The organism is Variovorax sp. LjRoot290 (assembly GCF_964253985.1).
Taxonomy (GTDB): domain Bacteria; phylum Pseudomonadota; class Gammaproteobacteria; order Burkholderiales; family Burkholderiaceae_C; genus Variovorax.
On sequence record NZ_CAXURW020000002.1, the window covers coordinates 1,621,327 to 1,676,140 of the forward strand.

Here is a 54,814-nt window from a genome sequence, read left to right on the forward strand (position 1 = left end):
GCAGGCGCTTCAAGCGGGCGGTCGGCGCGTCGCGATGGTCGGCGATGGCCTCAATGACGGCCCCATCCTGGCGCACGCGCATGTCTCTTTCGCCTTTGGCAACGCCGTTCCGCTGGCCCAGGCGCGCGCCGACTTCGTCGTGCTGGGCGGCTCGCTCGCCGTCGTCGCGCAAGCGGTCGCGCAGGCACGCCGCACGCTGCGGGTGGTGCGGCAGAACCTCCGGTGGGCCGCCGGCTACAACGCGCTGTGCGTGCCGCTGGCCGTCGCCGGCTGGCTGCCGGCCTGGCTCGCCGGGCTGGGGATGGCGGCGAGCTCGCTGCTCGTGGTGCTCAACGCGGCGCGCCTGGCCAGGCCCGCTGAGGCAGGACGCTGATGGACATCCTGTTTCTCCTGATCCCCTTCTCGGTCGTGCTCGTGCTGGTGATCCTGGGCGGGCTCTGGTGGGCCGTCGAGCGTGGCCAATTCGACGACGTCGAAGGCGAGGGCGAGCGCATTCTGCGCAACGATTGATCTGCATCAAACCGCCTCGCATGCCGCGCCGGGACACTGACCGCAATCCACGAGAAGGCCAGAAGATGCAAGTATCCAATCCTCCCGCAGCGGTCTACAGCGACACCGTCGTGCGGCAACTCGCCCTGATGTCGGTCGTGTGGGGGGTGGTCGGCATGCTCGTCGGCGTGATCATCGCCTCGCAGCTGGCCTGGCCCGAGCTCAATCTCGGCATTCCCTGGCTCAGCTACGGCCGGCTGCGGCCGCTGCACACCAACGCAGTGATCTTCGCCTTCGGCGGCTGCGCGCTGATGGCCACCAGCTTTCACGTGGTGCAGCGCACCTGCCAGGTACGCCTGTTCGCGCCGGCGCTCGCGTCCTTCGTCTTCTGGGGCTGGCAGGCCGTGATCGTGGCTGCCGCCATCAGCCTGCCGATGGGCTACACGAGCGGCAAGGAATATGCGGAGCTCGAATGGCCGATCGACATCCTGATCGCCCTGGTCTGGGTGGCCTATGCGGTCGTGTTCTTTGGAACCATCGGCACGCGCAAGGTCCGGCACATCTACGTGGCCAACTGGTTCTACGGCGCCTTCATCATCGCGGTCGCCCTGCTGCACATCGTCAACAGCGTGGCGATCCCCGCCGGCTTGATGAAGAGCTACTCGGCCTACGCCGGCGTGCAGGACGCGATGGTGCAGTGGTGGTACGGCCACAATGCGGTCGGCTTCTTCCTCACGGCCGGCTTCCTCGGGATGATGTACTACTACATCCCCAAGCAGGCCGGCCGGCCGGTGTATTCGTACCGGCTCTCGATCGTGCACTTCTGGGCGCTGATCTTCACCTACATGTGGGCGGGGCCGCACCACCTGCACTACACGGCGCTGCCCGACTGGACCCAGTCGATCGGCATGGTGTTCTCGCTGATCCTGCTGGCGCCGAGTTGGGGCGGAATGATCAACGGCGTCATGACCCTCTCGGGCGCCTGGCACAAGCTGCGCACCGACCCGATCCTGCGTTTCCTGATCGTGGCGCTCTCGTTCTACGGCATGGCGACCTTCGAGGGGCCGATGATGTCGATCAAGACGGTGAACGCGCTCTCCCACTACACCGACTGGACCGTCGGCCACGTGCATGCCGGCGCGCTCGGCTGGGTGGGACTGATCTCGATGGGCTCGCTTTACTACCTGATCCCGAGGATGTACAGCCGTAGCGAGATGCACAGCGTCAAGGCGATCGAGCTGCATTTCTGGATGTCCACCATCGGCATCGTGCTCTACATCGCCGCCATGTGGATCGCCGGCGTCATGCAGGGCCTGATGTGGCGCTCCATCAACCCGGACGGCACGCTCACCTACACCTTCGTGGAGAGCGTGAAGGCCACCTATCCCTACTACGTGGTGCGCCTGATCGGCGGTCTGCTCTACCTGGGCGGGATGCTGGTCATGGCATGGAACGTCGTCATGACCGTCATTTCGGGGAGCTCGGTGCGCGCAGCCATCCCGCTGCCCGCAGCCGCAGCCGCCTGAGGAAAGAAGAACATGAGCTCGAACACGCCCAAGTCCGGCTTCTCGCACGAGAAGATCGAGACCAACAACTTCCTGATGATCGTGCTGATCCTGCTGGTCGTCGCCATCGGCGGCCTGGTCGAGATCGTGCCGCTGTTCTTCCAGAAATCGACCACGCAGGCCGTGGCGGGCATGCAGCCGCCGAGTTCGCTGCAGGTGCTGGGCCGCGACGTCTACGTGCGCGAGGGCTGCTACAACTGCCACTCGCAGATGATCCGGCCCTTCCGTGCCGAGACGCTGCGCTACGGCCACTACTCGGTCGCCGGCGAGTTCGTCTATGACCACCCGTTCCAGTGGGGCAGCAAGCGCACCGGCCCTGATCTGCAGCGCGTCGGCGGCAAGTACAGCGACGAGTGGCATCGCATCCACCTGATCAACCCGCGCGATGTGGTGCCCGAGTCGAACATGCCGGGCTACGCCTGGCTCGAGAAGGCGCCGCTCGACGGAGCCGAGGCTGCGACCCACATGCGTGCCCTGCGCCGCGTGGGCGTGCCTTTCACCGATGAGCAGCTCGCCGCGGCGCCGGCCGAGGTGAAGGGAAAGACCGAGATGGATGCGCTGGTGGCCTATCTCCAGTCGCTCGGGCTCGCGGTCAAGTAAGGAGCGCCTCATGGACATCACCACCTTGCGGATCGTGGCCACGCTGGCTTCCTTCGCCACATTCATCGGCATCTTCGTATGGGCTTACTCGCGCCGCAACGCGAAACGGTTCGAGGGCGCCGCCCAACTGCCGTTCGAACAGGACTGAGAGAGCAACATGAGCGATTTCTTCAGTGTCTTCTGGTCGAACTATGTCGCCATTGCCTCGCTGGGCAGCATCCTGCTGTGTGCATTGCTGCTGTGGCTCGTTGCCCGCGCGAAGGTTCCGGGCGGGACCGATGAAACGACCGGACATGTCTGGGACGAAGACCTGCGCGAAGCCAACAATCCGATGCCGCGCTGGTGGGTCGGCCTCTTCGTGCTCACCATCATCTTCGGCCTGGCCTACCTGGTCGCGTATCCGGGGCTCGGCAGCTACCAGGGCCAGCTCGCATGGAGTACCGAGAACGAGTATGCGAAGGACCTTGCCAAGGCCAAGCGTGACCTCGAACCCGTCTACGCCGCCTATGCGGCCATGCCGATCGAGCGCGTGGCGGGCGAACCCGCGGCGGCGGCGATCGGCGAGCGCCTGTTCCTCAACAACTGCGCGCAGTGCCACGGCTCGGACGCGCGCGGCAGCAAGGGCTTTCCGAACCTGGCCGACCGCGACTGGTTGCACGGCGGCGCACCGGAGAAGATCAAGGAATCGATCACCCGGGGGCGCACCGGCGTGATGCCGCCGATGGCCGAGGCGGTCGGCACCCCCGAGGATGTCAAGAACGTCGCCAACTATGTGCTGAGCCTGTCGGGCAGCCCGCACGATTCGGTCCGCGCCGGCCTGGGCAAGAGCAAGTTCAGCGCCTGCGCGGCCTGCCATGGCATCGGCGGCGTCGGCAACCCCGCCATGGGCGCGCCGAACCTGGCCGACAAGGTCTGGCTGCACGGCTACGGGCAGGAGGCGATCATCTCGATCATCAACACCGGCAGGACCAATCAGATGCCGGCCCAGCAGGGCCGCCTGACCGAGGCCCAGATCCATGTGCTGGCCTCCTATGTCTGGGGCTTGTCGAACAAGCCTGCCGCTGCGCCCTAGGGCTGTCATGAAGGATGCCGCTTCCGCGTCGACCCCGGTGAGGCGCCGGGTGATCCCGATCGCCGCCGTTAAGGAAGGTGGCGGCCTGTTCGCCGCGCACCAGAAGGTCTATCCCCGCACGGTGCGCGGCGTCTTCGCGCGCTGGCGCTGGGCCATGGTGTTCCTGACGCAGCTCGTGTTCTATGGCCTGCCCTGGCTCGAGTGGGGGCAGCGCCAGGCGGTGCTGTTCGACCTGGGCGCGCGGCGCTTCTACATCCTCGGGCTGGTGCTGTATCCGCAGGACCTGATCTACCTGACCGGGCTGCTGGTGATCTCGGCGCTGTCGCTCTTCCTCTTCACCGCGGTGGCCGGGCGGTTGTGGTGCGGCTATGCCTGTCCGCAAACCGTCTACACCGAGATCTTCATGTGGGTCGAGCAAAAGATCGAAGGCAACCGCATCGCGCGCATGCGCCTGGACGAAGGCGACTTCTCGCTCGAGAAGCTGGTCAAGAAGTGGTTCAAGCACATCGTGTGGCTCGGCATCGCGCTGTGGACCGGCTTCACCTTCGTCGGCTACTTCACGCCGATCCGCGAGTTGGGCCTGGAGTTCCTGCAGACGCGCATGGGTTCGTGGGAGGTGTTCTGGGTCTTCTTCTACGGCTTTGCGACCTACGGCAATGCGGGTTTCATGCGCGAGCAGGTCTGCATGTACATGTGTCCCTATGCGCGCTTCCAGAGCGCCATGTTCGATCGCGACACGCTGATCGTGAGCTACGACAGCGAGCGTGGCGAGCCCCGCGGGGTGCGTTCCAAGAGCAGCAATGCCCGCGCTCAGGGACTTGGCGACTGCATCGACTGTTCGTTGTGCGTGCAGGTCTGCCCGACCGGCATCGACATCCGCAAGGGGCTGCAGTACGAGTGCATCGGCTGCGGGCTCTGTGTGGACGCCTGCAACACCGTGATGGACAAGATGGCCACACCGCGAGGTCTGATCCGCTACGCGACCCAGAACGGCATGGCCGGCCATTGGACGCCGAGGCAGGTGCTGCGCCGCGTGCTGCGCCCACGGGTGCTGATCTACACGGGCTTGCTCGCTGCGCTGACGATGGGGGTGCTGGCGAGCCTGGTCGTGCGCATGCCGCTGAAGGTCGACGTGGTGCGCGACCGGGCTTCGCTCGCGCGCATCGTCGAGGGCGGCCAACTCGAGAACGTCTATCGCCTGCAGATCATGAACGCGACCGAGCAGGTACAGCGCTACCGCATCGAAGCCAGGGGGCTGGAAGGCTTGAGCGTGTCGCCGCCTGATCCGGTCGAGGTCGGTTCTGCGCAGTCGCGCTGGGTCGCGGTGCGCCTGCAGCTCCCCTACGGCAGCGCCACCGCGGGTTCCCACGTCGTGCACTTCGACGTGCGCTCGGCCGACGGCAGCGCGCAGGTGTCGGAGAAGGCGACCTTCCTGGTGCCTCGTTGAGTTGGCAAAGAGGAGACAAGATGGACGATCATGCGATGACTTCCCCGAAGAGCGAACCCTGGTGGCAGTTCCCGCTGCTGTGGATGGTGATGGCCGGGCCCGCGGTGGTCGTCGTCGCCAGCTTCGTGACGCTCTGGCTCGCCCTGCGCACGCCCGATCCGGTGGTGGCGCCAGACTACTACCGCCAGGGCATCGAGATCAACAAGCATCTGATCGAAAAGAAACTGATGCCCGCGCTGGCGGGCCGCAATCATGCGGCAACGCCTGATGCCGACCTGCCCGCACCCAGGCGCTGATGGTCATGAAGACGCGCAACTGGATGTCGATTCTCTGGCCCGCCTTTCTGCTGGCGAGCGCGGCCGAACTGCTGGTGTTTGCACTGGTCGACCCCGGCGACCTCCACTGGCGCGGCGAGGCCGTCGGCCTGTCCCGCCAGACAGTCTATGCGGCCGGCTTCTTCGTCTTCTGGCTGCTGGCGATAGGGTCGAGCGCGCTGACGCTGCTTTTGACCAGGCCGGCCTCCGAGATCAACAGCCGGGAGGATTGACGATGCGCCGGAGCGCCTCGGCGTCGACGATGCGAAGATTGCGCTTCTCCACCTCGACGATCCCATCCTCCATGAACTTGGAGAGCGTTCGGCTCACGGTTTCGAGGGTGAGTCCGAGGTAGCTGCCGATCTCCTCGCGGGTCATGCGCAGCACGAACTCGGAGCGCGAGAAACCGCGCGCGTGCAGGCGCTGCACGAGGTTGAGCAGAAAAGCCGCGAGGCGTTCCTCGGCCCGCATGCTTCCCAGCAGCAGCATCACCCCGTGCTCGCGCACGATCTCGCGGCTCATGATCTGATGCACGTGGCGCTGCAGCGCCGCGACCTCGCGCGACAGTTCCTCGATTCGGTGAAAGGGCATCACGCAGACCTCGGCATCCTCGAGCGCGACCGCGTCGCAGGTGTGCTGGTTGTTGACGATGCCGTCGAGGCCGATGATTTCGCCGGCCATCTGGAAACCGGTGACCTGGTCGCGCCCATCCTCGGTCGCCACGCGGGTCTTGAAGACACCGGTGCGGATCGCATAGAGCGAGGTGAAGGGCTCGCCGTTGCGAAAGAGCGTCTCGCGTCGTCGGACCTTGCGCCGCGTGGCCACGATCTCGTCGATGCGTTTCAACTCGCTCGGCTCCAGCCCCGCGGGCATGCACAGCTCGCGCAGGGTGCAACTGGAGCAGGCGACCTTGATGTGTTCGGCTTTCATGGAGGGCGTCGAGGGTTGCAGTGATTCTGTGACGCGGTGCGCCGCCCAGGCTTGATGCACATCAAGGATGACGGGTCGACCTGCCCGCATAGTGGGTCATTGCTTGCCAGACCCACCGCCGCAATGAACACATCTCTCGCCCTCGCCCCTGCCGATTCATCTCGCGTCCCGGCCGAGCACAACCGCACGCGCTTCTCGCGCATCGTCTGATCATGCAGACTGCGCTCGCCAGCACTGCGCTCCTGATGGGATTGGTCGGCGGGCCCCATTGCGTCGCGATGTGCGGTGCTGCCTGTGCCGGCGTGATCCGCATCGTGCGCGTGCCGGTGGATGGTGGTGTGGCGCCGCTTTCGGCGAGCCCTCCGGCCGTTTCCGCATCCGTCGCCTTCCATGCGGCCCGTATCGCGGGCTATACGGCTGCCGGGGCGGCCGCCGCAGCGGCGATGCAGAGCCTCGGGTTCGCAAGCGAACAGGTCGCGGCGTTGCGTCCTCTGTGGGTGCTGCTTCATGTGTTCGTGCTCGCCTGGGGCCTGGTGCTCGCCGCACTCGGGCGACAGCCACTCTGGGCGCACCGTATCGGGCGCGCGCTCGCGACGCGCCTGCGGCCGCTCACCGGTTCGATGGCCGGCGTGCTCGCGACGGGTGCGCTCTGGGTCTCCATGCCTTGCGGTCTGTTGTATTCCGCGCTGATGCTTGCCGGGCTGGCCAACGGACCGGCGCAAGGCGCACTGACGATGGCCCTCTTTGCCGTGGGCAGCGGCGTGTCGCTGGTTCTGGCCCCTTGGCTGTGGCAGCGCTTGCGTTCAGGTGCCAGCATTGCGCGCAAGGAATGGGGAACCCGGCTTGCCGGCGGCCTGCTTGCGGCAGTGGCAATTCAGGCGCTGTGGATCGACCTGAGTCATCAGATCGACATATGGTGCCGCTGAAGGGAGACACCATGAGACGCAACATGATCGCGCTGATCGGACTTTCGGCCGTCTGCGCCGCGCTCATGAGCCCTTGCGCTGCCCAGCAGCGCCCCGCGCAGCCAGACCTTCAGATGCAGGGCATGGCCGCCCATGACGTTGCATATCAGGCGGCTCTCGATGCAGCCTCGGCCACAAGAAACGCGTCCAAGGACGCCGCTGCGGCGTTGCTCAAGGCAAGAAGGTATGCAGCTCGGCCCTCTGATCGCCGCGTGAAGGCGGCCGGCGAAGCGGCACGAAAGACCGGGCTGTCCGCCCATCGCGCTTGGCAAAGGGCGCTTGTTGCAGCCGATCGCGCGACGAGCCAAAGCAAGACAGCGGCCGAGCATGCGGCGCAGGCGAGCGAACAAGCCTCTGTCGCCTGGAATCGGGCGCTCGAGCAGATCGAGGCGGCGTCCGACCAGTTCGCTGGGGCGAGCACGGCGCAAGCCAAGAGCGCCGCGAGCGCTGTCTACGAAGATCTCCGGACAGCGCGCGATGCCTTGCGCATGGCAGCAAAGGCGAGCCACGAGGCCGCTGAGGAATCATGGCGGGCGAAAAGGCGGGCGCTGAGCGGAGAGACAGCTTCGGCCGCGCCTTAGCGCCGGGTTAGCCTTCAATGGAGCACAAACCAGACGGCAGCGGCCCATGTGCATGCGAGTTTGGCAAACAGGGCGGCGGCGATACGCAGCGCGAAGCTGCAACCCCCGCGATGGCGGCCAGGGTACATCGGGTCACCGTGTTGGCGCTGACCGCGACCAAGGCGCCGCGCACGAAGTGATGGTCGGCAAGCGCCCGCCTATGCTGCAACGGCGAAGGTGCGCAGGCCTGCGGCGGCGCGCCGATCACCGTCGCCCTTGCGACCCCTTGCGACGTTCGCGCTCGAAGCCGAGCAGGAGCCCGATGCCCAACGCCACGGCCAGGCCGACGACCGCGCCTGGCCGGGCGAGTTGCTCATACCTTCAGTGTCGCTTGAAGCTGCGCGTTCGCCGAGCCGCCGGCGCGCCAGGGATATCGCGAAGCATCAATCCAGGGTGATCCAGGCAATCAGCGCCTGGAGGGCGAGCCACAGCAGCGCCGCGCCGAGCAGCACCAAGACCGCGACGATCATCCACATGGCAGATCTCCCAAGGCGCCTCGATGGGCCGACATTCACGGTCGTCCTGGCCGGCCCCGAGGGCTGTCGCTGGCACAGGTGCCGACGCCGAGCAGCGCGTAGGCGGGGCAGGCGCCGAAGAGGCCTGTCAGCAGGGGCACGATGCCCAGATATCCCCATGGCCCGATCGTCCCGGCAGCCGACAGGCCGATGAGCGCGGCACCCGCCGTGATGCGCAGCAGGCGATCGGCAGCTCCAACATTCCGCTTCATTGCGCACGCTCCTTGTGGCTTCAATGCCATCCATCGTGCGCCAGACATGGGCGGGCGTCCTTGCGATGGATCAAGGGGTGATGATCGGACTGTTCAATGTCCTGACCACGCGCCGCACGCCCGAATCGGCCGGTTCCGCCGGATCGGCCTCGAAGCCCATGGCGCGCGCCAGGTTCAGCATCCGCGTGTTCTCGCGCAGGATGATGCCCACGAGACGGCCGATTCCGCGGCTCCTGGCGTGCTCGATCAATTGCGCGAACAGCAGCTTGCCGAGCCCGGCGCCCTTGAGATCGGAGCGCACGATAATGGCGAACTCGGCCTCCACCCGGTCGGGATCGCTCACGGTACGGGCCACGCCCAGCGTCTCGGGTGCGCCCTGCGCGTCGGAGCCTTCGGCAATGAAGGCCATCTCACGGTCGTAGTCGATCTGGGTGAGGCGGGCGAGCTCGCTGCGCGGCAGCTCACGCCTTGTCTGGAAGATTCGCATGCGGATGTCTTCCGGGTCGAGTTGCTCCAGAAAGCGCCGGTGCTGCGCCTCGTCCTCGGGGCGGATCGGCCGCAGCGTGATCTCGCGGCCGTTCCAGGTCAGGGTGCGGACCCATTGCGAAGGATACGGAAGGATCGCAAAGCGCTCCGCCCCGGCGACCGGCCGCGCGGCGACGCGAATGCGGGCATCGAGAGCGATGGCGCCCGATTCGTCGACATACAGCGGATTGATGTCGAGTTCCGCCAACTGCGGCAGGTCCGCGAGCATCTGCGACACGGCGATCAGCACGTCGTAGAGCGCGTCCAGCTGAGCCGGCGGATGGTCGCGGTAGCCGGCCAGCAGGCGCGACACGCGCGTGCGCGAGACCAACTCGCGCGCCAGGCTGCGGTTGAGAGGGGGCAGGGCGACGGCGCTGTCGGCGGTGACCTCCACCGCGGTGCCGCCCTGGCCACAGAGGATCACAGGGCCGAACACGCTGTCGATGCTGGCCCCGACAATGACTTCCTGGGCATGAGGCCGACGCACCATCGGCTGCACAGTGAACCCGTCGATGCGCGCATCGGGCCGGGCGATCCGCACGGCCTGCAGCATCTCGCTGACCGCATGGTCCAGCGATGCCTGGTCGCGCAGGTCGAGCCGGACGCCACCGACGTCGGATTTGTGCGTGATGTCGCGCGAGACGATCTTGAGCGCCACCGGGTAGCCGACTTCTCGCGCCGCTAAAAAAATGGCCTCGGCCGAGGCGGGAACCGCGAGCGTGGGCACCACCGGCACGCCATAGGCCTTAAGCACGGCCTTGGCCTCCTGCTCACCAAGCCATTCGCGACCTTCGGCGAGCACGGCGTCCAGCTGGCGGTGTGCCGAGGCGACATCGGGCACCGGGTTCTCGCTGGCGCTCGGTGCCTCGATCAGGGTGTCCTGGTTGCATCTGTAGGTTTGCAGCATCGCGAAGGCGCGAACGGCTTCCTCCGGCGTCGGGTAGTCGGGTATGCCGGCCTGTTCGAACAGTTGACGCGCCTGGGCGACGGCGGCGTCGCCGAGCCAGGCGCTCATGACGCGCGGCCCGGTTGTACGCAGCAAGGGCAGACAGGCGCGCGCGATGTCGTCGCTGCGAACGATCGCGGTCGGCGCGTGGACGAACAGCACCGCGCCGGCCGCCTCGTCGGCCAGCAGGGCCGACAGCGTGTCGGTGTAGCGCTCGATCGGTGCATCGCCGATGATGTCGATCGGGTTGGCGTGCGACCAGTTGGCTGGCAGCACCGCATTCAAGCGTTCCAGCAGCGCCTCGTTCGGCTCGGCGAGCGTGATGCCGGCCCGCGCGGCCGCGTCGGCTGCCATCACGCCGGCGCCGCCGCCGTTGGTCATGATGGTCAGCGATTCACTGCGGTTGCCGCGAAAACGCGCCAGGGTCTCCGCCGCGATGAACAGGTCCTGCAGCGTGTCGACACGCAACATGCCGGCTCGGCGGATGGCGGCGTCGTAGACGGCGTCCGAACCTGCCAGCGCACCGGTGTGCGAGGCGGCGGCGCGCACGCCGTTACCGGCGCGCCCGGCCTTCACGACGATCACCGGCTTGTTGCGCGCCGCCGCCCGCGCGGCGGACATGAACTTGCGCGGCGACTCCACCGATTCGACGTAGAGCAGGATGGATCGCGTGCGCGCGTCGCTCGCCAGATGGTCGAGCAGATCGCCGAAATCGACGTCGCAGTGGTCGCCGAGGGACACGAGGTGCGACAGGCCGATGCCGCGGCTCTTGGCCCAGTCAAGTACCGCGGTGACCAGCGCGCCGGACTGCGACACGAAGGCCAGCTCCCCCGGCAGCGCGTCGGTATGGGCGAAGCTGGCATTCAGCCCGATGTGCGGGCTCAGGAGGCCTATGCAATTGGGACCCAGCAGGCGCATCAGATAGGGCTTTGCCGCATCGAGCGCTGCCTGCTTCTGCGCTGCACTCAGACCGGCGGTCACGATGATGGCCGCGCGGGTGCCCAGCGCGCCGAGTTCGGCGATCAGTTGCGCCACCGTGTGCGCCGGCGTACACAGGAGGGCGAGATCCGGTGCGCCGGGCAGATGGGCAGCCTTCGCGAACACGGGCGCGCCATCCAGCACAGCGTGCTTGGGATTGACGGCATAGATCGGACCCGCGAAATGGCCGGCGCGCAGATTGCGCCAGACGGTGGCGCCGACACTGCCTTGGCGGTTCGAAGCGCCGACCACGGCGACCGAGTTCGGAGACAGCAAGCGGTCGAGATGGCGAATGGTCAAGGGGGCCTCCGGCGAAAAGCCGATCATGCGCAGCCGAGCATGCTCCTACCTTGACGAACATCAAGCCGAAGCGTGCGTCTGCTGCCAAGCTCCGACTCAACAAGGAGAAACAATGCGCATCGAATTCCTCGGTGGCACGGGCACCGTCACCGGATCGAAATACCTGCTGGAACACGAGGGCCGCCGGCTCTTGGTGGACTGCGGCCTGTTTCAGGGCCTGAAGCAACTGCGTCTGCGCAACTGGGAGGCCTTGCCGGTCAAGGCCTCCGAGATCGACGCGGTGCTGCTCACGCATGCGCACATGGACCATAGCGGCTTCGTGCCGCGGCTTGTCAAGCTCGGCTTCAAGGGCCCTGTCTACTGCACCGGGGCAACGCGCGACCTCTGCGAACTGCTTCTGCCCGATTCGGGCCGGCTGCAGGAGGAGGAAGCCGACTTCGCGAACCGGCATGGGCATTCCAAGCACAAGCCGGCGTTACCACTCTATACCGAGGAGGATGCCCGCGCTGCGTTGAAGCGCTTCGAGGCGATCTCCTTCGACAAGGAACACTCGCCATGGCCAGGCTGGTCGTGGCGTCTGAAGCGCGCGGGACACATTCTCGGCGCGGCCAGCGTGCACCTCACCTGGACCGGCGGCAGCATCCTGTTTTCCGGCGACCTTGGCCGCAGCGACGACCTGGTGATGCGCCCACCCGAATCTCCCGAGCCGGCGGACTATGTCGTCGTGGAGTCCACCTATGGCGATCGCCGGCATCGCGATGTCGACACGCTCATGGCGCTGGCCGACGTGGTCAACCGCACCGCGGCGCGCGGCGGCGTTGTCGTCATCCCTTCCTTCGCCGTCGGGCGCGCGCAGACCATCCTGCACTGCATCCACCTGCTCAAGAAGGCGCACCGCATTCCCGACATGCCGGTGTATCTGAACAGCCCCATGGCGGCCGATGCCACGCGCATCTTTCGGCATCACCTCGACGAGCACCGACTGAGCGCCGAGCAGTGCGCAGCCATGAGCAAGGAGGCCACCATCGTCAACACGGTGGAGGAGTCGAAGCGGCTTAACACATTGACGTTTCCATCGATCATCGTGTCCGCCAGCGGCATGGCGACCGGCGGCCGTGTGCTACATCACCTGAAGGCCTATGCGCCGGATGCACGCAACACGATCCTGTTCGCCGGCTTCCAGGCTGCCGCAACGCGCGGTGCCGCCTTGGTGGGTGGTGCGGAATCGGTCAAGATCCACGGCGTCTATGTGCCGGTGCGTGCCGAAGTGGCGAATCTGGACACCTTGTCGGCCCATGCGGACCGCGAACAGCTGCTGGCCTGGCTCGGCGCGCTGCGTGCGCCGAAGCGGGTTTTCGTGACCCACGGCGAGCCGGTGGCCGCCGATGCGCTGCGGCTGGCCATCGAGGAGCGTCACGGCTGGCCGGTCACAGTGCCGGAGTACCTCGAATCCCGCAAGCTCTGAAGAACGATCCACGCATGTCCTTCGAACACCTGCGAGCACGCCGGGCCGGCATCGACACCTATCAGCAACCCGTGGTGTACATGCGCGGCGACTGCCCTGTCTGCCGGGCGGAAGGCTTCGAAGCGCAGGCGCAGGTCGAGGTGATCGCCAACGGACGCCATCTGCTCGCAATCCTGAACCACGTGAGCAGCGACTGGCTTGGCAGCGACGAGATTGCGCTATCTGAGGTCGCCTGGACCTTGCTGGGAGCGGCAGCAGGCGATGAAGTGGAGGTGCGCCATCCGCCGGTGCTCGCCTCGCTTGCGCACCTTCGCGCCAAGGTACACGGCAGCAGGCTTGGCTATTCCGCCTTGCGCGAGCTCATGGAGGACGTGAGCCGTGGCCGGCTTTCCGACATTCACCTCGCGTGCCTGGTGACGGTCTGCGCTGGCGGCGGGCTCGATCTCGACGAGACGGTCGCGTTGACGCGGGCCATGGTCGACGTCGGCGAACGCATCGACTGGGGAACCTCGCCAGTGATGGACAAGCACTGCATCGGCGGCCTCCCAGGCAACCGCACGACGCTGCTGGTGGTGCCGATCGTCGCTGCGTGCGGCGTGCTGATGCCCAAGACCTCCTCGCGCGCCATCACCTCCGCGGCCGGAACTGCCGATGCGATGGAGACACTGGCGCCCGTCGAGCTGGACCTGGTGGCGCTGCGCCGCGTCGTCGCAAGGGAAGGGGGGTGCATCGCATGGGGCGGCGCCACCCGCATCAGTCCCGCCGACGACATGCTGATTCGCGTGGAGCGACCGCTGAGTCTGGAGAGCGAAGGCTTGCTGGTGGCCTCCATCCTCTCCAAGAAGGCGGCGACGGGCTCGCAGCGCGTGCTGATCGATCTGCCGGTCGGCCCGTTAACCAAGGTACGCAGCACAGCCGCAGCGGAACTTCTGTCGCACAGCCTGGTAACGGTAGGCGCCGCATTGGGGCTGCAGGTGCGCACGGTGTTCACTGACGGCACGCAGCCTGTGGGTCGCGGCATCGGGCCCGCGCTGGAGGCCATGGACGTGATGGCTGTGCTGGAACGCAGCGCCGATGCGCCGGAGGACCTGCGCGAGCGTGCATTGCTGCTTGCTGGCTTGCTGCTGGAAATGGCCGGAAAAACTGCCCTCGGTAGCGGGCAGGCGCTGGCGCGCGAGGTGCTGGAGGATGGACGCGCGCTGGCCAAGTTCCTCGCGATCTGCGAAGCGCAGGGCGGCTTGCGCGTGCCGCCCAGGGCGGCGCACACCGAGGATGTGATTGCGCATGCGTGCGGCACAGTGTCTGCGATCGACACACGGCTCATCTCGCGCGCGGCCAAATTGGCTGGCGCTCCGCGCGATCCGGCGGCCGGGGCAAGAATGCATGTTCGTGCACGCGACCACGTCGAGCTGGGACAGCCGCTCTTCACGTTGCATGCCGGCAGCCCTGGGGCGCTCCAGTACGCTTTGCGCTTTCTGCGTTCGCAGCTGCCTGTCGTTCAGATCGAAGCGCTGCCATGAGCGCGAGCAGCGGCGGCGCGGACAGGCTGCCGTCGACCAATCACCTCCTGCCACCGTTCGGACCCAGCTGCAGGGCGTTGCCACGGCCGCGCTGAGCCGAGCTCGCATTCGGTGTGCAGCCTAGGTGTTTGGGCGCCTTTCCCGAAGGGGCAGGGCACTGTGGAGGTGTGCGCTCATTGCGATAGCGGCAAAGCCGGCCATGCGTTGCGCAGTGGGGCGGTTCAGCGTGTCGCCGCCGTGACGCCCGGGCGATCGGTCAACCGTGCGCGACGGTATCAAGCAGTACCGTCTGCATCACGAAGCGGTGATTCTCGCAACGCCAAGCTTCGTCCAGCGGGCCGTTCGTCGAAAGCAGCGACCAGTGCCCGGCGTTCGTCGCATCGACCACACAAGTCGCATCGTTCGAAGCCGCCTGGCATTGGCCTCCCATCTCCACCTCGAAACCTATCTCACGGGCGGCGGACAGGAAAGCGCTGCCCCGCATGGTCAGCGGATCGCCGAGGAAGAGGATCGACGCGCGGGTCGTTGTCGGTGGCCGATGCTCGCACAGCGCCATGAGATCCGCCAGCGCCCGGGCTGGGTGGTCGTCCATCCCCAGCCCCTGGTAGACGGGCACCCCGGCTTCCCTTTCCAACTGACGGGCGGCTGCCGAAGGCATCGTTCCGCAGTCAATCGCGTCGTACATGCGGCCCAGCATCCGTGCCAGCGTGCGAATGTCGCCGTTGGAATGCGCTGATTCTGCAGGCTCGGCGAACCTCACCTCGGCGACGTGCGCCCCAAGCTCCAACGCCGCGCCATGGAGCGCCGACCTTTCTCCCTCGGACGACGTGCCGATCAGCAGGGCGATGTTCTTGCCGCGCAGGGGCTTGCCGACCGTACCCGCTTTCGCCGCGGTCCTCAGTCGCCGGGCGGCGGCGAAGACCGCGAGGATATGGCCGGCGCGCAGTGGCTCGCGAGGCGACAAGCAGTGCGAAGGGATTGAGAGGCGAGATTGCACACAGCGAAGGTATAGCCTGTCGCCATCTCGACCTTGATCGCCGTCAACGATCAGGCGTTCTGTGGGCGTCGCTACCAACGAGACACAAAGCATTCACCCACTGTTACCGAGACAGCCGTCACGTTGGCGTCGCTGTTGCACTGGCTTTCTAAGCTTCAACCATCGATTCGCAAGGAGCAAGAAAGTGAAAACGACGAGCGTTCCCAGGTGCACCCGGTCCACCGTCCAACGCATTGCGGACATGCTGCAACTGCTGCAGGACAGCCTGCCGATCCAGCGGCGCATCGTGCGCACGGGGGACACGATCTATCAGGCGGGCCAGCAGTTCGGGTGCCTTTACATCGTGAATTCAGGCTTCTTCAAGATGGTCAACCTGTCGAGCGAAGGGCGCGAGCAGGTGGTCGGTCTTCATTTCAAGGGCGACTGGCTGGGCCTCGACGGGATCGCCATGTCACGGTATGGCTGCGACGCGGTCGCGATGGACACCGGCGAGGTCTGGGCCATCCGCTATGACGCCTTGCTCCAGGCGGCGGTCCGCACCCCTGCGCTGCTGACTGCGCTGCATGAGGCCATGAGCCGCGAGCTCACGCGCGATCACGATTCGATGCTGTCCTTGTGCACGCTGCCCGCCGACGCCCGCGTGGCCGGTTTCCTGCGCTACTGGGCCGACGCGCTCTCGCAGCGCGGCCTGCGTACCGACCAATTCACGCTGCGCATGACGCGCGCCGAGATCGGCAATTACCTCGGCATGACGCTGGAGAGCGTGAGCCGTGCGCTCTCCCGACTGGCGCGTGGCGACGTGATCCGTTTCACCGAGAAGGGTCGGCGCGACATCCACATCCCGCAGGTGGAGGCGCTCACGAGCTTCATGCAGGGCCTCGCCACACCGATGAGCGCCGCCGCCCTTCACTGAGCTGCGTTGAGGACCCTCACGATGGCATGCTCGAGCTCGGTGCGCGTGTAGGGTTTGCGCAGCAGCTCCCAGCCCTGGGGCTCATCGAGCAGTTTGCTGGAATAGCCCGACATCAGCAGCACCGGCAGGCCGGGAAACTGCGTGCGCACCGCATCGGCCAGCTCGGTGCCGCGCATGCCGGTGCCGAGCAGGATGTCGGTGAGCAGCAGCCCGATGCCGGGTTCCGATGCGAGCAAGCGCAATGCTTCTTCGGCGTTCGCGCAGGCGACGACCTCGCAGGCCATCGAAGCAAGGAACTTCTCCACCACGCTCAGGACCTCGGGATCGTCCTCGACCAGCAGGACACGCAGGTTCGCGGGCACGCTGCCCGACGCCGTAGCGTCGAAATCCTCGTCGGCAGAGCCATCCTCGTCCACGCGCGGGAGATAGAGCGTCACCGTGGTGCCGGCGCCGGGCGCGCTGCTGAGACCGACGGCGCCGCGTGATTGCTTGGCGAAGCCGTAGACGGTCGAAAGGCCAAGGCCGGTACCGCGGCCGCTTTCCTTCGTGGTGAAGAAGGGTTCGAAGGCGCGCTCCTTGACGGCCTCGGGCATGCCCGAGCCCGTGTCCGAGATGGAGATTGCCACGTAGCCGGCCTCGTTGGCCGGCCCGCGCTCGGCATCGAGACTGGCCGGCAGCGAGGGAGCGGCGCGGCAGACAAAGGCCAGTGTGCCGCCCTGCGGCATGGCGTCGCGCGCGTTGATGGCGACGTTCAACAGCGCGGATTCGAGCTGCCCCGGGTCCGCCAGGCACAGTGCCTCTTCGGCATCGAGCGTGATGACGATGCGCTGATCGAGCGTGCGGCGCAGCATGTCGGTCAGGGAGTGCAGCAGCGCAGCGGCGTCGACGACCGTGGGTTGAAGCACCTGGCGCCGCGAAAACGCGAGCAGCTTGCCCGTCAGCTCGGCGCCTCGGCGTGTGGCACGCGCGGCGGCGCCGACGAGTTGCTGGATGAACGGATCGCCGGCGCACGCAGGAGCGTCCTCGAGCACCTGCAGGTTGCCCGAGATGATGGTCAGCAGGTTGTTGAAGTCGTGCGCGACGCCGCCGGTCAGCTGACCGACGGTCTCCAGCCGCTGGGCATGGTTGAGCGCCTCCTCGCTCTGCGCGCGCTGCAGGACGGTCCCCAGCAGGCTCGATAGCGAATCGAGAAATCGAAGCTCGTCGTCGCCGAAGCGGCTGCGCGTGCTCGAGTGCACGGCCAGGACACCAATGGTCCGGCCGCGATCCAGAAGCGGCACGGCAAGCTCGCTTGGCAGGCCGCGTTCCATGGCACGCGACGCCAGCTCGAAGCGGGTGTCCAGCGCATGGTCCGCCACCAGAACCGCCTTGCCGACGGCGATGACGCTGCCGGCAGGCGAGGTGGGCGAATTGGGAACTCGATCCCCGACGGCGAGATCCTGCAATGCGCCGCTGATGGCCGCGACGCGGAACTCGAGGCCGTTCGGCTCCAGCAGGAGGATCTCGGCCGTCTCGACCTGGAGTGCTTCGGCCGCGATCGCGGGCACGAGTTCCAGCATTTCTTGCGGCTCCCGCGCATCGACCGCAAAGCGGCCGAACTGGGCGAGATGCTCGGCATACCGGGCTCTTTGCAAGGCCTGCTTGACGCGCGGATAAGCGCTCACGCCGCGAATCGCAGCCACGACATACGGCAGGCCGTGGTCCTGCAACGGACTCAGCGCGATCTCGACCATCACCGTGCTGCCGTCGCGCCGTTTGGCGACCAGGTCCATCTGCATGCCCATCGGGCGCGTGCGCGGGTGGTCGGCATAGGCGTTGCGATAGGCCGCATGGCGCGGCCGGATCGCGTCGGGCACCAGTTCGTCGACCGAAAGTCCGACGAGTTCGTCTGCCGAATAGCCCAGCAGATCGAGCGCCGCCGGATTGGCGAGTCCGATCACGCCCTGAAGATCGACCAGCAGAAGCGCGTCGGGATAGGCAGCGAAGAGCGAGCGGAATACCGCCCCGTCGTCGAATCCGGGAACGAGGGATTTCTGCTTCATCAACCCGCCTCGACCTTGGGGACCAGAATGTAGCCGGCGCCACGCACCGACTTGATGATCTGTGGATTGTTCGGGTCGGCTTCCAGCTTTTTGCGCAGCCGCCCGATCTGGACGTCGATGGTGCGGTCGAAGGGGCCGCCGTCGCGGCCGCGGGTGTGTTCGAGAAGGAAGTCCCGCGACAGCACGCGGCCCGGGTGCGTCGCCAGCGTGTTCAGCAGGTCGAATTCGCCCGTGGTCAGGGGCACCTCAATTCGGTCGGGATCCAGCAGGCGCCGTGCCGCGGTGTCGAGCTCCCACTGCGCGAAGCGCAGCAGCGTCGTCGCGGCTTCGGCGTTCGCTTTTCCCTGGCCTTGTTCACCAGGTGTAAGGCGGCGCAGCACCGCTTTGATGCGCGCCAGCAATTCGCGCAGATCGAAAGGCTTGGTGACGTAGTCGTCGGCCCCGACCTCGAGGCCGACCACCTTGTCGACCGCATCGCCGCGGCCGGTGACGATCACCAGCCCGCAGCGCCAGTGCTCTCGCAACTGGCGCGCGATGGCGAAGCCGTCCTCGCCGGGCAGGCCCAGGTCGAGCAGCACGAGCATGGGCGCGTCGCGTGCCATCAGGTCCATGAGCGCTGTACCGGAATGCAGCTGGCTGACGCGAAAGCCGTGGCCTGCAAGGTAGTTGGCGAGCAGCATGGTGATGTCTGCTTCGTCGTCGAGAACTGCGAGATGGATGGAGGTGGTCACCCGGGTGATGTTAGTCGGGTGGCCACGGACCATCAACTGGGGCTGGGCCGGGCGGACTCGTTTGCATAATGATCCATCGCACGCCCTCGATCGCACGACGCCAGGCCACCCATGCGCATTCTCATCGTCGAAGACGACATCCTGCTCGGCGACGCCCTGGCGTCCGGACTGCGTCAACTGGGCCAGGTGGTCGATTGGTTCGGCAGCGGCGCCCAGGCTGACGCGGCGCTGGCCGATGCGCCCTTCGATGCGGTGGTGTTGGATCTCGGCCTGCCCGGCGGCGACGGCATGCATTGGCTGGGCCGCTGGCGCGGCCGCGGCCTGAAGCTTCCGGTGCTCATCCTGACCGCGCGCGACGCCGTCGACCAGCGCATCGCCGGACTGGACGGGGGGCGGACGACTACCTGGTCAAGCCGATCACCATCGACGAACTTGCCGCGCGCTTGCGTGCGCTGGTGCGCCGCGCCTCCGGTCATGCCCAATCGGTGTGGCAGCACGGCGCGCTGGAATACGATCCGGCGGCCAAGCTGGTGCGTTGGAAGGGAGTGCCGGTCGATCTTACCGGTCGCGAGCTGACCCTGCTGGAGGCGCTGCTGACGGATTCTCAGCGCGTCCTGTCCAAGGCCTATCTGCAGCAAAAGCTCTACGACTGGAGCGGCGGGGAACCCGAAAGCAACACGCTGGAGGTCCACATTCATCGCCTGCGGCGCAAGATCGATCCCGGCATCGTGCGCACGGTGCGCGGAGTCGGTTACGCGCTTGGCTCCGGGGAGGCCGCCCCATGAGCCTTCAGCGCCGCTTGCTGACGTACCTGGTGGTGTGTGCCCCACTGGTATGGGCCGTCGCGTTGTTCGTGTCCATCGACCGCGCGCGACACGAAGTCAACGAACTTTTCGATACCGAGTTGATCCGTTTGGCCCGGCAGGTCCACGCAAGGCTGCCAGGGACGGCCGCTGTGCTGCCGCCTGCGCCGGCGCCGGGGAGCGTGGGATCGGGTGAAGCCGACGTGCGCGACCTTGCGATCGCGGTGTGGGACGCCGACGGGCGCCTGATGCTGGCCGACGGGGAGGGTGCTCAGTTTCCGCGGGTCGACGGCGCCGGTTTCGTGGACGAGCGCATCAATGGGAATCTCTGGCGTGTCTACTACCTCCGGTCGCTCGCCGGGGAAGGGATGGTCGCAGCGGGGCAAAAAGCCTATGAGCGTGACGAACTCGTTTTCAGCCTGACGGCGAGCCAGGTGGTGCCCTGGCTGCTGGTGCTGCCGCTGCTGCTGGTGATCATGGCCTGGGCCGTCCGACGGGCGCTGGCGCCAGTGCACCAGCTCACGGCGGAACTGCGGGGTCGCCGCGCGGACGATCTCCAACCCGTGCCCAAGGGCCAGGCGCCGGCCGAACTCAAGCCATTGGTGGACGCGATGAACGGCCTGTTCGCGCGCATCGAGGCGATGCTGGCGCGCGAGCGCCGCTTCACGGCCGATGCTGCGCACGAGCTTCGCACGCCCCTGGCCGTGCTGCGCGTTCAATGGGACGTGGTGCGCCGTGCGGCGAGCGGGCCCGAGCGCGCGCAGGCCGAAGCCAAGTTCACCGCAGGGATGGAACGCATGAGCCGCCTCGTCAGCCAGATGCTGGCCCTGTCGCGCCTGGAGGCGACCCACGCGGCATCGCTGACGACGGAAGTGCAATGGCCGACCATCGTCGAGCACGCGGTGAACGATTGCCTGGTCCTGGCCGAACGCCGCCGGATCGATCTGGCCTGCGAATGGCCCCCGCGGGGCCGACATCCGATGCCGTTGCTGGGTGACGAACACCTGCTGACCGTGCTGCTGCGCAATCTGCTGGACAACGCCGTGCGCTACGCGCCGCGAGGTACGGCCGTGACGCTGCGCGTCGCAGAGGAGCAACTCGAGATGGAGAACGAGGGGGAATCTTTGTCACCCGAACAACTGCTTCGACTGGGGGAGCGTTTCTACCGGCCCGCCGGACAGCAGGAAGGCGGCAGCGGCCTGGGTGTTTCGATCGCGCGGCGCATCGCCGAGCTGCACGGACTGGAAGTGATGTTCGGTGCGGGCGCGAACGGCAAGGGCGTGCGCGTCGTGCTGCGCTTCGACGCGGCGCACCGTTGAGTGTCTACTTGTTCTTCGCTTTTTCGAGCAATGCGCGCGCCTCTTCGCGCCGCCCCGCATCGGCCACCTGGCGCCCGGGGCGGGCAGGTGCCTCTATCGCGCGCTCGAGATATGTCACGGCCTGGTCGGGTTGCTTGATTTCGAGCAGGTACTCGCCATAGAAATAGTTGGGGTCGATGCCCTTGGGATTGAGGGCCAGGGCCTTCTGCAGCAACTCCTTGGCCTTGGCCTTGTCGCCGAAGCCCATCGGCCAGCCGGGTACCTTGTAGTAGAGGACGCCGAGGCTGTTGTAGGCCGAGCCGTCCAGCACGTCGCCATCGATGCGGATGGCCTCTTCGTACAGCGCCTTGGCCTGCTTGACCAGGCCGAGCGCGCCAAGACCGCCGCGCTCGCCGGCCCAGGAGCTGACGATGATGCCCTCCCAGACCAGCGGCTCGCTGCGGCCCGGATTGGCTTCGCTCACCTTGCGCGCCTGGGCGGCCAGCGCCTCGAAGCGCTTCTCGCGCTCGGTGGGCGGCGTCTGGTAGCGAATGACTTCCCACTCGCGCTGCAACGTGGCGACGGATTCTTCGACGCCGGCGGCGCCGGCTGCCAGCGGCAGCAGCTGGGCGAAGACGGCAGCAGCCAGCATGGCGGTCATGCCGCGGCGGGACAGCGCCGCGGCGGCGGTCTTGGGCGTACGGGTCATTCGGTGGTCCTCATAGAACAGTATTGAGCGGAGGCGAGTCGGCCTTGGGGCCCGCATGCGAGGCGGCGGGCAGGCTGTTGCGGTGCTTGACGAAGGCGGCGTCCATCGGGATGGGCGCGAGCCCGTTTAGGCGCACGGCCAGCGTTTCCGGAAAGCCGAGGAAACGCTCGGCAGCCTCGCTCTCCATCAGCTGCAGCATGGCGTGCGCCACCACTTCGGGGCTGTCCATCGCGGTGCCAGTGGCGCGGTTGTAGGCCTCCGCGTCGGCCGAGTTGAAGGCGGTGCGTGTGCTGCGCGGGCCGAGGTATTGCACGCGCACGCTGGTGCCGCCCAGCTCGCGGCGCAGCGCCTCGGCAAAACCGCGCAAGCCGAACTTGCTGGCGCTGTAGACGCTGTAGCCCGGCAGGCCGATGCGTCCCAGTACCGAACCCACGCAGATCACCTGGGCGCGCGGCAGGTCGCTCAGGTGAGGCAACAGCGCCCGGGTCAGCAGCATCGGGGCGAGCAGGTTGGTGTGCAGCACCTGGACGATGTCGTCCGGGCTCAGCGATTCCAGCCGACCAAAGCTCGGGACCCCCGCGCCGTGCACGAGCACGTTGCATCCCCAGGTGGAACCGGCCTCGCTCAGTTCCGCGAGGCCGGACACCTTGTTCAGGTCGGCGGCGTGCCACGCCACGCGCGGCGTCCGGACGTCGCAGTCGCGCGAGAGCGCGCGTGCCTGGGTCGACAGCCGCGCCGGCGATCGGCCGACGAGCATCACCGATGCGCCGGCCTTCAAGAAGGTCACGGCCGCCGCCGTTCCGATGCCGCCGGTGGCGCCGGTGAGCATGATGCGGGCCTCGGTAGCCTTCATGCCGTGGCCCCGATGGAACCGGCCGCCGCCAGGCCCGGCCGGACCTGCGGCAGGGGCAAGCTGCGGAACACATCGCCGTACAGGCGGTAGAAAGCACGTGCGGCATGCACGATGTCGGCCTGATCCTGTGGATCCTCGATCCGGTCCATCAGCAGCGCGAAGTGTGCGGTGTGCTCCTGGTCGAGCGTGCCATGCGAACGCAGGTAGCTGAAGGCCGCATCCGGCAGCTGCAGCGGCTGCTGAATCTGCTCGGCTGCGAGCAGCGCCAGCGACACGCTGGTGCCTTCGAGTACGTGCACCATGCCGAAGAAGCCCAGTGGATTTCGGCGCGCGATGGTGTCGTACGCATAGGCCACCATGACCTCGGTGGCGTGGCCCGGGAGGCCTTCGCGCACGGCCTCGGCATCGCCGCCGGCAGCGCGGATGTCGTCGAGGATCCACTGGTCATGACCCTGCTCCTCATCGATGTACTCGTCCAGTGGCTCGCGCAGCCAGTCGTTGCGCGCGGGCAGCGCGGCCTTGCAGGCTCGCAGCAACGGCACGGTGTGGCGCACATGGTGGTAGGCCTCGCGCAGGAAGGCCAGGTAGCTGGGCCGCGACACCTCGCCGCGCAGGCAACCCTGGATGATGGGTGTGCCGAGCAGCCCCATGCGGGCGTCGGCGGTTTGTTCGAGCAATCGGGCATGGAAGCTCATGAGCAATCCTGGGAGGTGGGGTGGTCAGAGGGGGCGATGCCCAAGGCATCGGCGTGTTCTTGCAGGATCGCCGCGCGCTGCGGGCGCCCGTTGGGGGTGGCCATCCCGGATTCCGGACTGAAGGCTGCGCGGGCGCGTGTCCAGCGCTGCACGCGCGCGTAGTCGGGCAGCGCTGCGTTGGCGGTTTCCACCGCAGCCTGTAGCGCCGCGTCGGGCACGCTCGGCTGCACCGGCCACAGCACGGCGCTCAGCGCCGCTTGCGCGTCGCCGAACACCACGGCCTGGCCGATGGCGTTCTCATCACGCAGGGCAGTTTCTACCCATTCCGGCGAAACGTTGCGGCCGAATGCGGTGATGAGCACCAGCTTCTTTCGCCCCTGGACGTGGACGAAGCCATCGGCGTCGATCGTGCCGAGGTCGCCGGTGGGCCACCACGGTGGCGTCGGTTCGGTGCTCCCGAGATAGCCTGCGAACAGGCTGCCCGCAATCTCGATCTCGCCGTCGGCCGCCACGCGCAAGCGGGCATGCGGCAGGGCGCGTCCGGCGGTGCCGATGCGGTCGGCACCGGGAAGGTTGAGTGTCTGGACCGAGGCGCCCTCGGACAGGCCGTAGCCTTCGTAGGCCGGAATCCCCAGCGCGCGTGCGCCGTGGAGCAGCTTGGCGCCGACGGCCGCGCCGCCCACGGCCACCATCCGGAGTGAGGCGGGCGCGCGCTGCCCGCTTGTCATGAGATGAGCGGCCCAGGCGCGCAGCATTTGCGGCAGCAGGATGATGCTGTGCGGCTGGTGCCGTACAACGGCAGCCTGAAAGCGAGCGGCATCGAAGCTGGACGACCCGGTCAATCCCAGCTCCTGCAGCGGCAGGACGATGCAGGTGGCGCCGCGCGACAGCGGCGCCATGACACCGGCGATGTTCTCGAGCAGTACGGCGAACGGCAGCGCGCACAGGTGGCGCCGGATGTCCAGCGGCGCCATCGCTTCCACCAGTGCGTCGGATACCCGCCGCATGCCATCCGCGGCGAGGCACACGCCTTTCGGCGCGCCCGTGGTGCCGGAGGTGAACGTGATCTTCGCCGTATGCGGCGGCATCGGGACGGGCTCGCAGGGCAGGCGCACACAGGCGAGCGCCTGACTTGCCACCTCGCACGGCGCCGAGGGCGCCTGAGGCCATCGGGCGGCCAGCGCCGGGAGCGCGAGCACGGTGTCGACGCCCGCGGCGCGCAGGACATGGGCGATCTGCTCCCCGGTGAAGAAGAGCGGCAGCGGCACGTGCACCACACCCGTCTGCGCGGCGGCGAGATCGGCCACCACCCAGGCGGGCGAGTTGTCCATCAAGGTGGCGAGAACGCGTGTGCGCTGCGCTCTGAGGTGGTCGACCAGCCAGTCCACCTCCTGGCCGAGCTCGGCGCTGCTCCACGTGCGCTGTCCATCGTCCAAGGCACCGTCATTCGCCATCATGCGCGGCCCTTCGTGCCGCCTGAGCGGCGCACCAGGTGCCGCAGCGCCTGCTGAAGATGGCCCGCGAGTACCAAGGGGCGATGATCGTAGTAGCTGCCCCAGTGCCCGGCCTCTTCGCCGAGCGCGGCCGGGTCGGCCGTTCCCAGCACCAACGGCGTGACGCCGATGCGAACGAACAGATGGCGAAGTTCCTCGGTGAGCGTGCCCACCACCCACTGGAAGCGCTGTGCGGCCAGATGCGGGCCCAGCAGGAAGATGAGGCGCCGGCCTTCGCCCGCGCGTGCCGCGGCAAGGTGGCCGACTTCGACGATGCGTTCGCGCTGGGGCTGTGCATCGCCGTGCGCGGCCAGCAGCGACTCCACCGGCGCATCGAGGTAGCGTTCGAGAAAGAGCGGCGCTTGCGCCGCGTGCCGGTAGCCTGCCGCGGCGACGATGCTTCCGCCATGGTCGCGCAGGCTCACCAGAACCGGCGCGAAATCCGAGACGCGCGCACCATAGCGCCGGGCATAGATGCGCCGCACGAATGCCTCGACCTCGCGGCGGCGGGGATCGTCCGGCGGATGAATGGCAAACTCCGAGCGACCCGCCACCAGGCCTGCGCCAGGTGCCGGGTCGGCGTCATATACGGGGGACGGGGCCATGAACATGCACACTCCTAGAGATGCCCGCGAGCCCGCGGGCAGATCCGGATGGATGTTCGGCGCTGTCGATGAACGCCGCCTTAAGCTGCCGGGCAGGACCCGGCGGTTGGGAGTTACTCGATCTTCAGATTGCGGCTGGCGCTACTCTCCCGCTTGGGCAATGTCAGGCGCAGCACGCCGTCCTCGAACTTGGCGACGGCCGTTTTCTCGTCAACATCGCTGCCCAGCGTAAAGCCGCGCGACACGCTGCCGTGATAGGTCTCCTTCACCAGCGTGCGCCCGTGCGTGTCCTCCTGCTCCTTCTTGATCTCGGCGGCGATGGACACGTAGTTGCCTTCGATGGAGACGCGAATATCGGTTTTCTTCGCGCCTGGAATCTCGGCACTGACCAGGTACTCCTTGTCGTTTTCGCTGATATCGACCCGGATGTCCGACGGCAAGGCAACGTCATCCAACAGTTGGAGCGGTCGGGCCCAGCGGCGCAGCATTTCCGGGAACAGGTTGTCGATTCGTTCGAGGCGTGTCAAAGCATTCATGTGAATCTCCAGGTTGGGTAGAACGTTGCATCGATCGGCGGGGCAGATGCCGAGTCGTCGACGCATCCAGTCTAGGAGTCGCTTCATTTCACGATTTGCGCTCGATCAAGAATGACAAAGGAAAGAACGCGCTCGTGAATCTGCCGTCGGCGAAAAGTTCGGTCCAGGGGGTGCAGAAGTCTTTCGCGGACTCGACTTGCCTCGCGCCCACGAACTGGCAGAGGAATGACGCGGCGATTCGATGTGTGCAGCGGCGATGCCCACACCTTGCGCGCAGCGGTGAACGGGCGGCTGCACGAGCCGCCCCCCCGCGGTGCCGCCGATCGGCTTGGAACGCTGGATCACGCTCTTCGAACGCGTGCATGCAGATGTCGGCGACGTCTCCGGCCAATGCCGAGCCGCAGCGAGCGCATGCCGTGCTCAGACAACAGGCCTGATCTGCGCGTTCTGCCAACGCATGCTGGGAAGGGAGCGGAAGGCGCACGAGGGGGATGCGCCTTGTCGCGACGACGGAGCGCTCAATGCGCCATCAGTACCGGTGCGGTCATCGACTCCAGTACCGTGCGGGTCGCTCCGCCCAGCACCAACTCCCGTGCGCGGCTGTGTCCATAGCAGCCCATCACGATCATTTCGGCGCCGGTGTCAGCGGCCAGGGCCAGCAGTTCATTGCCGGCATCGCGTTCGGAGAGCCACCGGTGCTCGCGCACGTGCTCAATGCCGTGCAGGCGGAGGTACTCCGGGACCTCCAATGGTGCCGATTCCATGTAGTCGGCGTTTTCCTCGGCGCAGACCAAGTAAACCTGCTTGGCTCCTCGCAGGAAGGGTAGCGCGGCGGTAAGCGCGCGGGCGGATTCTCGCGTGGGCTTCCAGGCCACCAGCACGACCTGCGGCGCGGCGGTTGCCTCGCCAGCGTAGGGAATGACGAGCGCGGGCTTGCCACTGTCGATGATGACACTCTCGACGAAATCACCAGGCACGTCGAAACCAGTTGCATCGGCCGGATCGCGCTGCCCAAGTACCAACAGGTCCGACGCCAGCGCCCGCCGTGCGAAAGTGCTGATCACCGGCTCGCCGCTCAACTCCAGCCATTCGCTCTCCGGCGCTGCGGCATCCCTCGCTCTTTCGAACATGGCCAAGGCATGGACACGGTGAGCCAGATCGATGTTTGTGGGCGACGGCGTGGGCGACGGCGGGACGCCTCCCGCCAAGGGCAGCAGGGGCAGGTAGCGCGGGGCGACTGCGAACAGCGCGGTCACCTTTGCCTGATGGACGCCCGCCAGCTGATGAGTAAGGCGCAACCGCGCCTCGGCGCGCACCGTGCCGTCCAGGTGAACGAGAAGGGACTTGATGGAGTTCATGGCGATCACCCAGGCGACAGATTCAGCGATCTTGCGTGGCGCGAGGCTCCAAGGGCTTGCGCCAGCGCAAGAATTGGCAGGTTGCGCTGTCTGCGCGGCTGCCGTGCCCTCGGCCGCATTCGAGCGATGTTCGTGACTATTGAGCTACATCAAGGTGTCCGATACGCCTCTGCGCGATCCTGACTACCAGATCCAGCAATCCGATAACACCTCTTCTGATGAAGCTACCTCCAGAGATCCAGTTTCTTGGCTTCAATCCGTCGCCAGCCATCGAGTCCGTGGCGCGCGAGAAGGCGCTGAAGCTGGATGAGTTCTGTGCCGATATCGAATCCTGCAGGGTCTGTATCGACCTGACGCACAAACACCAGCATCAGGGGCGTCCGTTCGCAGTGCGTATCAACCTCACCCTGCCGGGGCACGAGTTGACCATCAGTCGCGTGCACGACGAGGACCCGTACATCGCCGTGCGCGATGCTTTCAACGGCATGAGAAGACAGATTGAGGATGCGGTGCGGCGTTCGCGGCACCGACGTGCATGAGAACTGCGACGGAATGAATCAACCCTGGTCGTGGAGAGCTGCATGCCCAATGAAATTCCCCCCTCTCTTCGCTTCCCGATGGCTATCTTCGATCAGCCCTCGACTGGCAGGCCGCATTGATTGAGATCCTGATGCGGGTGCAGCGCAGTCAGTTGCAGATGATGTCCGCGTGGCAGACGTCGCTGGGCGCCGTCAACCAGGACTTGTGGGATCGATGGGTATGTCGCTTCGGCGGCGACGTGCCGCTCGACGGCTCAAGCCATTCTGTCTAGGGGCGGCGGAGCTTGTTCTCGGCCGCGGTCTGGCATGCGGCGCAACGGATAGCGGCGGGTTGCGCCAGCAGGCGCTCGCGCGGGATGGCGTCGCCGCAGTCCGCGCAGACTCCATAGCGCCCGTCGGCCATGCGCTGCTCTGCCTGCTCGATGTCGAGCAGCCTGGCCCGATCAATCTCGATCTCGGCGAAGCGAACGTCGCCGAGGCGTTCGGCTTCGGCTTCGTCGGCGTGGCTTTGGACCTCATGATCCTGAGGCTGAAGACTGGTCTTGACATCGGCGGAAGTGCCGCGGATTTCATCGAGAGCTCTGCGCTTCATGGCCTGCAGCTGATCGGCCAGCATGTTGCGGTCGGCATCAGTCAAATGTTTCATGGGGACTCACAAGAAGTTGGGAGGAATGGCGTGGATCGTCGCTGCCGGATGGCTGAATGACCTTGACATCCGTCAACTGAACGCCGAGCAGGAGCACTTTTTCTGATGGCTGCGGCCGTGGGGGCGGGATTGTCGAAGCGCGCGGGGGACTGCTGAGGGGGCGTCAAGGGCCTCGGCGCGGCCGCCCCAGCGAATCCTCAAGGACAAGAATCCCTCAGCCAGCGAACCTTCGTGTCAGCGCTGAGATCGTCGTCTTGACGCTCGCGCGCGCTTGCGCCGGCTCGACGGTGCATCGAAGCGGTGCTTGACGAACTCGGTCGCGGCCACGTAACCGAGGACGACGAGAATCATGCCGCCCAGCAGCCCCGGTGGGAGCGGGACCAAGCCAAAGAGGGCGGCCACCGGCGGAATGAAGGGCAGTGCAACAGCGATCACGGCCACGAGCATCGTCGTCGTCCACAACAACGTGCCGGGCCGACTGTTCCAAGCCGGCCGGTGAGTGCGTAGCACGAGCAAGACCGCGAGCTCTGTAAGTAGGGAGACGATGAACCAGGATGTCTGGAACAGCGATTCGGAGGCATGGAATACCTTCAGCAGCAGCCAGAAGGTCAGCAGATCGAACAGGGAACTTGTCAGACCGAACACCAGCATGTAGCGCCGCAATTCGTGGACGTCCCAATGCTGCGCGCTGACGAGCCGGTCCTCGTCGACCCGGTCGGACGAGATCGCGATGGAAGGTAGGTCCGAGAGGAAATTGTTGAGCAGGATTTGCTTGGCGGACAGCGGCAGGAAGGGCAGCAGCGGAGAGGCCAGGGCCATGCTGATCATGTTGCCGAAGTTGGCACTCGTGGTGATGCTGACGTACTTGAGCGTGTTCGCGAAGGTACGGCGACCTTCCTGCACGCCCTGGCACAGCACGTCGAGGTCAGGTCGAAGGAGCACCACGTCGGCGCTTTCGCGGGCCACGTCCGCGGCATCATCGACCGAGATGCCCACGTCGGCGGCATGCAGCGCCGGCGCGTCGTTGATACCGTCGCCCAGATAGCCCACAGCATGGCCGCGATGCTGCAGCGCGCGCACGATGCGTTCCTTCTGCTGAGGATCGACTTCGACGAACAGCACGGTCTTCTCGGCGCGATGCCACAGCGCCTCGTCCTTCATAACGTCGATCTGCTCACCGGTGAGCATGGCCCGGGCGTCGAGGCCGACGCTCTCGGCCACGTGGGCGGCGACGTAGCGGTTGTCGCCGGTGACGATCTTGATACCGATGCCGTACCCGGCGAGCGTCTTCAGCGTACTGCTGGCCGTAGCTTTCGGTGGGTCGAGGAAGAGCAGGAAGCCTGCGAAGGACATGTCGGCTTCATCGTCATGCGTGTAGCTCCTGCGCGGCCCGATCTCGCGCGTGGCCAGTGCCAGCACCCGGAAGCCGCGGGTGCCCTGCTCGCGGAACCATGCATCCAGTCGCCCACGCTCCTCGTCGTCCAGCGGCACCGAAGCACCCCCGCGCGCGATCCGCGTGCACGTCGCGAGCACGTTGGCGAAGGCGCCCTTGGTGACGATCAGATGCGCACCCTCGGTCTCCGGTGCGATCACAATGGTCAGGCGTCTGCGCAGGAAATCGTAGGGGATCTCGTCGACCTTGCGCAGGCCGGCCGCGCTCAGCTCCGCCTTGACACCGGCGGCCACGAGGGCAGCATCCAGCGGGTTGACGATGCCCGTCTCGAACGCGGCGTTGAGATAGGCCAGGCGCAGCACTTCAGGCGAGGCTGTGCCGTCGGGAGCGACAGCGGCCTCGAGCGTCATCACGCCTTCGGTGAGTGTGCCGGTCTTGTCCGTGCACAAGAAATGCATGCTGCCGAGGTTCTCGATGGCCTCGAGGTGGCGCACGATGACGCCTCGAAGTGCCATCCTGCGCGCGCCCGTCGACAGCGTTACGCTCACGATGGCGGGCAGCAGTTCTGGCGACAGCCCGACGGCCAGTGCGACGGCGAAAAGCATCGACTCGATCCATGGACGTCCCAGCCACTGGTTGATGATGAGCACGAACAGCACCATCACCACCATCACCCGGACGAGCAGCACGCCGAACTGCTGGACGCCGCGCGCGAACTCCGTCTCGGGCGGCGTGGCGCGTAGCCGCTGCGCCACGGCCCCGAAGGCAGTGTGCTCGCCGGTGTGGACAACCAGCACCGTGGCGGTGCCGCTGCGTACCGACGTGCCCAGATAGACGCAATTCGTGCGATGAGCGAGGGGCGTTCCCTCTGCCAGCACCCCAGGTTGCTTTTCCACTGGAAATGACTCGCCGGTGAGGCTGGCTTCGGTCACCAGGAAGTCGCGGGCCTCGAGCACGATCCCGTCGGCCGGAACCAGGTTTCCAGCTGAAAGCATGACCATGTCGCCCGGCACCAGCTCGCGTGTCGGTACCGCGTGCTGCACCCCGTCGCGCAGCGCGGTCACTGTCAGGGCGAGTCTGTTGCGCAACCGGGCGACCGCCGTCGAGGCGCGGTATTCCTGCAGGAAACCAAGGCCGCAGCTGCCCAGGACCACGGCGAGGATGATCGTGGCGTCGAGCCAGTCGCGAAGGATCGCCGACACGACGCCGCCGAAAACGAGGATCAGCACCAGCGGACTCTTGAATTGCCCGAGGACGAGCCGCACGACCCCTCTGTCCGCCTCTTCGTCGATGGCGTTGATCCCAGCCGTCTTCAGGCGTTGGGCCGCCTCTGCTGACGACAGGCCTTCGATGCCGCTGCTCAATTCGGCCAGCAAACCGGAGGCTTCGCGGCTCCAAAACGCCGACTGGTCCAGGGAGGCAGGGCTTCGTGCCGGCAGCGTGCCTGCGTCGCGGCGACGCGGGCCCGAACGTCGGCGGTGCGTCCTTGCGGTGGTCAATCGCCGCTCAGGGTCCGCCACGATGGTGGTTTGACCACACGAAGGGTCAGCCGTCGAGCGGTACACCGCCGCCGAAACGGCACACCCATTGATCCCACAGGTCCTGGTTGACGGCGCCAAGCGACTTTTCCCACGTAGCCAGTACCTGGCACTGATTGCGCTGAGCCTGCATCAGGAAGCCGACGAGCGCGCTCTGCCAGGCAAGGACCGACAGGAGGTAGCCATCGCGAAGCGGCGATACGGGCGGGGCATCATCGGCCATTGCAGTTCTCCTGCGAGAGTGGTTGTCGTCCATCAGCGGCTGCCGGGATCAGTGCTCAGACTTGCATCGCTCGATGGCTGGAGGTCATCGTACGTGCGGTCGCCAGAAGAAGATTGACGTACATCAAACGGCGCTGAATCGGTTCGGCGCAACAGGACGGCCTATCTCAGTTCCGCCGTCCGCCGATAGATGACGTGATACACCAGGCCCACGAGCACGCTGCCGCCGACGATGTTTCCAAGCAATACCGGAACGAGGTTGCGCAACATTCCTCCCGGCGTGATGGGAATGGTGCTGGCCGCCACACCATCGAAGGCCTGTAGCAACATGGCCAGAGGAATGATGTACATGTTGGCGATGCTGTGTTCGAAGCCGGCAGCAACGAAGGCGGAGATCGGAAAGACGATCGCCACGACCTTATCGACGACGCTTCGTCCTGCAAGCGCCATCCAAACCGCCATGCAGACCAGCACGTTGCAGAGAATTCCTCTGAAGAAGGCCGTCCAGAACGGCAGGGCCACCTTGGCTGCGGCAACCCGGAGATACTCCTGCGCAACCGCGCCGCCGCCAGATTCATGGTGGCCCGAAAGAAAGACGATCAGCGCCAGCCCCGCGGCGCCGATGAAGTTACCTGCGCAGACAATCGTCCAGTTCCGCAAGAGATCGCGCGTGGAAATCTTCCCGTCGGCCCAGGCCATCGCCAGCAGATTGTTTCCGGTGAACAACTCGGCACCCGCTACGATCACGAGAACCAACCCCAAGGAAAAGGCCACGCCGCCGAGCGCCTGCTTGGCGGCAAACCCCAGAGTTGGGTCGGATCTGATCAACAGGAAATAGAGTGCACCCAAGCCGATGAAGGCTCCGGCGAGAACGCTCAGCATGAGCGTGGAAAGCAACGGCAGGTGGGCCTTGGCCGCGCCGACGGTGTCGACCCGCGCCGCGATTTCCTTCGGTGAGAAGGCGTCGAAACCGAAGACTTCAGACATGGCGTACCTTTCCGGACCGGGGCCCATTGCGTGAGCGCATCCGCCTGGACGCTCGAGAGGCGCGGGCGGCTAACCTCGTTGAGCGTACCGCCCTGTCCCTCTCCGCGATCCTCACATTGAGGAGCGGTTCGGTCGTCCGTCGAAGTCCGGCTAGCCGCGTCCGATGTCGCGATGCTAGGGAAACGCTGATCAATAGGTCGCGGCGGGCACGGCCCGTGCATGCGTGAAGACAGAGCAACTCACAGCACCACCGAGATGAACCAACGCAGTTTTGCCAGCGCCGAGTACGCGATGAAGAAGAAGCGCACGCGCCGCGAGAAGTTTCTGGCCGACATGGAGCGCGTCGTGCCGTGGTCTCGTTTGATCGCCGTGATCGAGCCGCTGTACCCCACGAGCGGGCGCGTCGGTCGCCAGCCGATCGGTGTTCCCCGGATGCTGCGCATGTACTGCCTCCAGCAGTGGTACGGGCTGGCCGACGAAGCGCTGGAAGATGCGCTGTACGACAGCCAGGCGCTGCGCGACTTCGTGGGCATTGACTTGTCGCGCGAGTCGGTGCCCGACGCCACCACGCTGCTGAAGTTCAGGCGACTGCTGCTGGACAACGACCTCACCAAGGCCCTGTTCGAGGAGATCAACGCTCATCTTGCCGAACAGGGCCTTCTGATGCGCGCGGGCACCATCGTGGACGCGACCATCATCGCCGCGCCCAGCTCGACTAAGAACGAGGGCAATACGCGCGATCCCGAGATGCACCAGACGAAGAAGGGAAAGGCCTGGCACTTCGGCATGAAAGCGCACATCGGTGTGGATGCCCAATCGGGCCTCGTGCACACGGTGGTCGCCACGGCGGCCAACGTCAACGACGTGACACAAGCCGGTGCGCTGCTGCACGGCCAGGAGTCGGTGGCCTTCGGCGATGCCGGCTACCGAGGCGTGCACAAGCGCGAAGAAGCGCAAGGCCCGCAGTGGCACGTGGCGATGCAGCCGGGCAAGCGCCGGCAGCTGGACCTGACGCGCAAGTGGGCGCGCCTGCTGGACAAGGCCGAGCAGCTGAAGGCGAGCGTGCGGGCCAAGGTCGAGCATCCGTTCCATGTGATCAAGAACCTGTTTCGTCACAAGAAGACCCGCTACAAGGGCCTCGCGAAGAACGAGGCGCAGCTGTTCAGCCTGTTCGGGCTGGCCAATCTGGTCATCGCCAAGAGGTCGCTGTTGGCCGCTCATGCCCGAGGTGCGTCTTGAACGCCGAAAGTGGCCTCGCAAGAGGCGCGAAACGCACCGCGGGTCGACCCTCACGGCGTGAAATCGACCGCATCGCTTCGTGATGCCCACAGATCCGACGGCGTCGTTCATTGATCAGCATCTCCCTAGGCATCGACGCGTGATTCGCGGTTGATCGGGATCAAGTGGTGTGCCGAGCTCTGCACGGTGGGGCGGCCTCGAGGGCCTGGGTGTTCCGCAGCACCGATCGAACCCATAATGTCAGCTTGGTCACCGGATTTGGCCGGCTTCCTGCATGACTTCTGCTTGTTGATGGAACTTGTGAACAACCTTTCACGACGCCGTTTCGTCTGCGCGCTGGGGGCGTCTACGCTCGCCGTAGGACCGCTCGAGGCGAAGGCCGGCGTTGCGGCGCCGCGCGCTTTGCGCTTCGACAACTTGCACACGGGCGAGAAGCTCGCGGTCGAGTATTTTCATGGTCAACGCTACGACCCCGCCGCGCTCGCCGCGATCAACCATGTGCTGCGCGATTTCCGCACGGGTGATGTCGGCGATATCGCCCCTGAGTTGCTGGATCTGCTGCATGCGCTGGTCACGCTCACCGGGAGCGAACGCGCCTTGCAGGTCATTTCGGGCTACCGTTCGCCGGCCACGAACGCGACGCTGGTCGAACGCAGCAGCGGCGTGGCCGCCGGCAGCCTGCACATGCGCGGTCAGGCCATCGACATTCGCCTTGCCGACGTGGCGCTGCCAGCGTTGCGCAAAGCCGCGCTGGGCATGCGCGCCGGCGGCGTGGGCTACTACCCGGCCTCGAACTTCGTACACGTGGACTGCGGCCGCGTGCGCGCCTGGTAGCTAACGGCGGCCGTCGTATCGGCTTGCGAGCGCCCGCACCAGCCGCACATCGTGGCCGTAGATGTCTTGCGCGAAGCGCAGTGCGTGATCCGAGGGCGTCACCATGGCCGTCATGTAGAACAGGATCACCGGCAGCGGCCGCGTGAGATCCACGCGTTGGGATGAAGGCCCCGCCATGGCCGTATCGATGCGCTCCGGGGTCCACTCGGGCTGATCCCTCAACACCCACCGCGCGAGTGCCACCGGCTTTTCGACGCGCACGCAGCCGTGGCTGAAATCGCGTCGCGCGCGGCCGAACAATTGCTTGGCCGGGGTGTCATGCAGGTATACATTGTCGTCGTTCGGGAAGATGAATTTCATCAGCCCCAGTGAGTTCGTCGGGCCCGGGCGTTGGCGCACGCGCAACACCCCCTGGCGCAGCAGGGCCAGGTTTTGGGGGCTGCTCGTCTCCGCCGGCTGGACGTTGTCGCCGGCGCCACGCACGATCTCCATGTCGTGGCGCTGAAGATACCCCGGGTCGCGCGCGATGGCCGGCAAGATCTCGTTGCGCACGATGGAAGGCGGCACGTTCCAGTACGGCCGGAAGATGATGTAGCGCATCTTCTCCGAAAGCACCGGTGTCCTGGTGTTCAACGCGCGACCGACCACAACATTCATGTCAACCAGGGAGTCTGCGGGCGCAGCGGGATCCCAGGCCCAAAGACGGAACATCGCGATGTTGATACCGATGAGGGGCTGACCATCCAGCTCAGACAGCCAGCGCAAGCGCTCCAGCGCCAGTTCGAGCTGAAGGACTCGTTGGTTGAGCGGCACATTCAGGGCGGCCAAGGTCGCGCTTCCGAGTGCTCCGTCGGCATCCAGGCCATGGCGTTCCTGGAAGCGCCTGACCCCGTCGGCCAGCGCGGCGTCGTAGCGGTCGGCCGGCTGCGCCTCGGCCGACAGGTCGCCCAGGGCGACAAGCCGTCGATGCAGCGCGGCGGTGCCGGCATAGAAGTCTCCTGCCTTCAGCGACTTGGCGGGTGCGATGGCCGGCAGCAAGCCCAGCGAGGGCGCCGCGGCCAGCGTGCGATAGCGCTCCAGCGCCTCGCGCAGCCTCCCGTACTGGCCCAGACGTGGGCGCAGGGCAGCCACCGCCTGCGTCAGACGCCCCTCATCCGCAGCAGCGTGCAGCAAGGCTGCGACATCCGCCGCCTTGCGCTCGTGCTGTTCGATGCGAAAACCGAGCGAACGCGGGTCCACGCGGCCCCGGTGCAAATCGTTGAGAAAGCGCTGCATCGCAGCGTCCAGCCCGCGTTCGAAAGCCAGTGCGGACGCCGCCGCCTCCTCTGACGCGCGCGCGAGTTCCGCGGCCTGAAGGGCGAGTTCACGGGCCTGATAGTCCTGCGCCACCAGGCCATCGGCCGGGGCATCCGCCAGTATCTGCAGGGCATCGCGCGCACTTGCGTTCGGCCGCCCAGTGGAGTCCAGCCAGACCGATTCGGCTGCGCCGGCTGCAGTTGGAAGGAAGAGCAGCAACATCAAGCTCAGCGCCGGCGTCGCCCGGAGCCATGCGGACCGTGACCTCACAGCCGACCCAGTTGTGCGCAGTGGTAGCGAGTTCCAGCCCAGCGCATGAACCGCGGGCCGCAGCACCGCGGATCGGATGCCGAGGGGTTTCGATGGCGTGGTGATTCTCACGGGCGAATGAATGTCAAGCGCCACCCGCGGCGTGCTCGATCTGTGGCGCGGGCAGCCGGGCGGCCACGGTTCGTTCGCAGCTCGTGCGGCCCATGGTCGCAGCCAACAGCGGACACACCGCGTCGAGGCTGAGGGTATTCAGCACGTCGCGCGGCTCCAGCCAGCCACGGCGCGCCTGGCCGATGCCGTAGCGGAGGTTGTCGAGCTCGAGCGTGCTGTGCGCATCGGAGGCGATGCTGACCAACACACCTTCGTCCTTGGTCATCCGGCAGGCGACGTCGTTCAGGTCGAGCCGGGCGGGATGCGCGTTGAGTTCCAGGAAACAGCCACGCTCGCGGGCCTTGCGGATTACGCGTGAAAGATCGATGTCGCAGCCCGGCCTCTCATCAATCAGTCGCCCCGTGGGATGAGCCAGGATGCTGAAGCACGGATGATCCATGGCGCGCAAAAGCCGGTCAGTCTGCCTCTGGCGCGGCAGATCGAAACGATGGTGGATGGCGCCCACCACGAGGTCCAGTCGCCGCAGGATGTCATCGGGGAGGTCGAGCTTGCCGTCCTCGAGAATGTCTACCTCGATGCCCTTGAGGAGCACGAAGCCGTCGAGCCTGGCGTTGAGTTCGTCGATGCGATCGATCTGTTGCGCAAGCCGGCCGGCATCGAGGCCGTGCACGAGTGCGAGGCGCGGCGAGTGGTCGGTGATCGCCAGATAGTGCAAGCCGCTCGCGCGCGCCGCCTCGGCCATGGCCTCGAGGGTGTCGCGGCCGTCACTCGCGCACGTGTGCGCGTGCAGGTCGCCGCGCAGATCGACCCGCTGCACAAGCACAGGCAGACGCTGGGCCAGCGCGGCATCGATCTCTCCGCGGTCCTCGCGTAGTTCGGGTTCGATGAAGGGCAGCCCTAACGCGCGGTATACCGAGGCCTCGGTTTCGCCCGCGATACACCGATCACCTCGGAAGAGGCCATACTCGTTGAGCTTGAGTCCCGCGCCGCGCGCGCACTGCCGCAGCGCGATGTTGTGCGCCTTTGAGCCCGTGAAGTACAGCAGTGCGGCACCGAAGCTCGCCGGAGGCACCGCGCGTAGGTCGACCTGCAACCCGTTGGCGAGCACGATGCTGGCGCGAGTGCCGCCCTTGGCGAGCACGCTGCGCACCTCGGCGGCGGCGGTGAAGCGCTCCATCACAGCGCTGCTGTGCTCGACCGCCACCACCAGGTCGAGGTCGCCTACAGTCTCGCGCAGCCGCCGCAGGCTGCCGGCGGCCTGCGCCTGCAGCACGCCTGGCGCCGCAGCGAGATCCGCGAGCAATGCGTCGCTCACTTGCACGGCCAGCGGCAGCTTGAAGCGGCGTGGCGCCAGCAGGCGGGCCACCGTGGCCTCCAGGACCAGCTGCTGCGTCTTGGGGCCGAAGCCATGCACGGTGCGCAGGCGGCCTTCCTTGGCGGCGCGGTGCAGGTCCTGGAGCGAGCGGATCCCAAGCGCCTGGTGCAGCGCGCGTGCGCGCTTGGGGCCGATCCCCGGAATCCTCAGCAGTTCGGTGATGGCCGGCGGCAGCTGTGCGCGCAGCTGCTCCAGCAAGGCACAACTTCCCGTGCCGACGATCTCGCCAATCTTGGCCGCAAGATCGGGGCCGATGCCCGGCAGCGCATCGAGGTCCTCGCCGCGTTCCACGATGGATTGGACGCTTCGACCGATCTCACCCAGCATCTGCGCCGCATTGCGATAGGCGCGCACGCGAAAGCCGTTGGCGCCCTGCACCTCGAGGAGATCGGCGATCTCGTCGAAGACCGCAGCCACGTCAGCGTTGACTACGATATCTTGCACACGATCTCGGGCCAGAGCGCGCTGGACCCAGGGTTGTAGTGCCAGAGGATCTTGGTGATCTTCGCCTTGCCCTTGGCCTCTTGTTCGACCTTGGCGTCCTCGGGGATCACGATGGTCTGTCCGACTTTGGGAAAGGGCCCCACGTAGGGGTGGTGTGTCGTGCCGACCTGCACCTCGCAGGCTCTCTTTGCCGAGGTATGGATGGTGATCTTCATGAGGACTTCCAGCCTGTCGAGCAGGATCTGGCCATCACGCCATCACGGTGTTCCAGCCCGCGGTCCCGATGGCGGGAACGCGCAACGGCAGCGGCTTCGGCGGCGGCGGCGGCGGGCACTTGGACTCGGCGGCACGTGCAGATTAAGCCGAAGTTCATGTGTGTCTCCTTGGTGAAATGTTGGGAGGTGGCGTGCCGGCGGGTGCCTGTTCACAGCTCGTTCGCGGCGGGCCAATAGAGGGTCGCTTGCGTCACTCCTCTGCCGACGCGGGTGGTTTTCATGCGCGTGAGGCCGGCGTAGCTTGCACTGACGCGGTAGACACCGGGACTCAGCGCCACGAAGAACAGCGGGCCGCAGTCCGCAAAGGGACCGTATGAAGCACTCCGGTCGGCGGCCTCGACCGAGACGGTGACGCCTGCAACGTAGGCGCCGGTCTGGGCCTCGGCAAAAGTCAGCCGCACGTTGTACAAGTCCTGCGTCGCCTGCATCTCCTGCCGGCCCTCGTAGCTGATGCCTCCGCTGGCATGGGCGCCGGGCACCAGTACGGGCGATACGGCGATGGACGGTCCCGAAGCGCCCTGCAGGGCGACGAGCATCGCGGCGACGAGGCAGGCGGATGTGCGCGTGTTCATGGGCGAAGTACCTGTTCCGAGTAGCGTATGTGCTGCCATTCTGGAAAGGGGAGCGCCGCAGGTGCTTGCGTTGGATCAACAACGCGCTATGACAACCGCAAGACGCCTGGGCCAGGTCGCAGGCATCTCCCGACAGCAGCTCCTAGCCGGCATGGCTGTCCCCGAGCCGAGGGGTGCAACCGGCCGTGCTTGATGCCATGCAAGCGCAGGTAGGGAAGAAGCTGTACGGGTGTTGGCTGGGTTTCGTCGGGCATCGGCGCAAAGTGCGCCATCGAGACGAACGAAGATCGACTTGAGCGAACTCATTGTCCTCACCCGCTCACCTGTTGGCCACCCAGGCGGCTTGCAACCGCGCTTCGATCTCGGCCAGGCGCAACGAGGTGAGGTCGTTGCTGAATGGGAGCTTGAGGTGTCTCTCGACCGCTTCACCCAGCTGTGCCCTCAGTTCACCCAGGAAGGGTTCCGAGGCGAAGAGCAGGAGCGAGTCGAATTCGTTGGCCGCGAGGCCCTTGTCCCACCGGCGGGCAATGTCTTTTGCGAAGCGCTGGTGCTTCTTTCGGCGCGCATCGCTGCGCGGCTCGAAGCGGTTCGCGCGTGACTGTTGTCGGCCGCTTCGCGGCCGGCGCGGTCCGCCGCCAGTTCGCTGCCTCGCAGCCGGCTTTCCTGATGGTTCATGGTCTCCACGGGGACCAAGGGGCCGACGGCTGAATCGCGACGGAAGATGCGCAGCTTCGCCGCCGGAGTCGTTGCGCCAGCGCAAGGATTCGCAAGCTTGCGCCAACATCAAGTTCCTAGGCGACGCGGCCTCATGGACGTCCCTTGGGGAGACTTGCGCTGCTAGAGATGGGTATGAGGAGATCGATCAGCAGCGCACTCATCGCCGATCCGCGACCTCATGATGGCGAGCCCACTCCTTGGCCTTGGCGATCCCGATGCGGATGGCCTTGCCGTCGTCGCAACCTTCGTCCAACAAGGCGTTCGCGACCTCGACCGCCTTCTGCCGCACTGACGGGGGAAGCCCGCGCATGGCCGCTGGGCATTTGTCGAAAGCCCAGGGCATGCCCTATTCCTGCATCGACCGGGGAGGGGGTAACGCGGCTTCTTCAGTACATGCCGGGCTCGTCGGCCGCGCGCAATCCGCCTGTTGCCTTCTTCGGCGCGTTGGCGACCATGCAGTCGGTGGTCAGCACCAGGCTGGCGATCGAGGCTGCGTTCTGAAGTGCGAGGCGCGTCACCTTGGAGGGGTCGATGACGCCCATCTCCAGCATGTCACCGTATTCGCGTGTCGCGGCGTTGTAGCCGAAGCTGCGCTGGGCGGATTCGTCGACCTTGGCCAGCACGATGGAGGGCTCGTCGGCCGCGTTGCTCACGATGCGGCGCAGCGGCTCCTCGAGCGCGCGCTGCACGATCTTGATGCCCGAGGCCTGGTCCAGATTGGGCGCTGAAAGATCTGCCAGCGCGCGCCGCGCGCGCAACAGCGCAACACCGCCACCGGGAACGATGCCTTCCTCGATCGCGGCGCGGGTGGCATGCAGCGCGGCCTCCACGCGCAGCTTGCGTTCCTTCAGCTCGGTCTCCGTGGCTGCGCCAACCTTGATGAGTGCCACGCCGCCCGACAACTTGGCGAGGCGCTCGTCCAGCTGCTTTCTCTCGTAGTCGCTGGTTTGCGTCTCGCGTTCCTTGCGAATCGCGGAAACACGGTCGCGTATGACTTGCGCGTCGCCCGCCCCGCCGATGATCGTCGTGCTGTCCTTGTCGATCACCACGCGGCGTGCGCGGCCCAGATTGTCAAGCGTTGCCTTGGCAAGGGTCAGCCCTAGTTCGCTCGAGATGACCTGCCCCCCAGTCAGAATGCCGATGTCCTGCAGCATGGCCTTGCGGCGGTCGCCGAAGCCGGGCGCCTTCACGGCACAGGTCTTCACGACACCGCGCACGCTGTTGATGACCAGCGCGGCCAATGCGTCGGCCTCCACGTCCTCGGCGATCACCAGCAGTGGGGCTCCCGACTTCGCCGCGGCTTCCAGCAGCGGCACCAGATCGTTGATGGCCGAGAGCCTCTGGTCGCACAGCACGATCAGCGCATTCTCCAGAACCGCCGCCTGTTTCTCGGTGTCGTTGATGAAGTAGGGCGAAAGGTAGCCGCGGTCGAACTGCAGGCCTTCGACGATCTCCAACTCGCTGACGAGCCCCGAGCCGTCCTCGATCGACACGGCGCCCTCTCGGCCCACCTTGTCCATCGCATGGGCGATCAGGTCGCCGATCGAGCGGTCATTGTTGGCCGAGATGCTCGCCACGTGGGCGATCTCCTGCGAGGTCGCACACGGCTGGGCGATCGTCTTCAGCTCACGCACGACGGTGTCGACCGCGAGGTCGATACCGCGCTTCAGATCCATTGGATTCATGCCAGCGGCGAGGTACTTCAGGCCTTCCTGGATCATCGCGTGTGCCAGCACGGTGGCGGTGGTGGTGCCGTCACCGGCCATTTCGCTCGTACGTGCCGCGACCTCGCGCAGCAGTTGCGCGCCCATATTCTCGAAGCGATCTTCCAGCTCGATCGCCTTGGCGACCACGACGCCGGAGTTGACGATCTGGGGCACTCCGTACTCGCTGTCGAGGATCACGGTGCGACCCCGGGGGCCGAGGGTCACCTTCACCGCATCTGCGAGGGTGTCCACGCCGCGCCGGATCTTGTCGCGTGCTTCTTCGCGGAAGAGAAGCTGTTTGGCTGTCATGTCTGCCGATCTCCGTTGTCAAAGGCGTATGCCGTTGCGAACAGTAAGGCGCTCGATGCGGCGCCGATTTGATCGGGCGCAAGCATCGCGACGATCGCGTGGCGCGCATCGAGCTCGCGATGTCGGGCCATGAGTTGACCATCAGCCGGGTGCTCGACGAAGACGTCTACATTGCGTTGCGCGGCGCAATTGATGGCACGAGGCGTCGATCGAAGTTGCCGGTGCGGTTGCCGGTGCGATGCGGCCGGCGCCGATGCGAACGTTAGATCGATCGTCGACCGTGCTTGGTGGAAGACCGGCATGCAACCGCGTTCAAGGAAGAAAAGGCGGCGTCGCGAGAGTTCATGGGCCTGCATCACTGTCGGCCTGCATCGCCTCAGGACTTCTCGGGTACGGAGCGCACGGTCAGTTCGTTCACTAGGGACTTAACGCCCTGCACTCGTCGCACTGCGCATTCGACGGCATGTCGCATCGCAGGACTGGGCAGCTGGCCGGTCAGCGTGACCACGCCGCTCTCGACACGCACATCGATATCGGCACCGCTGACTGCCGGATCCCAGTTCAATGCTGCGAAGACTTCGTGTCGCAGTTCCATATCGGGATTCATGGCGGTCCTTTCGAGTCTTGACGGATTTACCACTCTAGGCGCTGCTCGGGGTGGCCTGTTTGCGGTGTATCAAGCCATGTAGCTGCTGCGTCGTTGGAACCTCATGGGGGCCCGGATCTGCGCCGGATCGGGAAAAAATGCGCATGGGATCCGACGGTAGTGGTGGCCGCGCCGGTAGGCGAAGTAAAGCCAGCGGCCGAGGGTGCCAGAGAGGGCTCCTTCTCGGAGGGGAGTGGATGACGTCGTCTCCGACGCCGTGGAAATGAAGGCAACCTCGATTGCCCGAGCGTCCATGCGCCGGGCGGAATGGACCTTCTTTTCCGCCCGGCTGATCAGCGGTGTCTGCGCCGCTTCACGCGCCGACTGGACCAGTTTGCAGTGAATTTGCTCCCATCCGCCTCCGTTCAGGGATTGAGGACAGCCCCATCGAGGCGCCGGACCCATTGATCGTGCGCTTGCAGGAACTCATCGATCTCCTGCAGCACGTCCAGCAGAACGCCGTCCGCGCTTTTCCGGCTGTCCGGCGGGTTGACCGCCTTCCCGGATGTGGACACACACGTGTGTTGAATCCATGCGCTAACTGATGCGGACCTCGTGCCGGCCCAGATCGAACGGTGCCAGGATCTCGCGCGGCGCTGCCAGGCATTGGCCGGTGTGTCGCCTGCGCGCCTGTTCGAGCGCAGCTTCCATGTCGTCGTCGATCCTGGACAAGGCGGCCAAGCATTCACTGCGGCTGAGCATCCGAGTTCCGAGCTGGGCGGAGCCGGCGCCGCCGTGATCGGCTTGTCCGGCGCCGAAACCCACGCCGCCCTGCATGCTGACAGCCCGGGCATTGCCTCGATCCACAGGATTCGAGTGCTGCACGGCACCTTCAGTTCGGGACACGGTTCAGTCCTGCACCACCAGGTCGTTCACGACTGAGGAGACGCCGGGCGCAGACCACGCGGCGATCTGGGCGGCGTTGAGTTCGGCCCATGAATGAACCTTGCCGCGCAGGCTGACCTGCGAGCCGTTCACTGCGATCTGGATCTGATCGGCTTCGCGATTCGCCTGGCGCGCTAGCGCCTCGCGCAGCTTCTTCTCCACATCGGAGGGGCGAAGCTGCGGCGTGATCTTGATCATGTTGGAAACGCCCGTGACGCCCATCAGGTTGCGCACCGCTTTTTCTGCGGCCCGGCTCTGGTATTCCCATTCGAGCTCGCCGGTGAGGGTGACCCAGCCTCCTTCGACCATCGGCTTGACCTCTCCGTCGGGCACGAGCACGTTCCATTCAAGCGCTCGTTCTACCGTCAGAGCGATCTCGGCGTCGGTTCGCTCGTTGCCGGCCGGCAGCTTGACGGTGATCTCGACCGCCAGCGCCTTCACGCCCCTGACGCGCTGGGCAGCGCGCTCGGCGGCGTACTTCTCGGCATGGCTGCTAAGGTGGCCGGTCAAGGTCACCACGCCATCCTGGACGATCACGCCCACAGTGGCGGTCTTGATCGCGGGGTCCCAGTCGAGCTCGGCCTGGACGTCGCTTCTGAGTTGAGCATCGGATTTCATGAGAATCCTTCCATTGAATCATTCGGGGCAGCCATGACACTAGGCGATACTGGAGTGTCACTTTAGGAGTTCGCCGCAAACGTCGCGTTGCGCTGGATCAAGGATCTTGGCGCTGTGATGGTCGTACCGCAGGGATGCCGCAGGCCGGTCGTCGCGTGCTGGTCGTGGGACGGATCGTGCGAATCGGCGGTGGCGACGCGCGGCACAGCTGCTGCTGACCAGGGCGGCTGGCGCGAAGCTCGTGTTCTTCCGACGATGCGACGAGCCGCAAGACGAGGCCTGGCTGCTCGTTCCGAGATGAGGCTTCAGCGGCACGGCATCCAGGGAGCGGCCGAGCAGGACGCGACCGACATCGGGGGCCACAGGGGTCACTTCTTACTCGTGTCCTCCGGCGGGCGATCCTTGCGTCTGGAGGCTTCGGCCGTCCTGGTGGCCGCATCCTTGGCGGCGCGCGCAGCGGTGCGCGTGGCTTCCTCCGCTTTCTTCAGCGCATCGCGGGTGGCCAGCGCGGCTTTCTCGGCTTCCTCCTTGCTTGACCCCAGCGCGCGCTTCGCCGCTTCATCGGCCTTGTCCAAGGCATCCTTGGCAGCGGACGCAGCCTTCTTGCCCTCCTCTTCGGCCAAACGCGCGGCTTCGCGGCTCCCGTCGACCGCCATGGTCGCCGAGCTCCTCGCTTTCTCCTCGAACCGTGTGGCCGCCTGCGCCACCTTCCGGGTTGCGCGCTGAATCGCCTCCGCCGCGGCCTTGGAAATCCTGCCGGCGGTCGCTTCGCTCTTCTCGACCGCGGACTTCGCCTGTTCGACCGCTTTGTTTGCTGCGCTCTCGGCCTCGCGCGCCGCCTTGCTTGCAGCGTCCCTCGTCTTCTGGGCGGTGCTTTGCGGTGGGCTCAGCCGGCCTGGCGGAGTGTCGTCGGCGGCGAAAGACGTTGCGCTGACTGCGATCGCCAGGAAGGCCAGCAGCTTTCTCGATCTCATGAGATCTCTCCGGAGGTTGGTGTGCCAAGCATCCGGCCTGAAGAACGATGGTGTGTTGCGGCAGCGCAAGAAGGTCCGACATCGCACCGGCAATGGCGAGATCGGTATCGCCATGTGATGCGTGATGCGCTTCAAGGCGCGCAGCCAGCCACGCGCCGAAACGCAAGACAAGCTATTCCTGCGCCACCGTTCGCCGCCCGCAGGTTGCTGGGCGAGGCGCTGGCGCCGCGACTGTCGAGTTCGATCCAGCGCGTCAGTTGGGCCCGCTTGAGCTCGTTAGCCTCGACTGGTTGGTGGTCGGGCTTCAATTGCCTTGAGGTCGCGCAAGACGCGACGCGCCCCGCGGTGGAAACATTCGGTCCATGGATGCTGCAATGAAGCGCCTGCACGCAGGCCTGATGATCGCCCTCGTGGCTGCCGCGTTTTTGAGCGGCTGCGCAACGGTGCCGATCGAGGTGCCGCGGCCCGAATCCCATGCAATCGACCATCCGGAACAGACATTTCTGGGCCGCACCTTTGCCGGCCAGCTCTCGGCGACGCCTCGGGATTCGGGCTTTCGATTGCTCGTGTCCGGCGAGGAGGCTTTTGCGGCGCGCGCGGCGCTGGCGGACGCGGCGCAGCAGTCGCTGGATCTGCAGTACTACGTCATTGAGCAGGATGCCACGGCTACGGCGCTGATCTACCGGACGCTGCGCGCAGCCCAACGTGGCGTGCGCGTGCGCCTGCTATTGGATGACTTGTATGCGGCCGGTCGCGATTTCGACCTTGCCACGTTGGCGACCCACCCCAATGTACAGGTGCGCGTGTTCAACCCCTTCCCGCGCCGCGGTCCTCCTGGCGTGCTGCAGTGGCTGGACTTCCTCGGCGACGGCGCGCGCCTGAACCGCCGCATGCATAACAAGCTATGGATCGCCGACAACGCGGCCGTGGTGCTCGGCGGGCGGAACCTGGGCGACGTTTACTTCAACCTGCGCGGGACGAGCGATTTCGCGGACCTCGATGTGCTCGCGGCAGGGCCCATCGTCGCGCAGGTTTCGCACAGCTTCGACGACTACTGGAACAGCGCATCGGCCATACCGATCGCCGCATTCCTGGGCGGTCCGCCTGAGGCCGGGCAGGCGCAGCGGCGCTTCGCCGAGATGGCGGTGCAAGCAGAGCGCTTTCGCGAGACGGACTATGCGCGACGCTTGCGCGCGATGGACTTCTGGCGCGAGTTGCGAGATGGCAAGCTGGCGCTGGTCGCGGCACCTGGGACCGCCCTCTACGATACGCCCACCAAGTCGAAGGTTGGCCCCACGGGCGGTGGCCATATTGCCGCTGGCATGCGCCCGATCATCGAGGCGGCGCGTCGGGAGGTGCTCCTGATTACCCCGTATTTCGTACCGAGCGATCGAGGTGTCGCGGTTCTTTGCGCGCTCACGCGCAAGGCCGTGCGGGTCAGGGTGCTCACCAATTCCCTGGCGTCGACCGATGTTCCGCTGGTGCACGCAGGCTACGCGCGCTACCGGCCTCGATTGCTCGAATGCGGGGTCGAATTGCACGAGTTTCGTCCGGCCCTGGCCTCGCCCGGCAATGCGCGCCCCGGCTTGTCGTCCGGCGCCAGCCTGCATGCCAAAGCCGTCGTTGTCGATCAACGGTGGGTGCTGATCGGGTCCATGAACCTGGATCCCCGTTCGCGGTCTGCCAACACCGAAATCGCAGCCTTGATCGAGAGCGACGCGTTGGGCCGACAACTCGAAACCCTGTTTGCGGAGGCGACCGCACCCGGCCTCGCATACCGGGTCGGGCTTGCAGAGCCCGACCACAACGGCGCCGTGCAGCTTGTCTGGCATGGCATCTCGGACGACAAGCCGGTGCGCTATCGCAGCGAGCCGCTGGCCGGCGGGTGGCGCCGGTTCATCGCCGGCTTGTTGGGACGGTTCGCCCCGGAGGAAATGCTTTGAGCGCTGCTGTTGACCCGGCTTTCAAGCGCTGTCGCCGCAACCAAAGATTCGGACAAAATCCAGCGACGACACCACGCCGGCGATCCCATTGCCGTCGATCACGATGACGTGATGAATTCCGCGCTCCACCATGAGCGCCGCTACTGTGGCGACCGGGGTCTGCGAATCGACGACGATCGGCTTGTAGGAACACATCTGCCAGGCGCGCGTCGCGGCCGCGTCTCGTCCTTGCGCATGGAATCCGACAAGATCCGAGGCGCTGATGACACCGACGACTTCACCTCGTGCCGGCTCCAGGACCGGCACCCACGACAGGTGCTTGCTGGCAAGCACGGCTTCCACCTGTGCCACGCTATCTTCCATGCTGACACTGCACACCGGACGCTGCATCAGGGAAGTGATGGGTCGACTCATGATGTTGCTCCTTCTGGTTGCCGGCGCGGTGAGCGCCCCAGCTGCTGTTCGACGGCGAGGACGTCGCGCGTGATCTTGAGCAGCGTGTCTGGCGTCACGCTCATAGCGTCGATGCCGAGCTCCACCAGGTACGCGGCCACTTCCGGGTAGTCCGAAGGCGCCTGGCCGCAGATACCGACGTGGCGGCCGTTGCGTCGCGCGCCTTCGATGGTCTGGCGGATCATGGCCTTGACGCCTTCGTCGCGTTCGTCGAAGTCGAAGGCCACGATGCGTGAGTCGCGGTCGACGCCCAGCACGAGTTGTGTCAGGTCGTTGGAGCCGATCGAGAAGCCATCGAACAGCTTGGCGAAAGCGTCGATCTGGATCACGTTGTTCGGAATCTCGCACATGACGTAGATCTGGAGGCCGCCCTCACCGCGCTGCAAGCCGTAAGCGGCCATCGCGTCAAGCACGCGCTCAGCTTCCTGAGTGCGCCGGCAAAACGGGATCATCAGCTTCACATTCGCCAGTCCCATTTCTTCTCGCACCCGCTTCATGGCGGCGCATTCGAGCGCGAAGCCTTCCGCATAGGCCGGGTGCGTGTAGCGCGAGGCACCACGAAAGCCGATCATCGGGTTCTCCTCTTTCGGCTCGAACCCGGAGCCGCCGACCAGGCTGGCGTATTCGTTGGTCTTGAAGTCGGACATGCGGACGATCACAGGTTTCGGATAGAAAGCCGCTGCGATCATGCCGACGCCTTCCGACAACTCGCGCACGAAGTAGTCGGCCGGCCGCTCGAAAGACTGCGTCAAGCGCGCGATCTCGGCGCGCACCGCGGGATCGTCCACCTTCTCGGGATGCACCAGCGCCATCGGGTGGACCTTGATGTGTTCGGCGACGATGAACTCCATGCGCACCAGCCCCACGCCGTCGTTGGGCAGCAGCGCCGTCTGGAAGGCGCTGTCGGGATTGCCCAAATTGACCATCAGGTGAGTCTGCGGTCGTGCGAGCGTCGACAGATCGACGCCGATTTTCTCGAATGGCAGCGCGCCTGCGTAGACGCGACCCTCGGCACCCTCGGCGCAAGACACGGTGACTTCGTCGCCGCTACGGATCCTCACCGTGGCATCGTCGCAGCCGACGACCGCGGGAATGCCCAGCTCGCGGGCTACGATGGCCGCATGGCAGGTGCGGCCGCCTCGGTTGGTGACGACCGCAGCCGCGATCTTCATCACTGTGCCCCAGTCGGGCATCGTGGTGTCGGCCACCAACACCTCGCCGGGCCGGAACTGGCCGAGCGCCATGACATCGGCGATCACGCGAGCCTTGCCCACCGCGATCGTAGAGCCTACGGCCCGGCCGGTGAGCAGCGGCCGGGCCGGCGCATGGATGCGATACTCGTCGACGCGGTGCGGCGGCTTGCGGGAGGCGACCGTCTCGGGCCGGGCCTGCACGATGTAGATGCGCCCATCGACGCCATCCTTGGCCCATTCGATGTCCATTGGCGTCGGTCGGCCCGCATGGCGGCTGTAGTGGTCTTCAATTGCCACGGCTGCGTCAGCCAGCGCCAGCACGTCGGCGTCGTCGATGCAGTATCGGGCCCGGTTTTCCGGCGGCGTCGGCACATTGCAGGTCGTCTCCCGACCGGCACCCTTCGAATACACCAGCCGAACTTCCTTGCTACCCAGTTTGCGCCTAAGTACGGCGCGGTGGCCCAGTTTCAGGGTCGGCTTGAAGACGTAGAACTCGTCGGGATCCACGGTGCCCTGGACGACGTTCTCGCCCAGTCCGTAGGCGCCGGTGATGAAGACGACGTCGCGAAATCCGCTGTCGGTGTCGAGCGTGAACATGACGCCGCTGGCGGCGCGGTCGGAACGCACCATCTGCATCACGCACACCGACTGGAGGATCTGGAAATGGTCGAATCCGTTGTCGACACGGTAGGCGATGGCGCGGTCCTTGAAAAGACTGGCAAAGCAAAGGCGTACGGAGTCCAACAGCCGGGCTTCGCCGGAGATGTTCAGAAAGGTCTCATGCTGCCCGGCGAAGCTCGCAGTCGGGAGGTCTTCCGCCGTAGCTGAGCTACGTACCGCTACCGTCATATCGGCGCCGTATTCTGTTCGCAGTCGCGCATACGCTGCGCGGATCTCGGCCGTCAACTCTTCGGGGAGGGCGGCGGCATAGATGATTTCGCGTGCGTCCCGCGCGCGCCGCGCGAGGTCATCGACGTCCTTGACGTCCAGACCGGCCAACGCCGCTCTCAGGCGCGGCAACGCACCGGCGAGTTCCAAGGTAAGGCGATAGGCATCGGCTGTGATCGCGAACCCGTTGGGCACGCGGACACCGAGTTGGGTCAGTGCGCGGTACATCTCGCCGAGTGACGCGTTCTTGCCGCCCACGGTCGCGACGTCATCCGCGCCGAGTTCAGAGAACCAGCGGATATAGGTCGATTGCGGGTTCATGAGTGTCTCCTAGTGCCTCGGCCGTACACACGCGCATCAACAGACGCGATTCAGTCTAGGAATCTCCCGCTGTTTCGATTTGCGCTCGATCAAAGAAATCCTCGATGCCGCGCAGCGGATGGCTATCGTCGATGGGGCGCCTCACGGCTGCGCGAGTGCGTGAGACGTCGAAGCCCATTCATCGTGCAGGCGAAATGAGCGGGGCGCCGAGTGAGCATTCGCGCTCATGCAACGTCAATAGCTAGCTCTGCTTCGGCATTGGAGAAAATGAACTTGCCCGGCGACTGGATCGGGTCGGTGGTGACGACGATCGTGTCCTTCGGCCCGAAGCTGCCGTCGAGCAGCAGCTTCGAGAGCGGATTCTCGATGCGCTGCTGGATGGCGCGCTTGAGCGGCCGGGCGCCGAACACCGGGTCGAAGCCAACCTTGGCGATTTCCGCCAGCGCCGCCGGCGACACCTCGAGCCCGAGGTCCATCTTGGCCAGGCGCTCCTGCAGCACCTTGAGCTGGATGGCCGCGATCGCCTCGATATTCTTGGCGTCGAGCGCATGGAACACCACGGTCTCGTCGATGCGGTTCAGGAACTCGGGGCGGAAGTAGTTCTTCAGCTCGTCCCAGACCGCGTCCTTGATCTCTTCGTTCGGCCGGCCCACCATGGCCTGGATGATCGGCGAGCCGATGTTGCTGGTCATCACGATCACCGTGTTCTTGAAGTTCACGGTGCGGCCCTGGCCGTCGGTCAGGCGACCGTCGTCAAGCACCTGCAGCAGGATGTTGAAGACGTCAGGATGCGCCTTCTCGACCTCGTCGAGCAGGAGCACGCTGTAAGGCTTGCGGCGCACCGCTTCGGTCAGGTGGCCGCCCTCCTCGTAGCCCACGTAGCCGGGCGGCGCGCCGATCAGGCGCGCGACCGAATGCTTCTCCATGAACTCGCTCATGTCGACGCGGATCAGGTGGTCTTCGCTGTCGAACAGGAAGCCCGCGAGCGCCTTGCACAGCTCGGTCTTGCCCACGCCCGTCGGGCCGAGGAACAGGAAGGAGCCGGTCGGGCGGTTCGGGTCCGCGAGGCCCGAGCGCGAGCGGCGAATCGCGTTGGCGACCGCGCCGATGGCCTCGTCCTGGCCGACCACGCGCTCGTGCAGCTTCTCTTCCATCATGAGCAGCTTGTCGCGCTCGCCTTGCATGAGCTTGGCCACCGGAATGCCGGTGGCGCGCGCCACGACTTCGGCGATCTCCTCGGCGCCGACCTGCGTGCGCAGCAGCGTGGGCGCGCTGGACTTGCCCTTGTTGGCCTCGGTGTCCTGCGCTTCCTTCAGGCGTTTCTCCAGGCCCGGCAGCTTGCCGTACTGCAGCTCGGCGACCTTGTTGAAGTCGCCCTTGCTGGTGAACTCGGCGATCTGGAACTTGATCTTGTCGATCTCTTCGCGGATCTGCGCGCTGCCCTGGGCCTGCGCCTTCTCGGCCTGCCAGATCTCGTCGAGATCCGCGATTTCCTTCTGCAGGCGCTCGATCTCGCCCTCGATCAGCGCCAGGCGCTTCTGCGAGGCCTCGTCCTTCTCGCGGCGCACGGCTTCGCGCTCGATCTGCAGCTGGATCAGGCGGCGATCGAGCCGGTCCATCACCTCGGGCTTGGAGTCCATCTCGATCTTGATCTTGGCCGCGGCCTCGTCGATCAGGTCGATGGCCTTGTCGGGCAGGAAGCGATCGGTGACATAGCGGTCGGACAGCTCCGCCGCGGCGACGATCGCCGGGTCGGTGATATCGACGCCGTGGTGCACCTCGTACTTTTCCTTCAGGCCGCGCAGGATCGCAACCGTCGCCTCCACGCTGGGCTCGCCCACCAGGATCTTCTGGAAGCGGCGCTCCAGCGCGGCATCCTTCTCGATGTACTTGCGGTATTCGTCGAGCGTGGTGGCGCCCACGCAATGCAGCTCGCCGCGCGCGAGCGCGGGCTTGAGCATGTTGCCGGCGTCCATCGCGCCCTCGGCCTTGCCGGCGCCGACCATGGTGTGCAACTCGTCGATGAAGACGATGGTCTGGCCCTCGTCCTTCGCGAGCTCGTTGAGCACGGTCTTCAGGCGCTCCTCGAATTCGCCGCGGTACTTGGCACCGGCGAGCAGCGCCGCCATGTCGAGCGAGAGCACGCGCTTGCCCTTGAGCGACTCGGGCACCTCGCCGGCGACGATGCGCTGCGCCAGGCCTTCGACGATGGCGGTCTTGCCGACACCGGGCTCGCCGATCAGCACGGGGTTGTTCTTGGTGCGGCGTTGCAGCACCTGGATGGCGCGGCGGATTTCCTCGTCGCGGCCGATCACCGGATCGAGCTTGCCGAGGCGAGCGCGCTCGGTGAGGTCCAGGCAGTATTTCTTGAGCGCTTCGCGCTGGCCCTCGGCATCGGCGCTATTCACGCCCTGCCCGCCCCGAACAGCATCGATAGCGGCTTCGACCGATTTGCGCGTCACGCCGTGGCTGCGCGCCAGGTTGCCGATCTCGGCCTTGCTGTCGGCCAGCGCGAGCAGGAAGAGCTCCCCGGCGATGAACTGGTCGTTGCGCTTGATGGCTTCCTTCTCGGTCGCCTGCAGCAGCTTGCCCAGCTCGGGGCCGACCTGAACCTGGTCATGGCCCTGCACCTGCGGCAGCTTCTTGATCGCCGCTTCGGCGGCCTGCAAGAGGCCCGGCACGTTGGCGCCGGCGCGCTCGAGCAAGGCCCGCGGGCCGTCGTCCTGGCGCAGCATGGCCACCAGCAGGTGGAGCGGTTCGATATAGGGGTTGTCGTTGCCGAGAGCGAGCGATTGCGCGTCGGCGAGGGCTTCCTGGAATTTGGTTGTGAGTTTGTCTTGGCGCATGAATGACTCCGATTCCTTGGATCGACCCAGAACCCCAAGGAGTCTGTGCGGTGGCCCGCTCGCCGAACTTGAGCTAGATCAACCGGCACAGCGACCACCTCGACGGCAGAAGCTGCTGTTGCCGAAATTCCGCCAGCTCGCAAATGTGGCCTTCATCGGCCACGGGTCTTCCTTCTGAACGCGACGGAAGAGGACGGCAGCTCTTGTCAACATGCATCCTTCAGCCGAGCAAGTCCGACAGATAGCGCGCCTGCGGCCTCGCGCGCTTCCTTCCATACGATCAGGTCCGTACGCCAGAGGTGAGCGATCGATCCCGCGTCGGGCTGCACCAGAGCACGTCGGCCGCTTTCAATGAAGGCGCCGTCGGCCGAAATCTCGCCGGCGGGGCCTGCCGCCGTGAAGGCCGCATTCGACATGACGCGGCGTTCCTGGTCGAGTTCCAGCACGATCGCCGTGGCCTCGGTCGGGCCTTCCAGCCTGGGGGCGCGCTCGAGTGACGCGCCTCGACGTATGGCGATTACGGAAAGTTCACACTGCGTTTCAGATCGATGCACCACGTTCACGGTCCAGTGGCGCGGCGCGCCTACATTGGAATCGTGCAGTCGCCTCTGCTTCCAAATCCTCCGCGGAGTCCGGGATGCGCATCAAGGAGACAGTGATGAACGCATCCCATGCATTCGCCGGTTACGAACTCCGCTTTCGTCCTCTGACGGCTGGAGGCCGCGACTACAGGTTTCCCTGCGACGCGCTAGGCCAGGTCGACATGGATTCACTCAGCGAACGCGCGCGCCTCAACTATCTCTACGCGCGCGCAGTCCGGGACTTGGAAGTCGAGAGACCCGACGTGCGGCCATGCCGGCTCAACTAGAGCCAACGCGGTGGAGATGAACGCGGGGGCGACATCGAGCGAACGCAGCCGGCTAGCGATCGCACCGGATTTCCCAACGGATGACACGCGGGCCAATCTTCACTCGGACGAATGCGCGCCTGGCTAAGTCGAGAATGCGGCGGGCTACGTCAAGCCAAGACTCTGACCCCGCACCGCAGTTCCCGCGGTCGGAGCCCGCGCATCAGCGGCCGAAGCGGTTCTTTGCCCTCCCTCAAGGAAGCGGAAGATCTCGGGACGAAGCCATAGGCATTACTGAGGAAACCGATGTTGGTCCGGGAAGCTGCTCTCGAAGGCCTCGTCACCGGAGCGTGGTCGTTCAACTGCACCGACGTTTGCCGCCTTGCCCGGTAGTTCGAGATCGCGCTCAGTCTGCTCAGCATTTTTGATGTGGATCAAACGCTGTTTCGAGCGCCTGTTCCATCGTCGGCCTCATGCTTCCGTTCACTCGCGATCAGTTCTTCACCCTCTTTGGTGCGTACAACGAAGCCGTCTGGCCGGTACAGGTTTTGAGCTACGTCCTCGGTGGGGCCATGGTCGTTCTGGTCGTTCGGCCGTCACGCGCGGGCGGCCGCGTCATTGGCTTGGCCTTGGCTCTGATGTGGGTCTGGACCGGCATCGCATATCACGGGCTATTCTTCTCGAGCATCAACAAGGCGGCGCTGCTTTTCGGCGTTCTTTTCGTCGTGCAGGGCGGGTTGCTGTTCTACGCGGCAGTCTGGAAAGGACGCATGGCCTTTGGCGTCGGGCGTGGTTCGGGCGCATGGCTGGGATGGGCCTTTGTCGTCTATGCCGCGGCCATCTACCCGCTGCTTGGAATGTGGATGGGCCATCGCTATCCCGAGATGCCGATGTTCGGCATTAGCCCTTGCCCGGTCACGATCTTCACTTTGGGCCTGCTGTTGCTCACGACAACACCGGTCTCGCGCTGGCTGTTCGTCATTCCCATCCTCTGGTCACTGGTCGGCGGCAGTGCCGCCATTCTGCTGGGCGTAGCGCAAGACTGGCTCTTGCTTTTCAGCGGCGTTGCAGTTCCGCTCGTCGTCCTGCGCAATCGCAACCTCCCTCCGGGCCCGAGGGCCGCGCGACGTTCCATATAAGTTGCTCATGAGATCGGGCGTGGTGCATTGGTCGCCCGGCTCGATGCGCTGGGCGCCATGGACTGGAGAGCGGGCACAGTTCGCCGCGCAGT

The 54,814-nt window shown here is 66.0% G+C and carries 55 protein-coding genes and 3 pseudogenes (1 of these 58 cut by a window edge); 25 read left to right on the top strand and 33 right to left on the bottom strand.

Annotated features, from left to right (window positions below; genetic code table 11):
- The 9 genes from ACSQ9A_RS36885 to ACSQ9A_RS36925 form a co-directional block, all read left to right on the top strand.
- On the top strand, nt 1-373 hold the final stretch of the coding sequence (locus ACSQ9A_RS36885) for a heavy metal translocating P-type ATPase (protein WP_436307653.1). 1,958 nt of this gene lie to the left of the window's left edge; only the last 373 of its 2,331 coding nucleotides appear in the window; its start codon lies off the left edge, out of view; its stop codon occupies nt 371-373.
- Entirely contained in the window at nt 373-510 is a 138-nt protein-coding gene (ccoS, locus tag ACSQ9A_RS36890; RefSeq protein ID WP_093110219.1) for a cbb3-type cytochrome oxidase assembly protein CcoS, read from the top strand. The genes ACSQ9A_RS36885 and ccoS overlap by 1 nt, the downstream gene beginning before the upstream one ends.
- Before the next feature lie 65 nt (nt 511-575).
- Nucleotides 576-2,015 (top strand): cytochrome-c oxidase, cbb3-type subunit I, encoded by a 1,440-nt coding sequence (gene ccoN, locus ACSQ9A_RS36895; protein WP_436307654.1) that lies wholly within the window; start codon nt 576-578, stop codon nt 2,013-2,015.
- 12 nt (nt 2,016-2,027) lie between these two features.
- Nucleotides 2,028-2,654 carry a cytochrome-c oxidase, cbb3-type subunit II gene (gene ccoO / locus ACSQ9A_RS36900; RefSeq protein ID WP_436307655.1) on the top strand — a complete coding sequence of 209 codons (627 nt, stop codon included), beginning with the start codon at nt 2,028-2,030 and terminating at the stop codon, nt 2,652-2,654.
- Between the two features lie 10 nt (nt 2,655-2,664).
- Entirely contained in the window at nt 2,665-2,802 is a 138-nt protein-coding gene (locus ACSQ9A_RS36905; RefSeq protein ID WP_436307656.1) for a cbb3-type cytochrome oxidase subunit 3, read from the top strand.
- Between the two features lie 9 nt (nt 2,803-2,811).
- Nucleotides 2,812-3,726 (top strand): cytochrome-c oxidase, cbb3-type subunit III, encoded by a 915-nt coding sequence (gene ccoP, locus ACSQ9A_RS36910; RefSeq protein WP_436307657.1) that lies wholly within the window; start codon nt 2,812-2,814, stop codon nt 3,724-3,726.
- 7 nt (nt 3,727-3,733) lie between these two features.
- Nucleotides 3,734-5,173 carry a cytochrome c oxidase accessory protein CcoG gene (gene ccoG, locus ACSQ9A_RS36915; RefSeq protein WP_436307658.1) on the top strand — a complete coding sequence of 480 codons (1,440 nt, stop codon included), beginning with the start codon at nt 3,734-3,736 and terminating at the stop codon, nt 5,171-5,173.
- Between the two features lie 20 nt (nt 5,174-5,193).
- Nucleotides 5,194-5,469, top strand: a complete 276-nt coding sequence (locus tag ACSQ9A_RS36920; RefSeq protein ID WP_436307659.1) for a FixH family protein — start codon at nt 5,194-5,196, stop codon at nt 5,467-5,469.
- 5 nt (nt 5,470-5,474) lie between these two features.
- Complete coding sequence (locus tag ACSQ9A_RS36925; protein WP_436307660.1) at nt 5,475-5,720, top strand: hypothetical protein; 246 nt, start codon at nt 5,475-5,477, stop codon at nt 5,718-5,720.
- On the opposite strand, the gene fnr is transcribed toward ACSQ9A_RS36925, so the two are convergent.
- The gene (fnr, locus tag ACSQ9A_RS36930; protein WP_093110211.1) at nt 5,701-6,417 is read right to left on the bottom strand and encodes a fumarate/nitrate reduction transcriptional regulator Fnr; all 717 of its coding nucleotides are present in this window, start codon (nt 6,415-6,417) and stop codon (nt 5,701-5,703) included. The two genes, ACSQ9A_RS36925 and fnr, sit on opposite strands and share 20 nt — an antisense overlap.
- A gap of 212 nt (nt 6,418-6,629) precedes the next feature.
- Here fnr and ACSQ9A_RS36935 point away from each other — a divergent pair, with 212 nt between their 5' ends.
- Both ACSQ9A_RS36935 and ACSQ9A_RS36940 read left to right on the top strand, forming a co-directional pair.
- The gene (locus tag ACSQ9A_RS36935; protein WP_436294362.1) at nt 6,630-7,343 is read left to right on the top strand and encodes a sulfite exporter TauE/SafE family protein; all 714 of its coding nucleotides are present in this window, start codon (nt 6,630-6,632) and stop codon (nt 7,341-7,343) included.
- A 23-nt stretch (nt 7,344-7,366) separates the two neighbouring features.
- Complete coding sequence (locus ACSQ9A_RS36940) at nt 7,367-7,963, top strand: hypothetical protein (RefSeq protein ID WP_436294363.1); 597 nt, start codon at nt 7,367-7,369, stop codon at nt 7,961-7,963.
- A gap of 550 nt (nt 7,964-8,513) precedes the next feature.
- Here ACSQ9A_RS36940 and ACSQ9A_RS36945 read toward each other — a convergent pair.
- Both ACSQ9A_RS36945 and ACSQ9A_RS36950 read right to left on the bottom strand, forming a co-directional pair.
- Entirely contained in the window at nt 8,514-8,729 is a 216-nt protein-coding gene (locus ACSQ9A_RS36945) for a YgaP family membrane protein (protein ID WP_436307661.1), read from the bottom strand.
- Nucleotides 8,730-8,799: 70 nt separating this feature from the next.
- Complete coding sequence (locus tag ACSQ9A_RS36950) at nt 8,800-11,478, bottom strand: bifunctional acetate--CoA ligase family protein/GNAT family N-acetyltransferase (RefSeq protein ID WP_436307662.1); 2,679 nt, start codon at nt 11,476-11,478, stop codon at nt 8,800-8,802.
- A gap of 112 nt (nt 11,479-11,590) precedes the next feature.
- Between ACSQ9A_RS36950 and ACSQ9A_RS36955 the strand changes: the two genes are divergently transcribed.
- On the top strand, nt 11,591-12,943 hold the full coding sequence (locus tag ACSQ9A_RS36955; protein WP_436307663.1) for an MBL fold metallo-hydrolase RNA specificity domain-containing protein: 1,353 nt from the start codon (nt 11,591-11,593) through the stop codon (nt 12,941-12,943).
- Between the two features lie 14 nt (nt 12,944-12,957).
- A complete protein-coding gene (locus tag ACSQ9A_RS36960; RefSeq protein WP_436307664.1) occupies nt 12,958-14,463 on the top strand; it encodes a thymidine phosphorylase family protein in 1,506 nt (501 codons plus the stop codon).
- Nucleotides 14,464-14,719: 256 nt separating this feature from the next.
- Here ACSQ9A_RS36960 and ACSQ9A_RS36965 read toward each other — a convergent pair whose 3' ends face one another.
- A complete protein-coding gene (locus tag ACSQ9A_RS36965; RefSeq protein WP_436307665.1) occupies nt 14,720-15,427 on the bottom strand; it encodes a hypothetical protein in 708 nt (235 codons plus the stop codon).
- Nucleotides 15,428-15,644: 217 nt separating this feature from the next.
- Between ACSQ9A_RS36965 and ACSQ9A_RS36970 the strand changes: the two genes are divergently transcribed.
- Complete coding sequence (locus tag ACSQ9A_RS36970) at nt 15,645-16,373, top strand: Crp/Fnr family transcriptional regulator (protein ID WP_436294369.1); 729 nt, start codon at nt 15,645-15,647, stop codon at nt 16,371-16,373.
- Here ACSQ9A_RS36970 and ACSQ9A_RS36975 read toward each other — a convergent pair.
- Nucleotides 16,367-18,415, bottom strand: coding sequence for a PAS domain S-box protein (locus tag ACSQ9A_RS36975; RefSeq protein ID WP_436307666.1), 2,049 nt, complete (start codon nt 18,413-18,415; stop codon nt 16,367-16,369). The genes ACSQ9A_RS36970 and ACSQ9A_RS36975 overlap by 7 nt on opposite strands.
- On the bottom strand, nt 18,415-19,179 hold the full coding sequence (locus tag ACSQ9A_RS36980; RefSeq protein ID WP_436294371.1) for a winged helix-turn-helix domain-containing protein: 765 nt from the start codon (nt 19,177-19,179) through the stop codon (nt 18,415-18,417). The genes ACSQ9A_RS36975 and ACSQ9A_RS36980 overlap by 1 nt, the downstream gene beginning before the upstream one ends.
- A 78-nt stretch (nt 19,180-19,257) precedes the next feature.
- On the opposite strand from ACSQ9A_RS36980, the pseudogene ACSQ9A_RS36985 reads away from it, so the two are divergent.
- Together ACSQ9A_RS36985 and ACSQ9A_RS36990 are read left to right on the top strand one after the other, a co-directional pair.
- Nucleotides 19,258-19,931, top strand: a pseudogene (locus ACSQ9A_RS36985) (response regulator).
- A complete protein-coding gene (locus tag ACSQ9A_RS36990; RefSeq protein WP_436307667.1) occupies nt 19,928-21,268 on the top strand; it encodes an ATP-binding protein in 1,341 nt (446 codons plus the stop codon). Before ACSQ9A_RS36985 ends, ACSQ9A_RS36990 begins: the two are co-directional and overlap by 4 nt.
- Nucleotides 21,269-21,272: 4 nt before the next feature.
- On the opposite strand, the gene ACSQ9A_RS36995 is transcribed toward ACSQ9A_RS36990, so the two are convergent.
- The 7 genes from ACSQ9A_RS36995 to ACSQ9A_RS37025 all read right to left on the bottom strand — a co-directional run bounded on the left by ACSQ9A_RS36995 (nt 21,273) and on the right by ACSQ9A_RS37025 (nt 27,496).
- The gene (locus ACSQ9A_RS36995) at nt 21,273-21,956 is read right to left on the bottom strand and encodes a tetratricopeptide repeat protein (RefSeq protein WP_436294374.1); all 684 of its coding nucleotides are present in this window, start codon (nt 21,954-21,956) and stop codon (nt 21,273-21,275) included.
- A gap of 10 nt (nt 21,957-21,966) precedes the next feature.
- Entirely contained in the window at nt 21,967-22,809 is an 843-nt protein-coding gene (locus ACSQ9A_RS37000) for an SDR family oxidoreductase (protein WP_436307668.1), read from the bottom strand.
- A complete protein-coding gene (locus ACSQ9A_RS37005; protein ID WP_436307669.1) occupies nt 22,806-23,504 on the bottom strand; it encodes a TenA family transcriptional regulator in 699 nt (232 codons plus the stop codon). The genes ACSQ9A_RS37000 and ACSQ9A_RS37005 overlap by 4 nt, the downstream gene beginning before the upstream one ends.
- Nucleotides 23,501-24,961: an AMP-binding protein gene (locus ACSQ9A_RS37010; protein ID WP_436307670.1), complete on the bottom strand. Its 1,461-nt coding sequence runs from the start codon at nt 24,959-24,961 to the stop codon at nt 23,501-23,503. Before ACSQ9A_RS37010 ends, ACSQ9A_RS37005 begins: the two co-directional genes overlap by 4 nt.
- Nucleotides 24,958-25,602 (bottom strand): thermostable hemolysin, encoded by a 645-nt coding sequence (locus tag ACSQ9A_RS37015; protein WP_436307671.1) that lies wholly within the window; start codon nt 25,600-25,602, stop codon nt 24,958-24,960. Before ACSQ9A_RS37015 ends, ACSQ9A_RS37010 begins: the two co-directional genes overlap by 4 nt.
- 113 nt (nt 25,603-25,715) lie before the next feature.
- A complete protein-coding gene (locus tag ACSQ9A_RS37020; RefSeq protein WP_436307672.1) occupies nt 25,716-26,138 on the bottom strand; it encodes an Hsp20/alpha crystallin family protein in 423 nt (140 codons plus the stop codon).
- A gap of 518 nt (nt 26,139-26,656) precedes the next feature.
- Nucleotides 26,657-27,496 (bottom strand): universal stress protein, encoded by an 840-nt coding sequence (locus ACSQ9A_RS37025; protein WP_436307673.1) that lies wholly within the window; start codon nt 27,494-27,496, stop codon nt 26,657-26,659.
- 218 nt (nt 27,497-27,714) lie between these two features.
- Between ACSQ9A_RS37025 and ACSQ9A_RS37030 the strand changes: the two genes are divergently transcribed.
- Nucleotides 27,715-28,035, top strand: coding sequence for an HPF/RaiA family ribosome-associated protein (locus ACSQ9A_RS37030; RefSeq protein ID WP_436307674.1), 321 nt, complete (start codon nt 27,715-27,717; stop codon nt 28,033-28,035).
- Nucleotides 28,036-28,151: 116 nt separating this feature from the next.
- Nucleotides 28,152-28,307 carry a hypothetical protein gene (locus ACSQ9A_RS37035; RefSeq protein WP_436307675.1) on the top strand — a complete coding sequence of 52 codons (156 nt, stop codon included), beginning with the start codon at nt 28,152-28,154 and terminating at the stop codon, nt 28,305-28,307.
- On the opposite strand, the gene ACSQ9A_RS37040 is transcribed toward ACSQ9A_RS37035, so the two are convergent.
- The 4 genes from ACSQ9A_RS37040 to ACSQ9A_RS37055 form a co-directional block, all read right to left on the bottom strand.
- Nucleotides 28,304-28,651 carry a TraR/DksA family transcriptional regulator gene (locus tag ACSQ9A_RS37040; protein WP_436307676.1) on the bottom strand — a complete coding sequence of 116 codons (348 nt, stop codon included), beginning with the start codon at nt 28,649-28,651 and terminating at the stop codon, nt 28,304-28,306. The genes ACSQ9A_RS37035 and ACSQ9A_RS37040 overlap by 4 nt on opposite strands.
- A gap of 264 nt (nt 28,652-28,915) precedes the next feature.
- Nucleotides 28,916-31,573 carry a magnesium-translocating P-type ATPase gene (gene mgtA, locus ACSQ9A_RS37045; protein ID WP_436307677.1) on the bottom strand — a complete coding sequence of 886 codons (2,658 nt, stop codon included), beginning with the start codon at nt 31,571-31,573 and terminating at the stop codon, nt 28,916-28,918.
- A gap of 46 nt (nt 31,574-31,619) precedes the next feature.
- Entirely contained in the window at nt 31,620-31,835 is a 216-nt protein-coding gene (locus ACSQ9A_RS37050; protein ID WP_436307678.1) for a hypothetical protein, read from the bottom strand.
- Between the two features lie 161 nt (nt 31,836-31,996).
- Nucleotides 31,997-32,821, bottom strand: a complete 825-nt coding sequence (locus ACSQ9A_RS37055; protein ID WP_436307679.1) for a formate/nitrite transporter family protein — start codon at nt 32,819-32,821, stop codon at nt 31,997-31,999.
- 255 nt (nt 32,822-33,076) lie between these two features.
- Between ACSQ9A_RS37055 and ACSQ9A_RS37060 the strand changes: the two genes are divergently transcribed.
- Nucleotides 33,077-34,060, top strand: coding sequence for an IS5 family transposase (locus ACSQ9A_RS37060; RefSeq protein WP_436306994.1), 984 nt, complete (start codon nt 33,077-33,079; stop codon nt 34,058-34,060).
- Nucleotides 34,061-34,351: 291 nt separating this feature from the next.
- A complete protein-coding gene (locus tag ACSQ9A_RS37065) occupies nt 34,352-34,894 on the top strand; it encodes a DUF882 domain-containing protein (RefSeq protein WP_436307778.1) in 543 nt (180 codons plus the stop codon).
- Here the strand turns inward: ACSQ9A_RS37065 and ACSQ9A_RS37070 are convergent, their stop codons facing one another.
- The 10 genes and pseudogenes from ACSQ9A_RS37070 to ACSQ9A_RS37115 form a co-directional block, all read right to left on the bottom strand.
- Entirely contained in the window at nt 34,895-36,412 is a 1,518-nt protein-coding gene (locus ACSQ9A_RS37070) for a L,D-transpeptidase family protein (protein WP_436307779.1), read from the bottom strand.
- A 172-nt stretch (nt 36,413-36,584) separates the two neighbouring features.
- A complete protein-coding gene (polX, locus tag ACSQ9A_RS37075; protein ID WP_436307680.1) occupies nt 36,585-38,390 on the bottom strand; it encodes a DNA polymerase/3'-5' exonuclease PolX in 1,806 nt (601 codons plus the stop codon).
- Nucleotides 38,375-38,605 carry a hypothetical protein gene (locus tag ACSQ9A_RS37080; protein ID WP_436307681.1) on the bottom strand — a complete coding sequence of 77 codons (231 nt, stop codon included), beginning with the start codon at nt 38,603-38,605 and terminating at the stop codon, nt 38,375-38,377. Before ACSQ9A_RS37080 ends, polX begins: the two co-directional genes overlap by 16 nt.
- 209 nt (nt 38,606-38,814) lie before the next feature.
- Nucleotides 38,815-39,237 (bottom strand): hypothetical protein, encoded by a 423-nt coding sequence (locus ACSQ9A_RS37085; RefSeq protein ID WP_436307682.1) that lies wholly within the window; start codon nt 39,235-39,237, stop codon nt 38,815-38,817.
- Nucleotides 39,238-39,556: 319 nt separating this feature from the next.
- Nucleotides 39,557-39,853, bottom strand: a pseudogene (locus tag ACSQ9A_RS37090) (host attachment protein); the annotation flags it as partial.
- An 8-nt stretch (nt 39,854-39,861) separates the two neighbouring features.
- A pseudogene (locus ACSQ9A_RS37095) lies at nt 39,862-39,921 on the bottom strand (hypothetical protein); the annotation flags it as partial.
- A gap of 190 nt (nt 39,922-40,111) precedes the next feature.
- Complete coding sequence (locus tag ACSQ9A_RS37100) at nt 40,112-40,297, bottom strand: hypothetical protein (RefSeq protein ID WP_436307683.1); 186 nt, start codon at nt 40,295-40,297, stop codon at nt 40,112-40,114.
- 43 nt (nt 40,298-40,340) lie between these two features.
- Complete coding sequence (gene groL, locus ACSQ9A_RS37105; RefSeq protein WP_436307684.1) at nt 40,341-41,969, bottom strand: chaperonin GroEL; 1,629 nt, start codon at nt 41,967-41,969, stop codon at nt 40,341-40,343.
- Nucleotides 41,966-42,325 carry a hypothetical protein gene (locus ACSQ9A_RS37110; protein WP_436307685.1) on the bottom strand — a complete coding sequence of 120 codons (360 nt, stop codon included), beginning with the start codon at nt 42,323-42,325 and terminating at the stop codon, nt 41,966-41,968. The genes groL and ACSQ9A_RS37110 overlap by 4 nt, the downstream gene beginning before the upstream one ends.
- 20 nt (nt 42,326-42,345) lie before the next feature.
- Entirely contained in the window at nt 42,346-42,576 is a 231-nt protein-coding gene (locus ACSQ9A_RS37115) for a BON domain-containing protein (RefSeq protein ID WP_436307686.1), read from the bottom strand.
- A gap of 232 nt (nt 42,577-42,808) precedes the next feature.
- Between ACSQ9A_RS37115 and ACSQ9A_RS37120 the strand changes: the two genes are divergently transcribed.
- Nucleotides 42,809-42,958, top strand: a complete 150-nt coding sequence (locus tag ACSQ9A_RS37120; RefSeq protein ID WP_436307687.1) for a hypothetical protein — start codon at nt 42,809-42,811, stop codon at nt 42,956-42,958.
- Between the two features lie 212 nt (nt 42,959-43,170).
- On the top strand, nt 43,171-43,497 hold the full coding sequence (locus tag ACSQ9A_RS37125) for a hypothetical protein (protein WP_436307688.1): 327 nt from the start codon (nt 43,171-43,173) through the stop codon (nt 43,495-43,497).
- Here ACSQ9A_RS37125 and ACSQ9A_RS37130 read toward each other — a convergent pair.
- Entirely contained in the window at nt 43,465-44,118 is a 654-nt protein-coding gene (locus ACSQ9A_RS37130; RefSeq protein WP_436307689.1) for a BON domain-containing protein, read from the bottom strand. The two genes, ACSQ9A_RS37125 and ACSQ9A_RS37130, sit on opposite strands and share 33 nt — an antisense overlap.
- 368 nt (nt 44,119-44,486) lie before the next feature.
- Complete coding sequence (locus tag ACSQ9A_RS37135) at nt 44,487-45,227, bottom strand: hypothetical protein (RefSeq protein WP_436307690.1); 741 nt, start codon at nt 45,225-45,227, stop codon at nt 44,487-44,489.
- 239 nt (nt 45,228-45,466) lie between these two features.
- Between ACSQ9A_RS37135 and ACSQ9A_RS37140 the strand changes: the two genes are divergently transcribed.
- Nucleotides 45,467-47,035, top strand: coding sequence for a phospholipase D family protein (locus ACSQ9A_RS37140; RefSeq protein WP_436307691.1), 1,569 nt, complete (start codon nt 45,467-45,469; stop codon nt 47,033-47,035).
- A gap of 21 nt (nt 47,036-47,056) precedes the next feature.
- Here ACSQ9A_RS37140 and ACSQ9A_RS37145 read toward each other — a convergent pair whose 3' ends face one another.
- From ACSQ9A_RS37145 to ACSQ9A_RS37160, 4 genes are all read right to left on the bottom strand, one after another.
- Complete coding sequence (locus ACSQ9A_RS37145; protein ID WP_436307692.1) at nt 47,057-47,449, bottom strand: CBS domain-containing protein; 393 nt, start codon at nt 47,447-47,449, stop codon at nt 47,057-47,059.
- Nucleotides 47,446-49,890: a phosphoenolpyruvate synthase gene (gene ppsA, locus ACSQ9A_RS37150; protein WP_436307693.1), complete on the bottom strand. Its 2,445-nt coding sequence runs from the start codon at nt 49,888-49,890 to the stop codon at nt 47,446-47,448. Before ppsA ends, ACSQ9A_RS37145 begins: the two co-directional genes overlap by 4 nt.
- A gap of 224 nt (nt 49,891-50,114) precedes the next feature.
- Complete coding sequence (gene clpB / locus ACSQ9A_RS37155) at nt 50,115-52,736, bottom strand: ATP-dependent chaperone ClpB (RefSeq protein ID WP_436307694.1); 2,622 nt, start codon at nt 52,734-52,736, stop codon at nt 50,115-50,117.
- Nucleotides 52,737-52,942: 206 nt separating this feature from the next.
- On the bottom strand, nt 52,943-53,182 hold the full coding sequence (locus tag ACSQ9A_RS37160; RefSeq protein WP_436307695.1) for a hypothetical protein: 240 nt from the start codon (nt 53,180-53,182) through the stop codon (nt 52,943-52,945).
- A 212-nt stretch (nt 53,183-53,394) separates the two neighbouring features.
- Between ACSQ9A_RS37160 and ACSQ9A_RS37165 the strand changes: the two genes are divergently transcribed.
- Nucleotides 53,395-53,604: a hypothetical protein gene (locus ACSQ9A_RS37165; protein ID WP_436295884.1), complete on the top strand. Its 210-nt coding sequence runs from the start codon at nt 53,395-53,397 to the stop codon at nt 53,602-53,604.
- A 452-nt stretch (nt 53,605-54,056) separates the two neighbouring features.
- A complete protein-coding gene (locus ACSQ9A_RS37170) occupies nt 54,057-54,722 on the top strand; it encodes a DUF6064 family protein (RefSeq protein ID WP_436307696.1) in 666 nt (221 codons plus the stop codon).
- Nucleotides 54,723-54,814: the final 92 nt, after the last annotated feature.

Excerpts from the sequence above, each read along its gene's own strand:
- ccoS (WP_093110219.1), top strand. The coding sequence starts at position 373 with ATGGACATCCTGTTTCTCCTGATCCCCTTCTCGGTCGTGCTCGTGCTG.
- ccoN (WP_436307654.1), top strand. The coding sequence starts at position 576 with ATGCAAGTATCCAATCCTCCCGCAGCGGTCTACAGCGACACCGTCGTG.
- ccoO (WP_436307655.1), top strand. The coding sequence starts at position 2,028 with ATGAGCTCGAACACGCCCAAGTCCGGCTTCTCGCACGAGAAGATCGAG.
- ACSQ9A_RS36905 (WP_436307656.1), top strand. The coding sequence starts at position 2,665 with ATGGACATCACCACCTTGCGGATCGTGGCCACGCTGGCTTCCTTCGCC.
- ccoP (WP_436307657.1), top strand. The coding sequence starts at position 2,812 with ATGAGCGATTTCTTCAGTGTCTTCTGGTCGAACTATGTCGCCATTGCC.
- ccoG (WP_436307658.1), top strand. The coding sequence starts at position 3,734 with ATGAAGGATGCCGCTTCCGCGTCGACCCCGGTGAGGCGCCGGGTGATC.
- ACSQ9A_RS36920 (WP_436307659.1), top strand. The coding sequence starts at position 5,194 with ATGGACGATCATGCGATGACTTCCCCGAAGAGCGAACCCTGGTGGCAG.
- ACSQ9A_RS36925 (WP_436307660.1), top strand. The coding sequence starts at position 5,475 with ATGAAGACGCGCAACTGGATGTCGATTCTCTGGCCCGCCTTTCTGCTG.
- fnr (WP_093110211.1), bottom strand. The coding sequence starts at position 6,417 with ATGAAAGCCGAACACATCAAGGTCGCCTGCTCCAGTTGCACCCTGCGC.
- ACSQ9A_RS36935 (WP_436294362.1), top strand. The coding sequence starts at position 6,630 with ATGCAGACTGCGCTCGCCAGCACTGCGCTCCTGATGGGATTGGTCGGC.
- ACSQ9A_RS36940 (WP_436294363.1), top strand. The coding sequence starts at position 7,367 with ATGATCGCGCTGATCGGACTTTCGGCCGTCTGCGCCGCGCTCATGAGC.
- ACSQ9A_RS36945 (WP_436307661.1), bottom strand. The coding sequence starts at position 8,729 with ATGAAGCGGAATGTTGGAGCTGCCGATCGCCTGCTGCGCATCACGGCG.
- ACSQ9A_RS36955 (WP_436307663.1), top strand. The coding sequence starts at position 11,591 with ATGCGCATCGAATTCCTCGGTGGCACGGGCACCGTCACCGGATCGAAA.
- ACSQ9A_RS36960 (WP_436307664.1), top strand. The coding sequence starts at position 12,958 with ATGTCCTTCGAACACCTGCGAGCACGCCGGGCCGGCATCGACACCTAT.
- ACSQ9A_RS36975 (WP_436307666.1), bottom strand. The coding sequence starts at position 18,415 with ATGAAGCAGAAATCCCTCGTTCCCGGATTCGACGACGGGGCGGTATTC.
- ACSQ9A_RS36980 (WP_436294371.1), bottom strand. The coding sequence starts at position 19,179 with ATGGTCCGTGGCCACCCGACTAACATCACCCGGGTGACCACCTCCATC.
- ACSQ9A_RS36990 (WP_436307667.1), top strand. The coding sequence starts at position 19,928 with ATGAGCCTTCAGCGCCGCTTGCTGACGTACCTGGTGGTGTGTGCCCCA.
- ACSQ9A_RS36995 (WP_436294374.1), bottom strand. The coding sequence starts at position 21,956 with ATGACCCGTACGCCCAAGACCGCCGCCGCGGCGCTGTCCCGCCGCGGC.
- ACSQ9A_RS37000 (WP_436307668.1), bottom strand. The coding sequence starts at position 22,809 with ATGAAGGCTACCGAGGCCCGCATCATGCTCACCGGCGCCACCGGCGGC.
- ACSQ9A_RS37005 (WP_436307669.1), bottom strand. The coding sequence starts at position 23,504 with ATGAGCTTCCATGCCCGATTGCTCGAACAAACCGCCGACGCCCGCATG.
- ACSQ9A_RS37010 (WP_436307670.1), bottom strand. The coding sequence starts at position 24,961 with ATGATGGCGAATGACGGTGCCTTGGACGATGGACAGCGCACGTGGAGC.
- ACSQ9A_RS37015 (WP_436307671.1), bottom strand. The coding sequence starts at position 25,602 with ATGGCCCCGTCCCCCGTATATGACGCCGACCCGGCACCTGGCGCAGGC.
- ACSQ9A_RS37020 (WP_436307672.1), bottom strand. The coding sequence starts at position 26,138 with ATGAATGCTTTGACACGCCTCGAACGAATCGACAACCTGTTCCCGGAA.
- ACSQ9A_RS37025 (WP_436307673.1), bottom strand. The coding sequence starts at position 27,496 with ATGAACTCCATCAAGTCCCTTCTCGTTCACCTGGACGGCACGGTGCGC.
- ACSQ9A_RS37030 (WP_436307674.1), top strand. The coding sequence starts at position 27,715 with ATGAAGCTACCTCCAGAGATCCAGTTTCTTGGCTTCAATCCGTCGCCA.
- ACSQ9A_RS37040 (WP_436307676.1), bottom strand. The coding sequence starts at position 28,651 with ATGCTGGCCGATCAGCTGCAGGCCATGAAGCGCAGAGCTCTCGATGAA.
- ACSQ9A_RS37050 (WP_436307678.1), bottom strand. The coding sequence starts at position 31,835 with ATGGCCGATGATGCCCCGCCCGTATCGCCGCTTCGCGATGGCTACCTC.
- ACSQ9A_RS37055 (WP_436307679.1), bottom strand. The coding sequence starts at position 32,821 with ATGTCTGAAGTCTTCGGTTTCGACGCCTTCTCACCGAAGGAAATCGCG.
- ACSQ9A_RS37060 (WP_436306994.1), top strand. The coding sequence starts at position 33,077 with ATGAACCAACGCAGTTTTGCCAGCGCCGAGTACGCGATGAAGAAGAAG.
- ACSQ9A_RS37065 (WP_436307778.1), top strand. The coding sequence starts at position 34,352 with ATGGAACTTGTGAACAACCTTTCACGACGCCGTTTCGTCTGCGCGCTG.
- ACSQ9A_RS37070 (WP_436307779.1), bottom strand. The coding sequence starts at position 36,412 with ATGTTGCTGCTCTTCCTTCCAACTGCAGCCGGCGCAGCCGAATCGGTC.
- ACSQ9A_RS37080 (WP_436307681.1), bottom strand. The coding sequence starts at position 38,605 with ATGAAGATCACCATCCATACCTCGGCAAAGAGAGCCTGCGAGGTGCAG.
- ACSQ9A_RS37085 (WP_436307682.1), bottom strand. The coding sequence starts at position 39,237 with ATGAACACGCGCACATCCGCCTGCCTCGTCGCCGCGATGCTCGTCGCC.
- ACSQ9A_RS37100 (WP_436307683.1), bottom strand. The coding sequence starts at position 40,297 with ATGCCCTGGGCTTTCGACAAATGCCCAGCGGCCATGCGCGGGCTTCCC.
- groL (WP_436307684.1), bottom strand. The coding sequence starts at position 41,969 with ATGACAGCCAAACAGCTTCTCTTCCGCGAAGAAGCACGCGACAAGATC.
- ACSQ9A_RS37110 (WP_436307685.1), bottom strand. The coding sequence starts at position 42,325 with ATGCAGGCCCATGAACTCTCGCGACGCCGCCTTTTCTTCCTTGAACGC.
- ACSQ9A_RS37115 (WP_436307686.1), bottom strand. The coding sequence starts at position 42,576 with ATGAATCCCGATATGGAACTGCGACACGAAGTCTTCGCAGCATTGAAC.
- ACSQ9A_RS37130 (WP_436307689.1), bottom strand. The coding sequence starts at position 44,118 with ATGAAATCCGATGCTCAACTCAGAAGCGACGTCCAGGCCGAGCTCGAC.
- ACSQ9A_RS37140 (WP_436307691.1), top strand. The coding sequence starts at position 45,467 with ATGAAGCGCCTGCACGCAGGCCTGATGATCGCCCTCGTGGCTGCCGCG.
- ACSQ9A_RS37145 (WP_436307692.1), bottom strand. The coding sequence starts at position 47,449 with ATGAGTCGACCCATCACTTCCCTGATGCAGCGTCCGGTGTGCAGTGTC.
- ppsA (WP_436307693.1), bottom strand. The coding sequence starts at position 49,890 with ATGAACCCGCAATCGACCTATATCCGCTGGTTCTCTGAACTCGGCGCG.
- clpB (WP_436307694.1), bottom strand. The coding sequence starts at position 52,736 with ATGCGCCAAGACAAACTCACAACCAAATTCCAGGAAGCCCTCGCCGAC.
- ACSQ9A_RS37165 (WP_436295884.1), top strand. The coding sequence starts at position 53,395 with ATGAACGCATCCCATGCATTCGCCGGTTACGAACTCCGCTTTCGTCCT.
- ACSQ9A_RS37170 (WP_436307696.1), top strand. The coding sequence starts at position 54,057 with ATGCTTCCGTTCACTCGCGATCAGTTCTTCACCCTCTTTGGTGCGTAC.